Below are 56,044 nucleotides of genomic sequence, written 5' to 3' on the forward strand. Positions count from 1 at the left end.
CGCCTTCGACGAGCTGCCGGGGGAGCTCGGCGACCTGTTGTTCCAGGTGGTCTACTACAGCCAGTTCGGCAGCGAGGAAGGGCGTTTCGATTTCCATGACGTGGTGCACACGCTGACCGACAAGATGCTGCGTCGCCATCCCCACGTGTTTCCCGACGGCACCCTTGAATCCCGCCGCCAGGGCGTCAGTGCCGCCGAGGTCGAGACCCGTCAGGTCCACTCCCGCTGGGAGGCGCTCAAGGCCGAGGAACGGGAAGGACGCAGCGGCCCGCAGCAGGGCGAGGCCGAAGCGGTGGTTTCTGTCTCGGCGCTGGATGACGTGCCGCGGACCCTGCCGGCGCTTAGTCGCGCCGCCAAGCTGTCCAAGCGCGCGGCCCGGGTGGGCTTCGACTGGCCGGACACCGACGGGGTGCTCGACAAGCTCGAAGAGGAGCTGGGTGAGATTCGCGAGGCGCTGTCGGCCGGGGATCGCGACCACGCCGCCACCGAGGTGGGCGACCTGCTGTTCGCCACCGTCAATCTGGCGCGCACCCTGGGAGTCGACCCGGAAGCCTGCCTGAGAGGCACCAATCAGCGCTTCGAGAGCCGCTTTCGCCATATGGAGCGGTCCCTGGATGCCCAGGACACGCCGCTCGGCCGGGCCTCGCTGGAGCGCATGGAAGAGCACTGGCAGCAGGCCAAGCGTGCCGAACGCGCCGAGCCGTCCGATCCGTTCGATCCGTTCGATCCGACCATGGACTGACGAGGCCGGCGAGACCCTATCGATAACAAGGCGGGGCCGCACGCTCGGGACCCGCTGGACACCACACCCAAGGAGACCCCATGAGCCACGATCTGCACGAATCCTTGCGCGATAACGTCCGCATCCTCGGCGACAGCCTGGGACGCACCATCGCCGATGATCTCGGACCCGAGTTCGTGTCACGCATCGAGACGATTCGCGGACTGGCCAAGCGGGGCCGCCAGGGCGAAGAGGCCGGCCAGCAGGAGCTGATCGAGTACCTGCGCCGGCTGCCGGAGAAGGACCTGCTGCCGGTGACCCGGGCGTTCAATCAGTTCCTCAACCTGGCCAACATCGCCGAGCAGCACTACCGTGCCCGCTTTCGTCGGGTCGAGGACTACAAGCCGGGGATGCAGCCGGTGCTGGGTGAGCTGCTCGAGCGCGCCCGGCGCGAGGGTCACTCGTCGCGCACCCTGGTCGAGACGCTGGCCAACATGCGCGTCGAGCTGGTGCTGACCGCCCATCCCACCGAGGTCATCCGGCGCACCCTGATCCAGAAGTACGACGCCATCGATGACTGCCTCAGCGCCATCGAGTCCTCCAGCGAGTACCCCGAGCGGGCTGCCAGGGCCAAGGGGCGGCTCGAGGAGTTGATCAGTCAGGCCTGGCACACCGACGAGATCCGCCACGACCGGCCGACCCCGGTGGACGAGGCCAAGTGGGGCTTTGCGGTGATCGAGAATTCACTGTGGCAGGCGGTGCCGGACTTCCACCGGGACCTGGATAACCTGCTGCTGGAAAGCGCCGGCGAGCGTCTGCCGCTGGACGCCGCGCCGCTACGTTTCGCTTCCTGGATGGGTGGCGATCGCGACGGCAACCCCAACGTCACCGCACGGGTCACCCGGGAGGTGCTGCTGCTGGGCCGCTGGATGGCGGCGGACCTGTACCTGCGTGATCTCGAGCAGCTCAAGATCGAATTGTCCATGTGGAGCACCAACAGTGCCCTGCGTGCCGAAGTCGGCAACGTCGCCGAGCCCTATCGCGAGCTGCTCAAGCGTCTGGTGGCGAAGGTCGAGGCCACCCGCGACTGGGCCAAGGCCGAACTCGACGGCAAGAGCTATGACGGCGGGCCGATCATCGAGACCCGGGACCAGCTCTATGCGCCGCTGCTGGCCTGCTACCGTTCGCTGTGCGACGTCGGCCTGGATACCATCGCCAACGGTGTGCTGCTCGATACCCTGCGCCGTGTGGCGGTATTCGGCGTCACCCTGACCAAGCTCGACCTGCGCCAGGAGGCCAGCCGCCACGCCCTGGTGATGGAAGAACTGACCCACGACCTGGGCCTGGGCAACTACCGCGAATGGAGCGAGGAGCAGCGCCAGGCCTTCCTGCTGGCGGAGCTCGAGTCGACCCGGCCGCTGATCCCGCGGCGCTGGGAGTGCTCCGCCGAGACCCGCGAGACCCTGGATACCTTCCAGGTGGTCGCCGCCGAGCACGGCGAGGCGCTGGGCACCTACATCATCTCCATGGCCGCGCAGCCCTCGGACGTGCTCACGGTGGCACTGTTGATGAAGGAGGTGGGGGGCCGTGTCGGCATGCCCATCGCACCGCTGTTCGAGACCCTGGACGACCTCAATCGCGCCGGCGACGTCATCGATCGGCTGCTGGCGCTGCCCGGCTACCGCCAGTTCGCCGGTGACAGCCAGGAGGTGATGATCGGTTACTCCGATTCGGCCAAGGACGCCGGCCAGCTGGCGGCGGCCTGGGCCCAGTACCGCGCCCAGGAGGCGCTGGTCGATGTCTGTGAAAGCCACGGTGTCGACCTGACCCTGTTCCACGGCCGCGGTGGCACCGTGGGCCGTGGCGGCGGTCCGTCCCACGCCGCCATCCTGTCCCAGCCGCCAGGCTCGGTGAACGGCAGCCTCCGGGTGACCGAGCAGGGCGAGATGATCCGCTTCAAGTTTGGCCAGCCCGACATCGCCCTGCGCTCCATGGAGATCTACGCCTGCGCGGTGCTGGAGGCGTCGCTGCTGCCGCCGCCCAAGCCCAAGCCGGCCTGGCGCGACGAGATGGACCGCCTGGCCGAGATCGCCCACGGTGCCTATGTCGGTGTGGTACGCCAGGACCCCGATTTCGTGCCGTACTTCCGTGCGGTCACACCGGAAGGGGCACTGGGCCGCCTGCCGCTGGGCTCACGGCCGACCAAGCGGCGTCAGGACGGTGGCGTCGAGACCCTGCGTGCGATCCCCTGGATCTTCGCCTGGACCCAGATCCGACTGATGCTGCCGGCCTGGCTCGGCACCGGTGAGGCCTTCGCCACCCGCCTGGCCGAGCCCGGCGGACTCGAGGTGCTGCAGGAGATGCGCGAGCAGTGGCCGTTCTTCGGCACCTACCTGGACATGCTCGAGATGCTGCTGGCCAAGGCCGACGTGGAACTGGCCGCCTACTACGAGCATCGCCTGGTGGACGAGCCGAGCCTGGAGGCCCTGGGCAACCGCCTGCGCGAGCGTTTCGGCAGGCTCAACGAGGAGCTTCTGAAGATCCTCGATCAGCAGGAGCTGCTCGAGAAGACGCCGCTGATTCGCCAGGCCATCGAGGTGCGCAACCCCTACATCGACCCGCTGCATGGCCTGCAGGCCGAGCTGCTGCAGCGTAACCGCGACGCCGACGGCGCCATCAGCGCGGACCTGTCCCGCGCCCTGATGGTGACCATGGCGGGGATCGCCGCTGGCCTTCGCAACACCGGCTGACGCGACCGCGAGCGTTACCCTGAACACCCAGCGCCCGGCCAGATGGCCGGGCGCTGGCGTCTTGGGTGAGCGTATCGGTTGGGTGTGTCGGTCGGGCGTTTCGGGATGTGTTGTGGATGCCGACGTTTCAGTCGGACGAGCTCGACCGATCGCGCTTGAGCCGTCGCATCAACCAGGACTGGCTGACGCCAAGGTCCTGGGCTGCCTTGCGGGTGCTGCCGGCGCGGGACAGAGCGTCATCGATGGCCTGGCGTTCGATCTCGGCCAAGCGCTCGGGCAGGGGGCGGGAATCGTCCAGTGGCAGCGATAGAGCACCGTCGCTTTGGCCGTCGTCTTGCCAGGAGCTCTTGCGCGAGCTGTTGAGTGAAACGCGGTCGGCAAGGCTAGCGGGCACAAGCTCCGGGTGGTCGAGGGCGAGATCGTCGATGCCGATGGTGTCGTCTTCACAGAACACGCTGAGCCGCTCGAGCAGGTTTTCCAGTTCGCGCACGTTGCCAGGCCAGGAGTGGTGGGTCAGCGCCCTCAGCGCGTCGCGCTCCAGGGTGATACGGCGCTTGTGGCGGCGGGATATCCTGGCCAGCAGCTGATTGGCCAGACCGGGGATGTCCTCGGCGCGCTCGCGCAGCGGTGGGATCTCGATGGGCACGATATTGAGTCGGTAGTACAGGTCGGCGCGGAAGCTGCCATCCCGCACCCGGGCGGCCAGGTCGGCGTTGGTGGCGGCGACGATGCGTACCTCGGCCTTGCGCGGCTTGCCGCCCAGCGGGTGGTACTGACGTTCCTGCAGCAGTTGCAGCAGTTTGGGCTGAAGCGTCAGCGGCAGTTCGCCTATCTCGTCGAGAAACAGGGTGCCGCCCTCGGCCAGGGCCACGTAGCCGACCCGCCCGTCGCGATGGGCGCCGGTGAAGGCGCCGCTCTCGTGGCCGAACAGCTCGGCTTCCAATAGGGCCTCGGGGATCGCCGCGCAGTTGACGTGAATCAGCGGCTTGTCCGAGCGCGGGCTGAACTGGTGCAGGCGATTGACCAGCCAGCTCTTGCCGACGCCGGTCTCGCCGCTGAGCAGCACCGTGGTGTCACTGGCGGCGGCGCGCTCGAGGCGCTCCAGACACCGGCGATAGCGTGGGCTGCGGCTGGACGAGGCGGGGCTGGCCTCCGTCGCTACCTGTTCCTGACGGATGCGCTTGAGCTGATGCATGACGTGATCGAGCAGCGCCTGGGTGGTGTCCGGCGAGCGCGAGGCCAGCACGTCGCGGTCCAGGTTGCGGGCCTGGACCAGCACCGCATCGGGTTCACCGGAAGGGTCGCCGCCCAGGTGAAACAGGCTGCCGTTGACCAGGTAGTCCTTGCCGCGATAACGGTGGACCACGCTGACCGGTCGCCGCTCCTCGATCACGAAGCGGGTGACCGAGGGCGAGAACACACCTTCCTCCTCGAGCCGGTAGACGTCGCTCTGGTAGAGGTGTTCCGCGCTGGCATCGAGCTGCGACAGGCTCGCCTGGTTGACCCACAGCGGGCGTCCCTTGAGGTCGGTGATGAAGATGCCGTCCTCGAGGGCGTTGAGGATGGCCAGTAGCTGTCGGGGCATGAGGGGGCCGTGGTTCATCGAGGCTCCAGGCAGGGTCCAGAACGTCAATGGTGTGCCGGGAGCGCGTGTTAGTAAAGCCAGGCCGGCGCCTCACGGCGCCGGCCTGGTGGATCAGTGACAGCAGCGGTGACGGTGCGCTCAGGTCCCCAGTTTGCTGAACAGGTAGCCCCACAGGGCGCCTGCGATGATCACGAACAGCACCATGATGCCCCACACCTGGCGGTATTCGCGCACCAGCTCGCGGGCGCCATCGGGGCGGGCCAGGATGTCGCGGATGGTGGTGTCGGACAGTCGCCTTGCACGAATGTCGTCGAATACCTTGAGCTCGTACTCGGAAGGCTGGCTCTTCAGTCCCACCGCGATCAGCGCCAGGGTGCCGAGCAGGATGGCCACCTGCAGGTTGTCGATATGCAGCGGCAGGCTGACCAGGCCGTGGCGCTCGAGTTCGCCCACCACGATGAAGGTGATCGAGCCCACCAGCATGCAGGCCAGCGCGGCGTTGGCGTTCATCCGACGCCAGTGCATGGCGGCGACGATGGTCGGCAGCCAGGCCACGGCAAAGATCGCGCCGGCGTAGATCGAGATCCAGTAGATGCCCGCCGGGCGCGAGATCGCCACGGCGCACACTACCAGCGCTACCACCGCCTGGGAGATGCGGCCGAGTACCACGCCCTTGCGTTCGCTGACCTCACGGTCGAACAACTTCTCGTAGAGGTCGCGGGCCAGGGCGAAGCCGGTCAGCACGAACAGTGTCGAGGCGGTGGACATGATCGACGCCATCAGGCCGGCCAGACCGATACCGGCCAGGGTCGGGTTGGTGTGCTCCATGAAGCCGACGATCATGGCGCGGTCGGTGGGCTCGATGCCGGGCTGGATCACCTGCATGGCGCTGGCCGCCAGAAACACCAGCAGCTGCATGGCCGGGGCGAAGAACACGCCGATCACCGCCACCTTGAGGATGACGAAGTCGTTCTTGGCCGGAAAGACGCGGGACACCAGCGCCGGGGTGCAGGCAAAGAACAGGATCCACACCAGGAACTGGGAGATCGACCAGCCCAGCGGGCGGTCGTTGGCGCCCCCCACGGTCCAGAAGCCGGGCAGGGTCTCGCCGAGGCCCTTCATCGCCTCGAAACCGGCGTCGCCGATCAACATTGGTGCGATGACGAAGGCGATGGCCAGCATGGTGAAGAACATCATGGTGTCGGTGTAGACCACCCCGTACATGCCGGACAGCGAGCAGAACGCCAGCAGCGCCAGGGTGAAGGCGACGATGATCACCGGGAAGGGGATATCGATGATCTCGGCCAGCACCAGGCCGGCGCCGATCAGCTGGATGATGCCGTAGCCGAGCAGGCCGATCACCATCAGGATCAGTGCGACCACGCTGACCCACTTGTTGTTAAAGCGGTAGTCGAAGAAGTCCATCATGGTGCGGCAGTTCAGCGCCTTCAGCTTGCGACCGATGAACACCACCGCGATCAGGGTCCCGACCCAGGCGCCGAAGGAGCCCAGCGCCGCGATCACCAGCGGGCCTTCGCTGTAGGAGATGCCGGCGATCCCCATCAGGGTCACGGCGCTGAGGAAGGTGGCGGCCAGGGTTCCGACGATCAGCAACGTCGAGCCCTGCTCACCCATGACGTAGAAGTCGTCCTTGTTCTTGATACGGCGTGCGAGCAGGGCCGCCACCGCCACGTAGGCGGTCAGTACGATGGCGAAGATGGCCAGGGTCATGACAGGTCTCTCAGGTCAGATGAAGTCTTGTTGTGGTTGGTGGTGTCGGCTGAAGACGAAGCCGCCGCCTCGTCCTTCAGGCGACGAATGGTCGGCCGGTATTCGCGCAGCAGGATGACGCCAACGATGACAACCGACAGGGCGGTGGTCAGAAAGGCGTTGGCAAACAGCAGCAGCACATGGGAGTTGATGTCCATAAGGTATCTCTTGTTGTGAATGGCCTGAGCGTCCGGGGAACGAGTCGGCTGATCGGGCAAAGGGCCTTTGATGCTATTTCGACTCGATGAATCGAAATCGATTCATTCTGGGTTGTTCAGGGCGCTGATGGCGATCTCAGTCGCGCTCGGCGCGTGCCAGCACCGCGTCGCACAGCAGTTGGGTGCCCAGCGCGCAGTGCTCAGGCTCGGCGTATTCGGCCTCGTTGTGGCTGATGCCGTCGCGGCAGGGCACGAAGATCATCACCGTGGGGGTGACGTGGGACAGGTGCACGGCGTCGTGCCCGGCACCGCTCATCATGCAGGGGGCATCGAGCTCGCGCGCCTTGACGGCCTCGCGCAGGGAGTCGATCAGGGCGTCGTCGAAGGGGGTGACCGGAGAATGCCAGCGGCGCTCGAACGTCAGCTCCACGCCCTCGACGTCGGCGGCGTCCCTGGCCAGACGTTCCAGTTCGGCATCCAGTGCATCGAGGCGTTCGTCGCTGACGTGGCGCAGGTCCAGCAGCAGACGGACCTCGCCGGGGACCACGTTGCGCGAGGGCTCGACCACCTGGAAGTCGCCCACGGTCAGGCGCGCAGCGCCGTCAGGATCCGCCATGACCACCTCGCGCATGCGCTGGATCATGGCGGTGGCGGCGAGCAATGGATCACGGCGATAGCTCATCGGCGTGGGGCCTGCGTGGGCCGACTGACCGCGCAGACTCAGGTCGTACCAGCGGATGCCCTGGACCCCGGTGACGATGCCGAGGGGATGGCCCTGTTCCTCGAGCACCGGGCCCTGCTCGATGTGCAGCTCGAAGTAGGCGTCGAGTTCGGGTTCGCCCAGGGGCAGATCGCCGGCCTCGCCGCAGGCCGCGATGGCCTCGCCCAGGGTGACGCCCTTGCTGTCGCTGGCGCCGAAGAAGGTCGCCTCATCGAGGCGGCCGGTCCAGACGCCGCTGCCGCCCATGGCCGGGGCGAAGCGGCTGCCTTCCTCGTTGGTCCAGACGATCAATGACAACGGCCGGCGGGTGGTGATGGCGTTGTCGTGCAGGCTGCGCAGCACCTCCAGGCCAGCCAGTACCCCCAGCACGCCGTCGAAGCGTCCGCCCAGCGGCTGGGTGTCCAGGTGGCTACCCATGGACACCGGGGGCAGGTGGTCCTCGCGTCCGGCACGCCGGATAAACAGGTTGCCGGCCTTGTCACGCTGCCAGGTGCAGCCCAGCGCCTCGACCCAGTCCAGCAGCAGGCGGCGCCCATCGGCGTCTTCAGGGGTCATGGCAAGGCGGCGGCTGCCGCCGTTGGGGGAAGGGCCGACCTCGGCCATCTGCATCAGGCTGTCCCACAGGCGGTTGGCGTCGATATCGATGGAACGGTGGGGTGTCGATGACATGGCAGGAGATTCCTTGTGATTTGGTGTTATGCCAAACCACAAAGCTATTCCCATGCCGTATTGAGAAAAAATCTTTTAAAACAGCAGAATAAAGATGAGGTGTGGCGCAAGGGGACGTCAAAAGTCACTGCGTGTAACGCGATCGAGTCGATTCCGACTCGGTTTGCCGGCGGTGTTAGGCTCAGTCCGAAAAGTCGACGAGCGAAGGTTAGACAAGGCAAAAATCGGTGAGACAGCGCAGTTTACGTGGTGTAAATGAGCATGTTGACCGGGCTGGCGCACCAGCCGATTTTTAACGCCGTATTACCGAGCGCAGGCACTTTTCAGACGAGCCCTAGAAAGGGAGGTGGAACGAGGCCGTAATCATATTCAGATGCTCAAGCTCGGGGTCATTGACCTCCTCGAACTCGACCTGGCCGATCCAGCTGCGGGTCATCCAGCGGGCCCCGAGACCCTGGACCCGGGTGGAGCCACTGGTGGAATCGAAGGTGTTGCGACCGGTGACCGGATCGCTGACCCACTGGGCCATGCCGGTCTTGCCGTAGACGCCGAAGTGGCCGACACGGAAGCCGGCGACCAGGCTACCCCCCAGGCTGGTCACGTCCTGGACATGCTGGCTGTCGCTGGAAGACATGGGGACGTCATCGCTTTGTCGATAGCGCAGCTCGGCCCCCAGGTCCCAGCCGGTTTCCTGCTGTGGCGCCATGCCGGCGGTCAGGCGGAAGCCGGAGGTGTAGCCGTCGGGAGTGTGGACCTTGTCGCCCTGCACCAGGACGCCGCTGTCGAGCCTGACGATTTCCTGGCCCATGCCGGAGAAGGCCGGGGTGGCCGAGTGGGAAGCGTCATTGTCGGCCAGCGGGTCGGCAGCGTCTTCGCTCGCCAGGACAGGGGCCGAGAAGGCGACAAGGGTCAGTGCCGCAAGCAGGCCCGCCAGCAAGGTGTGCGACGTGGGGCGTCGAGCGGGGAGAGAGGGCAAGCGACAAGCAGTCATCATGGTTGTCCTGGCGGAATAGCCTCCGCGGGTGGCACCTGATCGATCATGCTTCGGTTTTATTCAAGGGCTCGGCTCTCAATTCTAGACTCAGCCAACTTAAATCTCAGCAACCTCAGCTCTCACCTTGGCTCTCAATCTTGACGCGGCTCATTTTGACCGAGTTTTGAACGAGGCTGATTGAGAACACGGCGCAGTGTGAACGCAGCTCGTAGTGAACATGGCTCACAAGGGCAAGACCGTATGCGGGGACACGGACTTGTTCGAGGGCCGGCCCGGCAAGGTGATTCGAGTCGATATTCAGGTGGGAGTCGAATCACTGCCAACCGTTAAAATAGCAATCGCTTTTGTGTACCGCCAGCCTGGGTTTGCTCGTTTCAGGCATTCAGAAAGCGCCAATGCGCGTCGAGCTGGGGGCAAGGGAGGCCCAGGCGTGTGGCGGCCTCGCGCAGCGGGCCGAGGATGGCGTCGTGTTCGGTGGGCCTGCCTGCCTCGATATCCTGCAGCATCGAGGCACGGTTGGCGGCGGTCCGCTCGATGACCTGCCAGACCAGGGCGCGCCAGGCGCGGTTGCCATCGTTGACGTCGCTGGAGGGCACGTCGCTGGAGGGAACGTCGATGGCGGGAGCGGGAATCTCCAGTGCCGCCAGTATCTGCGCCACCTCGTCGACGGTGGCGTCGACCATGTCGCGGTAAGGATGCCCGCGCAGCTCGCCATTGCGTAGTCGGTAGCGTGCCACCAGGGGGTTGATGGCGGCGTTCACCGCCAGCTTGTGCCACAGCCGGGTGGCGATATCGTCCACCGCCTCGGTGGCCAGGCCGGCGGCGCTCAGGGTGGTGGCCAGCGAACTGGCCAGGGCTTGGGTCTGGTGGGCTTGGGTCTGGAGAGCGTCAGTCCGGAGGGGTTGGGTATGGGGGCCGTGGCCTTCGCCTGGATGGCCGTCGAGGCCGCCGTCGAGATGACCGATGACGGTCTGACCCTGGCCGGCGTGGACGACGCTGTCGTCCGCCCTGATAAAGGCGCCCTCGGTGGTGGAGGCGCACAGCACCGGCCCGCTCCAGGTATCGGTCAAGGGTCGCTGCACGCGCAGCCCGTTCTGCCACAGCACCAGCGGTGTGGCGGCAGGCAGATGGTCGGCCACCGCAGCGAAGGCTGCCCTGGCGGCGTAGGCCTTGGTGGTCAGCATGACCTGGTCGACATCGACGCAGGCAAGGCGTGGCTCGGTGGTGGTGGCCAGTTCAAGGCGCTGGGTCGTGCCATCCGGTGAGGTCAGGGTCTGGATCGTCGGCAGCGGTCGTCGCCCCAGCAGGCGCACGCTCTGGCCGCCAGCGGCAAGCCGACAGGCCAGTAGGCGGCCGATGGCGCCGGGACCGATGATCAGTGTGGTCATGTGGTGCTGCCTTTACGGGAGGGGCGGCGTTTACGCCCGGCGCTGCGGCGTGGCGAGTTGGTGCGGCGGCCTCGCTTGCTGGCGGGGCCGGCTTCCGGCGACTCGCCCTGGGCGGCGCCGAGGGCGGCACTCAGCCGCTGACTGTCGGCGCTGCCCACCAGCGTGCGAAGGTCCTCGACCAGCTGGGCGACGAAGGGTTCCGGTTCGGCCTGGGCTTCGGCGATGCCTTCCAGCCGCTGTTCCCACAGGGCGGTGCGCTCCGGGCGGCTGACCGCTTCGGGCAGCGAGTGGATCAGACCCACCCCCAGGCGTGTGGCGCGCAGCGCCTTGGCCTTGCGCACCAGATAGCCGCGCTCCAGCAGCGTCTCGATGATGCCGGCACGGGTGGCCTCGGTACCCAGGCCGTCGGTTTCCCTGAGGGTGCGGCGTACCTCGGGGTCCTCCACGTAGCGGGCGATATTCATCATGGCCTTGATCAGGCTGGCATCGGTAAACGGCTCCGGTGGGCGCGTCTCGCGCTGTTCGACCTGGGCCTCCAGTGCCTGACAGGCCTCGCCCTCGACCAGCGCCGGCAACGGCGGTGGCTCGTCACGGGTGGTGAACAGGGGCTTCCAGCCGGGCACCAGCAGCGTCTGGCCGGAGGCCTGGAAGCGCTCGTCCAGCAGGCGGAACTCGGCCTTCACCTCCTGGGTTTCCAGCGCCGGATAGAACTGGGCCAGCACGTTGCGCGAGATCAGACGGTAGACGTCGGCTTCCTGACGCGACAGGCGCTCGGCAACGAAGGGCTTGCCGGTGGGGGCAAGAGCGTGGTGGGCGCCGACCTTGGCGTCGTCGAAGGCGCGTGAGCGAAGCCCCATGTCGGCGTTGGCCAGCCAACCGGACAGGGTGGTGTCATCGCGACAGGCGCTGGCCAGTTGGCCCGGCAGGCTCGCCAGGTGTTCACGCGGCAGGTAGCGACAGTCCGAGCGCGGATAGGTGATCAACTGATGGCGCTCGTAAAGGCGCTGGCAGATGTCCAGCACCGCCTTGGCCGAGAGCCCGTGGCGGCGTGCCGCATCGACCTGCAGCGCCGACAGAGAGTAAGGCAAGGGCGGCGGCTGGCGACGACGACGGGAGTCCACGCTGCTCACCTGGCCTTCAGCACCCGGCAGGCGCTCTGCCAGCGTCTGAGCAGGAGCGGCGTCGAGCACCCGACCGCGCTCGTCCAGGCGATGGGACTCGCCGGGGACCCACCAGGCCTTCAAGGTGCCGGCGCCGACGCGCAGGTGAGCCCACAGCACATAGAAGGGGTAGGGCGTGAAATGACGGATCTCCTCATCGCGGCGCACCACCAGGCCGAGCACCGGCGTCTGCACGCGCCCCACCGACAGCACGCCATCGTGGCCCGCCTGGCGGCCGATCAGGGTCCAGGCGCGGGTCAGGTTGATGCCGTACAGCCAGTCGGCGCGGGCGCGGGTCTGGGCGGCGCGGTAGAGCGGGTAATACCTGGCATTGTCCTCGATCCGCCCGAGTGCTCGAGCCACCGCAGGCCGGTTGAGGTCGTTGATCAGCAGACGCTGGACGGGCCCCTTCCAGCCCAGGTGCTCGATCACCTCCTGGACCAGCAGCTGGCCCTCGCGGTCGGGGTCGCCGGCGTGCACCAGTTGGCGTGCCTGTTTCAGGCGCGCACGAATCACCGACAGCTGACCGCGGGCCTTGGGCCTGGGCACCAGCTTCCACTGACCGGGCACGATGGGCAGGTGGTCGCGTCGCCAGGGCTTGAAGGCCGGGTCGTAGGCATCCGGCGGCGCCTGCTCCAGCAGGTGGCCGAGGCACCAGGTGACCTCGGTGTCGCCGACGGACAGGTAGCCGTCTTTTTTCTGTGCTGCCCCGGGCAGCGCCTCGGCGATGGAGCGAGCCAGGCTCGGTTTTTCCGCAATGATCAATCGCATAGCGCACCGGTGCGGGTGAATCGTCTGGATATTCTTCCAGTATGTGTGATGAGATGCCAGGTGTACCATGGAGTGAAAAGTGTACAAGTCCTATATCATTTTTGTGTGCAGATGCGGGTAAGGTGACCGTCTTGTGACGCGCTATCCTCCCGGTGAGGCCAGCGTTGCCAGCATCTTGCAGGGCGCCCGTACGGGCAGGAGGCAGCATGCGTCAGTCAGGCCGGACACGCCGGATGCTCGGGTTGTCCGCTCGTACCGGATCGACCCTGCTGCGCTCGAGAATCGGCGGCAAGGCCGATTGGCAGGCGCTCGGCGAGTCGCTGTTTGAAGGCCTCTCCGAGCTCAAGGGGCCGGCGATGAAGATCGCTCAGGTCATGTCCCAGTGGGATGACCTGCTGCCCCCGGCCCTGGCCGAAGAGCTTGCCCGGCTACAGAAGGATGCTGCTCCGGCGCCCTGGGCCGAGATCAAGGTGGCGCTTGAGGCAGAGCTCGGCGACCTCGATGCCCTGTTCGACGAGATCGAGCCCGAGCCCTTTGCCAGCGCCTCCATGGGACAGGTGCATCGGGCCCGGACCCGGGACGGTCGTACCCTGGTGCTCAAGGTGCAGTACCCGGGGCTCGATCGGGTGCTGGAACAGGACCTGGTGCAGGTCAGAAGGCTGCTGCGACTGGGTCGCTGGCTCAAGGTGTCCCAGGCACGCCTCGATGCTCTATTCGACGAACTCGCCGATGGACTGCGGCGCGAGCTCGACTATCGCGCCGAAGCGGACGCACTGGAGCGCTACCGGCGGCGCTATGCCGATCACCCCGACCTGGTGATGCCGCAGCCCGTGAAGGAGCTCAGTGGTCCAAGGGTGCTGGCGATGGAGTATCTGCCGGGGACGCCCCTGCGTGACCTCGAAGGTGCCGACGATACCCTTCGTCAGCGGGTGTCGCGCACCCTGGCGGACTGGATCACCGAGGAGCTGTTCACCCACCATGAACTGCACGCCGATCCCCACGCCGGCAATTTTGCCGTCGATGAACAGGGCCGGCTGGTGGTGTATGACCTGGGCGCCGTGATCGCGGTCCCCCGGGAGCGGCTGGCCGGTCTGGTGGCGCTACTTGGGGCAACCCTGGACGGCGACCCCATGGCCATGGATGAGGCCGTGCGCGGGCTCGGCGGTCGACAGGGAGAGGGCGCGCCGCTGGCGCTGTATCGCGAATCCGCGGAAGCGGTGTCGCCGCTGTTCGCGCCCGGTGAGCAGGACTTCGGCGATGTACGGGTGCATCGGCGTCTGCGCGAGCTGAGCCCCCGGGTGTGGGGCGCGCTGGACCGCCTGCAGCCCCCTGCCGGCATGCTGTTGCTGGCGCGTACGCTCAATGGTCATTACTGGAACCTGGTGCGGCTCGAGGGGCGCCTGGACATGCATTCACGGAGTGCACAGTTGCTGGATGCCTACGCCGTCTGAGGCGCGGGTCTGCCCAGCCGGTGCATGCACTGTTAGACTGTGCCGTTTTCAATTTCGGGGAGATAGCGATGCTGGCGTTATGGGTGGATCAACTGCTGGGTTTTGCCGCGGGCGCCCTGGCAGCCATTCGGCAGGATGAACGCTATCCGAGCTTGATGAGCTGGGCGCGCGAGGAGGGGCCTGCCTGCGTGGGCGGTGACAAGGCCCTGGCCCAGGCGCTGGCTCCCGAACTGTGGTCCCAGACGCCCCTGGCACGTCTCGACTTCGCCTGTGAAACCCTGGCACGCCCTGGCCGCAACGAACCTTGCTGGTGCGACTCTGGACGCAAGATGAAGCAGTGCTGCGGCGCCGTCAGCCTGACCGGTCACCTGCCGCCTCATCTGATGTGGATGCTGTCGCTGAGGGAGTGGAAAGGGGAGACGCTGAAGGCTGCCCTGGCCAGTGGTCGCGCCCCTGCCCAGGCGCTATTGGAGGCAGGGCTGATCGCCGCCGAATCGGGCCAGCGGGGACGTGCCCAGCAGATCCTCGAGTCACTGTTCGACAATGCCGACTGGGAGCGCCTGCCGGAACAGGCCGAGCCCGCCTTCGAGATCCTGCTGGACCTTTTCCAGGAGCGCGGTTTCCACCGCAAGCGCGAGGCGCTGCTGGACGAGGTGCTGGAGCGGGGACCGATGTTCCTGCGTGGCGTGGCGCTGGAGCGGCTGTGTCTGATGCACCTGGACAACGACGATCTCGACAGTGCTCGCTCGGCCTTCGTGCGTGCCCAGCAGGCCCTTCCCGATTCGCCGACCCTGGCCTATATCGAGGCCATGCTGCTGCTCCACGAAGGTCACGACGAGGAAGCCATGGAGCGCTCGCGCTTCTGGCTACGGCGGCTGACCCGCCAGGGTGATCTGGACCCCGACCAGCTGCAGTTCCTGGCGGACCTGGCCGACAACCCCGGCGCCACCCTGGCCGATCAGCTGCTGTGCGCCGAAGAGGATCTCGGCGAGCCCCTGGTGGGCCTGCAGACCCTGCTGGCGGAGTTGCCGCCGCCCCCGCCGATCAAGGTGGTGGAGGAAGACGGGCAGTTGCTGTATCGCTCCACGGCGCGGGAGGACACGCTGTTCGCCGCCTTCCAGGAGGGTTTCCAGGTCGACGTGGACCCGGATGCGCCGATGGGCTTTCTCGGAGATCCGTGGTTCAATGCCGCAGCCTGGTTGCCGGCGCTGTGCGCCAACCCCGAACAGCTTGATTCACCGGCGGTACTGCAGTCGGTGTCGCTGGCGCTGACCAGCCGTTTTGGCAGTCTGCCGTGGATGGCCCCGAGTCTGTTCGAGCCCCTGGCCGAGCGTCTCGAACGCTGGCTTCTGCAGATTCGTCAGAGTGGCGACGGCGCCTTCCAGTGGGACCAGGAAGACAACGCCCAGCTTCTGCGGGCGGGGCTTGCGCTGGTGGTGGGCATGGAACGCGGCTCCCGCCAGCACTCGCGGGAACTGGCCGAGCTGCTGCTGTCGCTGGACGAGCAGGACAGTCTGGGGCTGCGCGAGCTGGTGCTCGACCAGTTGCTGCGTGAAGGCCGCGACGACGAGGCGCTGGAGATCAGCCGCCAGGCCTTGGAGGTCGGTCCTGCCGATGACGAGACGCCGCTGCTGGGCATGTACATGGGGCAGGTGCTGGCGCTGTACCGACTGGGCCAGCTCGACGACGCGGCCCTGGCATTGGAGAGCGCCCAGCGCCACAACGCCCACGCGGTGGCGCTTCTCTGCAGCGACAACCCCAAACGTGGCGCCATCCCCGGCAATGGCCAGCTGGCCGAGCCCGGCACCCGCGCCGAGGCCTGGCAGTACCGTACCCTGATGCGCGATCAGTGGCGCAGCACACCGGGCGCGCTGGCCTGGCTGGAAGAGCGCAGCGGACGGCGCGGTTGATCGCAAGCCCTGTTCAAGGGCGTACTACAAGGCGGCTTCAGCAATGGGGGGGGATCGCTGCCTGCGCTGGATGACGGCTCCGGCTGAGCGTTGGGGCGCGTAGCGCCGAAGGTCTACTCAGACCCCCAGGTACGAGACCGAACGCTGAAGCACCATGGAAAAAGAGGGCCGACAACGTCGGCCCTCTTTTGGTTATGCACGCTGCATCGATGGCGTCATGGCTTGTCGAGGCTGACGGCGTGATCCCCTGGGTCGCGCACATGGTGTCGCCAGACCCACAGCGCCATCAGGATGGCCGGTACGCCCAGCGCCGAGGCCAGCACGAAGAAGCTCGGGTAGCCCATTCCCTCCACCACCAGCCCGCCAAAGCCTGACAGGAACTTTCCGGGCAGCGTCATCAACGACGAGAACAGGGCGTACTGGGTGGCCGTGTAGGCCCGCGAGGTCAGGCTCGACAGGAAGGCGATGAACACCGCGCTTGCCAGGCCATTGCTGAGGTTGTCGCCGACGATAGTGAGCACCAGCAGCGAGTGCTGGGCGCCACTGAGCGCCAGCCAGGCGAACATCAGGTTGGTCAGCACGGTGGCCGTAGCGCCGAGCACCAGGATGCGTCCGATGCCGTAGCGCACCACCAGCACCCCGCCGACTAGCCCGCCGAGGAGGCTCATGATGACGCCGAACACCTTGGTCACGGTGGCGATGGTGTCGAGGCTGAAGCCCAGGTCGACGTAGAGCGGATAGGCCATCGAGGCCATCGCCAGGTCGCTGATGCGATAGATGCCGATAAACAGCAAAAGTCCCAGTGCGCCCAGTCCGAAGCGCCCGAAGAAGTCGAGAAAGGGGCAGACCACGGAGCCGATCAACCAGGCGCCGGTGCGCCGGACCCATGCGGGCCGGCCGCGGCTGGCGCGCAGGAAGGCGCGCACCCGGGGCTCCTTGGCCAGGCGACTGGCCAGCGGTTGGCGCGGCGGCTCGGGACGCAGCAGTACGGTGATCATGCCCACCGCCGTCAGTGCCGCCATGCACTGATAGGACACCTGCCAGGAGAAGGCCGACGCCAGATACAGCGCCCCTGCACCGGCCATGATCAGGCCGCCGCGATAGCCGATGATGTAGGTGGACGCCATCGCTGCCTGGACCTCGTCCTCGGCCGACTCGATACGAAAGGCGTCGATGGCGATGTCCTGGGTGGCCGAGCCGAAGGCCACCATCAGCGCAAACAGCGCCACCGCGCCGAGCTGGGAGGCCGGGTCGAGTGACGAAAGGCCCAGCAGGCCGCCCATGATCAGCGCCTGGCCGGCAAGCATCCAGCTGCGCCGCTGGCCCAGCAGGCGGGTCAGCAGCGGCAGGCGGAAGGCGTCCACCACCGGTGCCCAGAAGAACTTTATCGAGTACAGCAGTCCAATCCACGAGAAGAAACCGATGGCGGCGACCTCGACCCCGCTGGTACGCAGCCAGGTGGTCAGGGTGGAGAACACCAGCAGAAAGGGAAGGCCCGCAGAAAAGCCCAGAAACAGCATGGCCAGCACGGGTAATCGCAGGTAGACGCGCAGGGCGTCGACCCAGGGATGCTGGCCGGACGAGGTGGGCATGGATAGCCTCCTTGCAGTTGGTCGGCCACAGGCCGCCTTCCGAATGGTAAAATGCGCGCAACATCTCGGTGCGGCTCGACGAATTGTTGCAAAGCCGCAGGGGCGATACCAGCGGTGATCATCAAGGGCCGTCGGCAACGCACCGGGAACCGCGTCAATGACAGGCGATACTGCCGGCTTGGTGGCTGGTGGTGGTTGAGTCTGGAAGGAGTCACATGAGTCACAGCAATATCGAGGCGGGCCTGGGGGGCGATGCCACCCCGCGCTGGTACGTGGTCCAGTGCAAGGGCGGAGAGTCGTTCCGGGCCGCCGAGCATCTGGCCAACCAGGGATACGAGCTCTTTCATCCAGTGCTGGAGGTGCAGAAGAAGCGCCGCAACAAGCTGACCTGGGTCGAGGAGCCGCTGTTCCCCTACTATCTGTTTCTGCGGCTCGACCAGGTCGAGAGCAACTGGCGCCCGATTCGCTCGACCCGCGGAGTGTTGAAGATCGTGACCTTCGGGCTGTCGATGCCGGTGCCGGTCAGCGATGAGCTGATCGACCTGCTGCGCCAGCACGGCGAAGCCAAGGACGACGATCCTGGCCAGCTTTACTTCCGGGCCGGAGAGTCGGTGGAGATCACCGACGGACCCTTCAAGGACCTCAAGGCGGTGTTCGAGAGCCACAAGGGCGAAGAGCGGGCGATCGTGCTGCTCAACATGCTGCATCGCCAGCAGCGCCTGGAAATGCCCGTCGCCGCGCTCAAGCGCCAGGACTGATGTCGACCCCAAGGAGCCCGAGATGAGAATTTCTCCCCAGTGTGTGGTGCGTCTGCACTATGTCCTGAGCAACCAGCAGGGCGACGTCCTGGACGATTCCTGGAAGCGCGATGAGCCGCTGGAGTATCTGCACGGTCACGGCAACCTGATGGAAGGCCTCGAGCGCGCCCTGGTCGACGCCGAGGTCGGCAGCCGCCTCAGCGTCACCCTGTCCCCGGCCGAGGCCTATGGCCTGCGCGACGAGTCGCTGGTGCGCGAGGTGGGGCGCCAGGCCTTTCCCGGCACCGATCTGCGCCCCGGCATGTGCTTCCAGACTCCCGGCGATGCCGGCCCGCAGATCGTCAGCGTGGTGGAGGTCAAGGGGGACAGCGTGGTGGTGGACACCAACCACCCCCTGGCCGGGGAGACCCTGTCGTATCGCCTCGAGGTGCTCGATATTCGCCAGGCGACCCGCGCCGAACTGGCTAAGGGGCACCCGCTGCCGCCCGGCACCGAGGCCTCCGAGGTGGAGGACCGCAAGGTCCTCTAGGGTCCCGGCAGTGGTAGCTGGAGGCGCTCTCGCTGAAAGGGTGCCACAGACGACGAAAAAGCCGCCTTTTGAAGGCGGCTTTTTCGTCGTCATGGCGGGCCGATGTCTCGCGGTCACCCTTGACGCAGGTCAGCACAATTCAAGGGCCGACCGGGTACCATGAATTCATCGACACAGAGACAGGAGGACAGCGCCATGTACGTCGACAACGCCGTCATTTTCGGGCTGGGTGCCGTCGCTCTCTCTGTGGCCTTCATGGCCGGCTGGATCGCTTTTATCATCCGCGACGCTCACCGTCGCAAGCGATAGTCGTCAACCAGCGTCAGGGGAGGGGGAGTCATCCCCCTTTTTCAACCGACCCTTCGGGGTCGGTTTTTTTTTGGTTCATTGCTTCTGAGATCACCTGAACTCGCCTGAATTCCTCTGGACCCGCCTGCCAGGCGCGCCGCGACAAGCCGCGGCGCGCCACGCGGGGCCTTAACGGGCGACGCGCTGCTTGAGGAACTCGACGATCTCGTCGGCGGGCACCATGGTGGCCTCGCTGTCACGGCGACCCTTGTACTCGAGCTCACCCTTGTCGAGGCTGCGATCGCCCACCACCAGTCGATGGGGCAGGCCCATCAGTTCCTGATCGGCGAAGCGCACGCCGGGACGCAGATCACGATCATCCAGCAGCACGTCGAAGCCGGCGGCGCTGAGTTCGTCATGCAGGCGCTCGCTGGTCTCGCGCACGCGCTGGGACTTGTGGGCGTTCATCGGCACGATGGCGATATGGAAGGGGGCGATGGCGTCGGGCCAGATGATCCCGCCCTGGTCGTGGTTCTGCTCGATGGCAGAGGCCACCACGCGGGTGATGCCGATGCCGTAGCAGCCCATCCAGGGGTGAACCGCCTTGCCTTCGTCGCCCAGCACGGTGGCGTTCATCGCCTCGCTGTACTTGCGACCGAGCTGGAACACGTGGCCTACCTCGATGCCGCGCTTGATCGATAGCACGCCCTTGCCGTCGGGTGACGGGTCACCCTCGACCACGTTACGCAGGTCGGCGACCTTGGGCAGGGCCACGTCGCGCTCCCAGTTGATGCCGAAGTAGTGCTTGCCGTCGACGTTGGCACCGGCGCCGAAGTCGCTCATCAGCGCCACGCTGCGATCGATGACGATCGGCATCTCGAGCCCGACCGGGCCCAGCGAGCCGGGGCCGGCGCCAACGGCGGCGCGGATCTCTTCTTCGCTAGCCATGGTCAGCGGTGTCGCCACCTCCTCGAGGTGTTCGGCCTTGACCTCGTTGAGTTCATGATCACCGCGCACCAGCAGCGCCACCAGGCCGCCCTCGTGGCCGTGCACCATCAGGGTCTTGATGGTCTTCTCGATGGGCAGGCCGTGCTGCTCGACCAGGGTGGCGATGGTCTTGGCATTGGGGGTGTCGACCAGCCTCAGCTCCTCGGCGGGCTCGGCGCGGCGGGCATCGCTGTCCAGGGGCGCAGGCAGGGCCTCGGCCTTTTCCATGTTGGCAGCGTAGTCGGACTCGGTGGAGAAGACGATATCGTCCTCGCCGGAGTCGGCCAGTACGTGGAATTCGTGGGAGCCGGTACCGCCGATGGAGCCGTTGTCGGCGATCACCGGACGGAAGTCGAGACCCAGGCGAGTGAAGATGCGCACGTAGGCGTCGTACATCTTCTGGTAGGTGTCCTTGAGCGAGGCCTCGTCCAGGTGGAAGGAGTAGGCGTCCTTCATGATGAACTCACGCGAGCGCATGACCCCGAAGCGCGGACGGATTTCGTCACGGAACTTGGTCTGGATCTGGTAGAAGTTGGCCGGCAGCTGCTTGTAGCTGGCGATCTCCTTGCGTACCAGGTCGGTGATCACCTCTTCGTGGGTCGGGCCGACGCAGTAGTCACGCTGGTGTCGATCCTTCAGGCGCAGCAGTTCCGGACCGTACTGCTCCCAGCGGCCGGACTCCTGCCACAGCTCGGCCGGCTGCACCGCCGGCATCAGCAGCTCCTGGGCGCCGGCACGGTCCATCTCCTCGCGCACGATACGCTCCACCTTGCGCAGGGTGCGAAGGCCCAGCGGCAGCCAGGTGTACAGGCCGGAGGTGAGGCGGCGAATCATGCCCGCGCGCAGCATCAGCTGGTGGCTGATGACCTCGGCGTCGGCAGGAGTTTCCTTCAGGGTACTGATCAGAAGTTCGGTGGCGCGCATGGGTCCGCAGGTTCCTTCACATCGAGTCTGGTAAGCGCTGGAGGCGAGCAGGACAGCAGGCTGTCCCGTCGATGGCCGTCGAGGGGCATCCTCGGCGACTCGCATCCGGCCATGAAAGTGACGTGCATTGTACGGGGAAGGTGTCATGCCGGCAAAAGCAACCGCCACCGTTGGTGGCGACAAGGAGCGAAGGGTGGCGAACGTGGTAGGATGCGCATGAGTTTTATCATGCTGGGCAGCGGTCGAGCCGTTGTCGGCACCGCTTTCCGTCATTTATGCCAGATTACTGCAAGAGGAAGTTGTTCATGCTGCGTCCGCCCCGTCTGCTTACCGGCCTGGTGCTTGCCACCACCCTGACCTCGCTCGTCGGCTGCGGCACCGTCTTTCACCCTGAACGCAAGGGGCAGATCAGTGGTCGCATCGACCCGGTGGTGGCGGTGGCCAACGGCGTCGGCCTGCTGTTCTTTATCGTGCCCGGGGTGATCGCCTACGCGGTGGACTTCTCCAACGGCACCATCTACCTGCCGGGTACGGGCTCCGCCAGCGTCGATTCTCTGCCCATGGGCGAGGGACGCGATCTGGCGAGCCTCGAGCGGCTGGTCAGCGAACGTGTCGGTACCGAGGTCAAGCTGAGCGACGAGCTGGTGCGTGTCGAGCAGGTCGAGAGCCTGGATGAGGCCCTGGCCATGGTGCGCATGGCCAGTGACGAGGCGACCCACGCTGGCCGTGGTTTGCCAGCCAATGCCTCGCCAGCCAGTACCTCGCCCGACAGCGTGTCGCTGGACGGCTGAGATCGATCACGCCGGGTGCGCGCGCAGCACCCGGCGGCTGCTCCTGTGGTTCTTCCCTTGTCTTGTGATTCTTCCATCGCCGCCTGAGCGGCCGCCCCCGCAGCATCCTTCCCGCAATCTCTACCGCCCCCGACTCAGCGCCTGCGCTGCAGTCTCAGCACGATCAGCCCCGCCACCAGGCCCCAGAAGGCCGAGCCGATGCCCGCCAGGGTCAATGGCGATGCGGTGATGGCGAAGGTGACCAGCACCGCGTCCAGGTTGTCGCCGTCGCTGAAGGCGGTACGTAGCGCACCGCCCAGGGTGGCCATCAGCGCAAGTCCCGCCACCACCGCGATCATGGCGCTGGGCAGGGCGTCGAACAACGACGCCACCGTCGCCCCCAGGGCGCCCAGCAGCAGATAGCCCATTCCCGCCGCAATGCCGGCGGTGTAGCGTCGCCCAGGCTCGCGGTGGGCCTCTTCGCCAAGGCAGGGGGCCGCGCTGATCGCCGCCATGTTGACGCCGTGGCCACTGAAGGGTGCCATCAGCAGCGACGCCAGGCCGGTGGCCCCCAGGCTTGCCGCCACCGGCGGCGTAAAGCCAGCGCTTCTGACCATGGCGAACCCCGGCAGGTTCTGGGTGGTCAGGGTGACCGCGAACAGCGGTATGCCGATACCCAGGCACACCACAGGATCGAAGGCCGGGGTCACCCAGGCGGGACGGGTCAGACTCACGGCAACACCCGCCAGACTCAAGTCGCCGCGGCCCAGGCACAGCGCCACCCCCGCGGCCAGGACCGTGACGATGGCCAGGCGTGGCGCCAGGCGGCGGCACAGCATCCATACACCCAGCAGAGCCAGCGGCAGCCAGGGGTCCGTCTGCACGGTGGTGAAGACTTCCAGCACGAAGGGCAACAGGATGCCGGCCAGCATGGCCGAGGCGATCGACGCCGGCACCACCGCCATGATGCGCTCGACCAGGCCGCTGGCGGCGACGGCGAGCATCAGCAGCGATGACAGCAGGAAGGCACCGACGGCCTGGTCGAAGGGCACGCCGGGCAACTGGGTCACCAGCAACGCCGCCCCGGGCGTCGACCAGGCGGTCAGCAGCGGCATGCGATAGCGCCAGGACAGCCCCAGCGATGTCACACCCATGCCGATGCCCAGGGCCCACATCCAGGAGCCGATCTGGGCCTGATCGATAGCGGCGGCCTGGGCCGCCTGGAAGATGATCGCGGCGGAACTGGCGTAGCCGATCAAGACCGCGGCGAACCCGGCGGCCAGCGTGGAGGGATGAAGGTCGTCGAGCATCTTCGGGCGATGCGTCTGGCCAGCCTTGGCGGCCAGTGAACTTGGCGAAGCTTTCATGAGACGGTCCAGAAAAAGCCAGGGAAACCGCGGAGCGGGTACATTGGTGTTTGTGCGTTATAACGTCCAAGGCTAGCAGTGGACGTTATAACGCACAAGCATGCTGAAGTGAGAGAAGAGAGAAGAGAGAAGAGAGAAGAGAGAAGAGAGAAGAGACGAGAGACGAGGAACAAGAGAAGAGGAACAAGAGGCAGGAGTCGTGGCGCGTAAGGTGTGGTGTGCTGACCGCAAGCGACGGCGGGCCAGCGGCGTAAACCTTGCGTATACTGGGCCGACCTTTCTGGAGGCCGCCATGCAGGATATTGCCGACCATATCGCCACCACCCTGAAGGGACTGCGCCAGGCTCAGGGCTGGAGTCTCGAGCGTGCCGCTCGCGAAACCGGCGTCAGCAAGGCCATGCTCGGCCAGATCGAGCGTGGCGAGTCGAGTCCCACCGTCGCCACGCTATGGCGTATCGCCAGCGGCTTTCGGGTCAGCTTCTCGTCGCTGTTCGGGAGCCCGACACGGGCCATGGACGGCCCCCTGGAAGAACGGCGCGTGAGTATCGACGATTCGGTATGGGGCAGGGACAGCGGCGGCATGCGCGCCAAGCTGCTGTTTCCCTATGATCCCATGCTGGGTTTCGAGATGTTCGAGATCGAGCTGGCCGAAGGCGCCGAGAGCGCTTCGAGTCCCCATGCGCCGGGGGTGGTGGAGCATCTGGTGGTGGTGGAGGGCGAGCTGGTGCTGGCGATCGACGACGACTGGCATCTGTTGAAGGCGGGGGAGGGGCTGCGCTTCTTCGCCGATCGTCCCCACCTGATGCGCAATGAGGGGCCGGGGACGCTGCGCTTTCACGATGTGATCCACTATCTACCCGGTGCCGCCAGCGACGGTTCCGGTTGAAGCTCGTCCCGTCACGTCGTCAGAGTGCTTTCCGTTGCGCTCCTTGTTCCAATTGCTCCAGCGCCTCGGGTCGATAGCGCTCGAGCAGGGCCCATAGCCTTGCCGCGCTGTCGGCGTCTGGCTGGCCATCGAAGTTCGCCGGTCGAAAGTGCAGTTGGAAGGCCCGCAGGGTGGCGCGACTGGCGTCATCCCACACGCCACTGGCTTCGATCCCGTAGCCCCAGGCGGCCAGCGCCCGCTGCCATTCGATCAGCGCCGGTGGTTCACGCTCGAAGCGGCTGCGGTAGTGGGCGACGCGCGGGGCCTCGGGCCAGGCGCCGATGCCGGCCTCGTGAAGCTTGCGCCAGGGAAAGGCCGGCCCCGGGTCGAGCTTGCGCAGCGGTGCCACGTCGGAGTGCGCCAGCACGTGCTCCGGGGCGATCCGGTGACGCTCGATGATATCCCGGGCCAGCGGAATCAAGGCGTTGAGCTGGTCACCGGGGTAGCTTGCCCAGCGCACCGGGCCCTCGGGGGCATCTAGCTCGCTGCCGACCCAGGGGCGATCGGGCCCCTGGTTGACGATCTCGATGCCGATGGAGGTGTCGTTGAGCCCCACGCGATTGCCCCAGCGGCTGGCGCCGGCGTGCCAGGCACGGCGGCTCTCGGGCACGAGCTGGAACACCACCGGGGTATTCTGCAGGCGTCGTGTGGGCAGCGGCACCAGGTAGTGGCTCGATACCCGGGGTCCGGTCAGGGCGCGCAGTGAGTCGGCCTGGTTCTCGTCGGTGTAGTGCAGGATCAGGAAGTGCACGCGGCTATTGTGGCCCCGAGCCGGATGGCGATGGTCCACCACATAGCCGTCGCGCGGCTCCAGGGCGGGGCCCCGCTGGATCAGCGCCTCGGTGGCCAGGCCGCCGGCAAGGTCGCAGCCGGCAAGCCCGATCAGTGAAACGAGCAGGGCGCCTACAAGCAGCCCAGGCCTGCGTCGATCGCGGAGATGCCCCGGCGCAGTCACGAAGACCGTGGCGTTTTTCCTTGTCCACTTCCTTATACACTTGGTCAGCCACCCGATCAGCCACCTTGTCATGCGCTTTGGCATCCGTTCTGTCATGCACTTTGGCATCCGTTCTGTCATCCGCCTTGGCCTCCGAGCCACAGTCGCACCAGCAGGCCAAGCACCAGGGTGCTGGTGACGCTGGCCAGGGTTCCCAGCAGCACATACTCGGTCAACTTGCGGTCTCGGCTCTCCTTCAGGTCACCAAAACGCAGCACGGACTTGGCCGCCAGCAGAAAGCCGACGGCGGTGAGTTGGTCGAGCAGGGTCAGGGTCAGTACCAGCAGGCGCTCGAGGATGCCGATGCGGGCGCCGGCCCGATCCAGCGTACCGGGTGCCTTGAGTTGTCGAGCCAGGGGGGCCATGGCCAGGGCGATGGCGACCGCCATGGGCCGGGTGACCAGCAGATAGGCGAGCAGCAGGAGCAGCGAGGACGGTGTACTCAGGTGTGCAAGCATCGCTGTCAGTGGCGACAGGCTACCGACGAGCCACAGCCACACCACCACGATGGTCGCGCCGTGCAGGCCCTGGTCGAGCATGAACAGGCCAAGTTGCCGGGTGGGCCAGCGTCGCGTCGCCTTGGTCTTGGCGGCGTCGATCGTCCAGTGGGCGAGCCCCAGCATCATGGCCGCCAAGGTGGCGTCGATGCCGTCGTCGATACCGGCGACAGACTGCAAGGCGCACAGCGCAAGCCAGGCAAGGACGGCATGCACCAGAGCATGCAGTGCCAGACTGGGACTGCGTATGCCGCGGGCCTGTCTATCCGCTACCCAGCGATCCGGTTGCAGCACGAAGTCGCCAAGCAGGTGCGCCAGCAGCAGGGCCAGTAGAAGCGACAGCGACGACGATGACGCTGGTGCGAGATCCAGGACCAGAGTGTTCATGTGCGCTCCTGCGCCGCCGACGCCAGACAGGCCAGGGTATCGCTCAGCAGTGCCCAACGGGCGGTCTTCAGTCGCTTGTGGACACTGGGCTGGCGGATGCCCAGTCGGCCGGCCATCTCGGCCTGGGTCAGCTCGGGCTCGGCCAGGCTGAGGGCCACCGCCTGAGCGGAGGGGGCGGACCAGGCGTCGATCATCTCGTCGAGATAGCGTATCAGCAGCGACTCGGCGGTGGTCCCGGACGGGGCGAAGCCAAGGTGAGCGCCATTGGCGGACAGACCGTCCAGGGCCTGCCCTGAGGCCATGAAGGGGGGATCATCGGCGTCGGCCAGGGGGGCGCCTGGGGCCCAGTCCGCCGGGCCCCGGGCGACGGCGACACGAGCGTCCCAGCGTTCGTGGACTGGACTCTGGCCGATCAGGCTGGCGCGCAATGCCACCGCCGCCTCAAGGCCCCGGTCGCCCTGGCGGATGGCCAGTTGGAAGCCATCGCCACGAAAGCGGTGGAAGTCGCCGTCGTGGCGTCTGGCCAGGGCCCCGAGGGTGTCATCGAGGCAGCGGTAGAGGGCCTCGCGATCACGTTGACGAGAGGCAATCAGGTCGCCGGTGAGTACAGCGATGATGGGATCGGACATGACGCGGATGGCTCCGTGGTGAGCGCGGATAGCGCTAGAGACCTATTACGCCTATTTATAGCTTTTTTCGGCTATTTTCTCACGAAATTGCCTGTTGTGGTTATTGCGGGCGACGGCGAGGTGGTGCCAACTGTCCGGTCCCCCAGCAACACCATGGTCAGCGCGCCAGTTCGCGCATCGCTTCATCCAGTCCCTCCAGCGTCATGGGATACATGCGCTCGTGGATCAGCTCGCGAATCAGCCGGGTCGAAGGAGTGTACTCCCAATAGCGTGGTGGGTTGGGGTTGAGCCAGACCAGTCGCGGGTAGCGCTCGGCCAGGCGCCTGAGCCAGACCCCGCCCGGTTCCTCGTTGAAGTGCTCCACGCTGCCGCCGGGATGGGTGATCTCGTAGGGCGACATCGACGCATCGCCGACCACCACCACCTGATAGTCGGCACCGTAGGTGCGCATCAACTCCCAGGTCGAGAAACGCTCCTTGTGGCGTCGGGCGTTGTTGCGCCAGACGCCCTCGTAGAGGCAGTTGTGGAAGTAGAAGTGCTCCAGGTGCTTGAACTCGGAGCGCGCCGCCGAGAACAGCTCCTCGCAGACGCGGATGTGGTCGTCCATGGACCCGCCCACGTCGAGAAACAGCAGCACCTTGACCGCGTTGTGACGCGGCGGGCGCATGCGCAGGTTGAGCAGACCGGCGTCCCGTGCGGTATCGCGGATGGTGGCGTCGATGTCGAATTCCTCGAGCGCCCCCTGGCGGGCGAAGCGACGCAGGCGACGCAGCGCCATCTTGATGTTGCGCGGCCCCAGCGCCTGGTCGTCGTCGTAGTCGCGAAAGCGCCGCTCGTCCCAGACCTTGACCGCACGCCGATGGCGCGAGCCATCCTGGCCGATGCGTACGCCCTCGGGATTGTAGCCGTAGGCGCCGAAGGGGCTGGTGCCGCCGGTGCCGATCCACTTGTTGCCGCCGGCGTGGCGCTCCTTCTGCTCGGCCAGGCGTTGCTTGAAGGTCTCGATCAGCTTTTCAAGCCCACCCAGCGACTGGATCTGAGCTTTCTCCTCGTCGCTGAGCTGACGCTCGAATTCACGGCGTAGCCATTCGTCAGGGATCAACGCATCGATGGCCGCATCGAGGCCTTCCACCGACCCCATCCAGGCGGCAAAGGCGCGATCGAAACGGTCGAAGTGGCGCTCGTCCTTGACCATCACGGTACGCGCCAGCTGGTAGAAGTCGTCGATATCGGCGAATACTACGCCGGCTTCGACGGCGGCGTGCAGATCCAGCAGCTCGCGCAACGAGACGGGCACCTGGTGGCGGCGCAGGGTGTCGAATAGATCGAGAAACATCAGCGACCCTGACGCCGCACCATGAAGGCGAGGCGCTCCAGCAGAGCGGTGTCCTGCTCGTTCTTGACCAGGGCGCCGGCCAGCGGCGGCAGGCTCTTGGCCGGATCACGCTGGCTCAGGGCCTCGCGGGCGACCTCGTCGGCCATCAAAAGCTTCAGCCAGTCGACCAGTTCCGAGGTCGACGGGCGCTTCTTGAGCCCCGGCGCCTCGCGCAGCTCGAAGAACACCTCCAGCGCCTGGCTGACCAGTCGCGGCGCGATATCCGGGAAGTGCACCGCGACGATGCGCTCCATGGTGGCGCGGTCGGGAAACTCGATGTAGTGGAAGAAGCAGCGGCGCAGGAAGGCGTCGGGCAGCTCCTTCTCGTTGTTGGAGGTGATCACCACGATGGGCCGGTGACGGGCGCGAATGGTCTCTCCGGTCTCGTAGACGAAGAACTCCATGCGATCGAGTTCCTGCAGCAGGTCGTTGGGGAACTCGATGTCGGCCTTGTCGATCTCGTCGATCAACAGCACCACCCGTTCGTCGGCGGTGAAGGCTTCCCACAGCTTGCCCGGACGCAGGTAGTTGGCGACGTTGTCGACGCCTTCCACGCCAAGCTGGGAGTCGCGCAGGCGACTGACCGCGTCGTACTCGTAGAGCCCCTGGGCGGCCTTGGTGGTGGACTTGATGTGCCAGGTGACCAGCCGGGTGCCGAGCGAGGCGGCGAGCTCCTCGGCCAGCAAGGTCTTGCCGGTGCCCGGCTCACCCTTGATCAACAGCGGGCGCTTCAGCGTTACCGCGGCATTGACGGCCTGCTTGAGGGCATCCGTGGCGACGTAGGTGGAAGTCGAGTCAAACGCCATGGGCGAGGATCCTGAATAACGAAGTGGCAACGAAGTGATTTCAAACGAGTGTACGGTAGCCCCGTGGGCGGAACAATCCTCGGCGTCAGTGCTGGGCGTCGTCGTCTCGATACAGGCGAATCAGCGTTGCCGGGTCCTTTTCACCCTCGCCGCGGGCGAGCCGGCTGCGCATCAGCTGGGCGGCCAGGGCCGCCATGGGCGTGGCGCTGGACTGACGATGGCCCTGGGCGGTGGCCATGTCGACGTCCTTGAGCAGGGTGCGCAGGTGCCAGCTCGGCGCTTCGAAGTCGCGACTGGCCATGCGCGGGGTCAGCATGCGAAAGGGCGTCGAGTCGGCGAAGCCACCGGCCAGGGCGTCGGGCAAGCGACTGGCGTCGACCCCGCTGGCCTCGGCCAGCGCCACCATCTCGGCGATGGCCGCGGTGGTGCAGCCGACCAGTAGCTGATTGCACAGCTTGGTGACCTGGCCCGAGCCCACCGGGCCCATGTGGGTGATGCGTGAGGCCAGCGGGGCGAGGACCTCTCGGGCCGCCTCCACGTCCGCCGCGTCGCCGCCACACATGATCGCCAGGCTGCCCGCCTCGGCGCCGGCCACGCCGCCGGAGACCGGCGCATCCACCCAGCTCACGCCCGCCTCGCTGGCGGCCTGGGCCAGCTCCCGGGTGGCGGCGGGGTCGGCGCTGGTCATGTCGATGATGCGCTGTCCCGGTCGCGCCCGGGCGATGACGCCGTCGCTGCCGAGCATCACTTCGCGCAGCACCTCGGTATTGGCCACGCAGCTCAGGATCACGTCCACCTCCGCGGTCAGCTCGGCGACGTTGTCGGCCACCCGGGCACCGGTGTCGGCGGCCACCGCCTCGGCCTTGGCCCGGGTGCGGTTATACAGCGTCAACGGATGCCCGGCCTCGGCCAGCCGGCGGCTGAGTGGATCGCCCATCAGGCCGATACCGATAAAGCCGAGGCGAGGCAGCGCAGATGATGTGGTCGAGCGGGGAAGCGGCATGACGAACTCCTGTGCAGGGGCGGGTGGTCGTGACACCCCGGTTGGCCAGTGCCAGGGGGGGGGCGTGAGTGGGGGGAAGCGTCTAGCATGCGTCAGTCGGTCGTGCTCCCTCAACTGATAGTGTGGACGCGCCCGGACGCGCGACCTAGTCTGGGGATTCACCCCATGCCCCCAACGGGGCGTCTGGCGTGTTCCTTTATTCGATACTCCACCTCTATCTCTATCCAGGCCAAGACCGCGATGCTCGAGTACTCCCTGGCCCACTGGGTCACGTTTCTGTCGGCGGCGCTGCTGCTCAACCTTTCCCCGGGGCCGGACATGGCCTACGTGCTGGGCCAGACCGCACGCCATGGCCGCCGTGGTGGCTTTGCCGCCATGTTCGGGGTGTGGAGCGGGGCGGGGCTGCACGTCGTCATGGCGGCGCTGGGTCTGTCGGCGATCCTCGCCACCTCGGCGCTGGCCTTCAGTCTGGTGAAGTGGCTGGGCGCCGCCTATCTGGTGTGGCTGGGGCTCAAGTCGCTGCTGGCGCGGGGAATAGAGGACGCCGCCACGGCGCCTGTGGTTCCTGCCAGCGGCACCCGCATCTACCGCCAGGGAATCATGATCTCGCTGCTCAATCCCAAGGTCGCCATCTTCTTTCTGGCCTTCCTGCCCCAGTTCGTGGTGGCCGGGGCGGGACCCGTCAGCCTACAGCTGGCGCTGCACGGGCTAGCCATCATCCTGGTGGCGGCCGTGGTCGAGCCTCCGCTGGTGATCGCCGGGGCCAGGCTGGCCAAGGCCCTGCGCGGCAGTCGCAGGCTTGGGCTATGGTGTGAACGAGGGCTGGGCGCCTTGTTCGTGGGATTGGGCGCGAGGCTTGCCCTGACTGAGCGTAACCTCTAGCCGGGAACCGGGAGGCGACACCATGCGCCTGAGAATACTGTCCGACCTGCACCTGGAACACTTCGACGGAGATCGCGAGCTACCGGAGATCGAAGCCGACGCGGTCATCCTGGCCGGGGATATCCACCTCGGGCTCAAGGGGCTCGAGTGGGCGGCCAGGCGCTTTGCGGATCAGCCGGTGATCTATGTGCCGGGCAATCACGAATTCTACAAGCACCGCATGGGCGCCCTGCGCCGGGAGATGGCCACGCGGGCCGGGGAGCTTGGCATTCACCTGCTCGACAATGCACGGCTGGAACTCGGCGGCGTGCGCTTTCTGGGTACGACACTGTGGACCGACTTCGCGCTCTACGATGAGCGTCCCGACCCGCAGGACATTCCCACCGAGACGCTGTCCGCGGCACTGCGACAGATGCCCGACTTCGCGGTCATCGAAGAACCCGAAGGTGAGGTCTTCTCGCCGGAACGCAGCGTCGAGCTGCACCGCGAGAACCGGGCCTGGCTGGAGGCCGAGCTCGCCAGGCCGTTTGACGGTGCCACGGTGGTGGTTAGCCACCACGCCCCCCTGGCCGAGAGTATTCCCGCCCACTATCAGGGCGACCCGCTGTCGCCGGCCTTCGCCTCGCGTCTCGAGGCGTTGATGGAGGGCGTGGCGCTGTGGGTCCACGGCCATGTCCACGACCCGGTGATGCTGACGGTGGGGGACACCCGCGTGGTGGCCGTGCCCGGCGGCTATCCCGGCGAGCGCCCGGAGGATGACCTGCGCCTGGATCGTGTGGTCGAGGTCGAGAGCATGGCGTCGGAGTCGGAATCCCGGCAGGCCTGAACTAGCCGCCCTGGAGCTGTTCCTTGAGCTTGTTGGGCAGCTTCTTGATGATCAGCCGGTCGCGCTCTTCGTCGTACTCGATGCTGTTGCCGAGCAGATGGGAGTCGAAGCTGATCGAGACGCCCTCGGCGCGGCCGGTGAAGCGGCGGAACTGGTTCAGGGTGCGCTTGTCCGGCGGAATCTCCGGCGACAGCCCGTAGTCGGCGTTGCGGATGTGCTCGTAGAAGGCCCGCGGCTTGTCGTCGTCCACCAGCGCGGACAGCTCGTCCAGGGTCATGGCCTCACCACGGCTGGCCTGATCCTGGGCGTAGTCGATCAGCGCGTCGGTCTTCTCGCGGGAGGTCTCCTCGGCCATGTCCTCGCGCTCCACGTAATCGCTGAACGCCTTGAGCAGGGTGCGGGTCTCGCTCTTCGGGTCGACCCCTTCGCTGGCGCCGAGCAGCGCCTGCAGGTCGTCCGCCAGCTTGCGCGCACCACGGTCGGCCAGCAGTGACAGATACTGGCTCGACGGGCCGCCTTCCTGCCATTGGGTCAGGTTGAGGCGAAAGGCCAGCGACATCTGGCTGTGGTTGACCTGACCGGTAATGGCGACGCGGCCGTCGTCACCGATGACGAAGCCGTCACGATGGTGCACCAGCGCCAGAAACAGGTGACGGGTTTCGCCCTGGCGCTGGTCGGCGAGGATCAGGTGCCCACCGGTGGGCAGGTGGTCGTCGACCAGTTTCTTGATCGCTTCACCCAGAGACGCCGCGAGCGTCTGCAGGTCGCGTTCGTCCTGAAGGTAGGCCTTGAACTCGGCCGGGAAGCGGCTGGACGTGGCGACCGGGCCGGTGGGTTCAGCCGCGGCGTCGTCCCAAGGCGGGGTATCATCAGCCGGGGGCTCGTCAGCCGGGGGCTCGTCAACAGCGGCATAGCTGGCGCCCACAGCGTCCTGCGCTACGTCGCTCACCGCGACAGTATGCTCATTGAGCCGTCCCCAGCGCTTGGCCTTGCCGTGGTAGGCATCGGTCAGGCGGGTGACCAGGCTGTCCAGGGCGTCACTGTCGGGATGCAGTTCGCTTGCGGGCACAAGGGTCGCCGGACTGTCGCTGGCGCTCTTCTCGAGGCGCTGGATGACACAGGCGGATATCGGCATGGGGACCTCGTGGGCAGGGGGCGGCGGCAGATGATAACGCAAGCGACAGGGTGGGTCGAAAAGGTCCCTTTATTCAGGGCTTGAGTCGATAGCCGCTTCTGAAGATGGCGTGGATCACCACCAGGGCCACGGCCATGAACAACAGGATCATGCCCAGGCTGATCCACACGCTGACGTCACCGAGCCCGTAGAAGCTGTAGCGAAAGCCCGACACCAGATAGACCACCGGATTGAACAGGGTCACCGTCTGCCATAGCGGTGGCAGCATGTCGATGGAGTAGAAGGTGCCGCCGAGGAAGGTCAGCGGGGTGATCACCAGCAGTGGCACCAGCTGGAGCTTCTCGAAGCCGTCGGCCCAGATACCGATGATGAAGCCGAGCAGGCTGAAGGTCAGGGCGGTGAGCACCAGAAACAGCAGCATCATCAGTGGATGCTCGATGGTAAAGGGCACAAACAGGCTGGCGGTGCCCAGCACGATAAGCCCCAGGACGATCGACTTGGTGGCGGCGGCGCCGACAAAGCCCAGCACGATCTCCAGCGGCGAGATCGGCGCCGACAGGATTTCGTAGACGGAGCCGGAGAAGCGTGGAAAGAAGATCCCGAAAGAGGCGTTGGAGACGCTCTGGGTCAGCAGCATCAGCATGATCAACCCAGGCACGATAAAGGCCGCGTAGGGAATGCCCTCGACCTCACTGATGCGTGACCCGATGGCCGAGCCGAACACCACGAAGTACAGCGAGGTCGACAGCACCGGAGAGACCACGCTCTGCAGGATGGTGCGCAGGCTGCGGGCCATTTCGGCCCGATACAGCGTCTTGACCGAGGTGAGGTTCATGTCCGTTCCTTGACCAGATTGACGAAGATCTCTTCCAGCGAGCTCTGACGGGTGTGCAGGTCCTTGAAGGTGATGCCGGCGGCGTCGACCTCGCCCAGCAGGTCGGCGATGGCGCCTTCGCCGTCGTCGGCACCGTCGTAGCGATAGACCAGAGCGTGGCCGTCATCGGCCAGGGTCAGGCTGCGGTGGGCGAGCGCCTCGGGCAACTGGGAGAGCGGTTCGCGCAGGTGCAGGGTCAGCTCCTTGCGCCCCAGGCTCGCCATCAGTGTCTGCTTGTCCTCGACCAGCACCAGTTCGCCTGCGCGAATCACGCCGATGCGCTCGGCCATTTCCTCGGCTTCTTCGATGTAGTGGGTGGTGAGGATGATGGTGACGCCGCTCTGCCTGAGTCCACGTACCACCTCCCACATGTCGCGCCTCAGTTCGACGTCGACCCCGGCGGTGGGTTCGTCGAGAAACAGCACCTGGGGCTCGTGGGCCAGCGCCTTGGCGATCAGTACTCGTCGTTTCATGCCGCCGGACAGGGTGATCAGGCGATTCTTGCGTTTCTCCCACAGGCTCAGCTGGCGCAGTACCTTCTCGATATGCGCCGGGTCCTTCGGCTTGCCGAACAGGCCGCGGCTGAAGGAGACGGTATCCCAGACGGTGGAGAAAGCCTCGCTGGTCAACTCCTGGGGCACCAGCCCGATGCGCGAGCGGGCGGCGCGGAAGTCGTCGAGGATGTCATGGCCATCGACCAGCACACGCCCGGAGGACGGATTGACCAGGCCGCAGATGACGCTGATGAGGGTGGTCTTGCCGGCGCCGTTGGGTCCGAGCAGGGCGAAGATCTCGCCGCGACGAATCTCAAGATCGATGCCCTTGAGCGCCTCGAAACCGCCGCTGTAGACCTTGGTCAGTCCCTTGACGTCGATGATCGGGGCGCTCATGTCTGGGCCCCTTCGGCGGCGGGTACAGGCCGCCCGGGTGCGACCCGGGCGGATAGAGATGCTGAGGGATGCGGGCGAGGCATGGAGACGTCCTTATCGATTGACCCCGCCCATCCTAGCGCGACCGCTCTGATCTGCACACAGTCGGGCGCCGTCCCGGCGCGTCTCAGTCGCGTGGGGTGACGTTGGTCATCCGCGGCAGTACGTCGGGACTGTGGCGGCTGACGCGATGGAGCACCGCCATTACCACATGGCCGAGAGCGAGGGCGAACAGGGCCCAGCCCAGCCAGCCATGGAGCAGGTTGGCGGGGGCCTCCATCCAGGCGATCTCGTCTCCTTCGAAGCCGGCCATCAGTTCGATGCCGAAAGGCGAGAAGGCGCGGCCGGAGCCGTACTGGCGAAGGAGCGCGATGGAGGGGATGAGAATCAGCAGTCCATAGAGCGCGACATGGCCAAGGTGCGACGCCAGGTTGACCCGTGCCGGGCGACGCCGCTGGTTGATCAGCGCCCAGCTCACGCGTAGCAGCATCAGTACCAGAATCGTCAATCCCACGGGCTTGTGGCTGCCCCACAGCAGTTCATCCAGCCAGGAGTCCTCGAACAGGAACCTGGCGCTGGCGGTAACGAGCTGCCACACCACCAGCGCGGCGATGGCCCAATGGAAGAAACGGCTGATGCTGCCGTAACGGTCGGGAGTGTCGGTGATCGGCATAGGGGTGTCCTCATCATCGGGTAACAGATAGCGTCGCGGTTCATTGGTTCTTGTTTTTTTGCCTAGGCTAACCCAGCCCAGCGGACCAGGCGGGTGAATTCTCCCAAGAGACTGTGCAAAAACCGGCAGTCACGCGTGGAACACGGTGTTCGACGATGTGCGTTGGACAGACTGGTGTAAGGAAGGCCGCAGCCGCGCTACTCAAGGATTCCCAATTCGACGGCGTCTTCGGCAAGAGGATCGATCCATGGCTCGAGTGTCCCCCCTGACGTATAAAAAAAATGTGGCTGAAGCAATGGCAAGCAGAGCAATCGCAAGCGGTGCTATGGCAAGCGGTACTATGGCAAGCAGTGCATTGGCAAGTCAGCCAATGGCGAGCAGGGCAGTGGCGCTGGCGCAGTCACCCTGGCGTTCGCTGGTGCTGCTGGGACTCGGCCTGGCGCTGATGGTCGCGGTCTCGCCCCGGGCGTCGGCGCAGGCGGGCGAGCAGGTGACGCCGAGCGTGTCCCAGAACATCATGCAGCAGAAGTGGGTGTCCGATGACTCGAACCTGATCTCGACCATGGTGCTGGTCACCCTGGACCCGGGGGCCAGCCTGCCGCCTCACCGTCACGCAGGGCCGGCCTACGTCAAGGTGGCCACCGGTGAGGTGATCTCGCAGCTTGAAGGCGGGGAAGAAGAACGCTTTGGCCCCGGAGACGAATGGCGAGAGCCCGAGGGCGTGCGCCACGTACAGCTGGTCAATGCCAGCGATGACACACCGGCGGAACTGATCGTGGTGATGATCCACACCCGGGGCGAACCCCTGACCCGGGTGGAATGACCCTGTCAGTATCGCTCTGATAGCGTCGCTCTGACGGTATCGCTCTGACGGTATCGCTCTGACGGCATCGCTCTGACGGTATCGCTCTGATAGCCCCGCTCTGATAGCCCCGCTCGGATCGTGCCCTGCGGATTATTCGACACGCCGACACGACAACGCCGCGATCTCTCGCGGCGTTGTCGTTGCTACCCAGGCGGGTCTGAGGCTCGGTCGAAAGGTCGCCAAGCGTAGGCGCCTTTCTGGCAAGCCTAGCCGCGGCTGGTGACTTCCAGCAGATGATAACCAAACTGGGTCTTCACCGGGCCCTGCACCTTGTTGAGGTCGGCGGAGAAGACGACCTCGTCGAACTCACGCACCATCTGGCCGGGGCCGAAGCTGCCCAGGTCGCCGCCCTGGCGGCCGGACGGGCAGGAGGAGTGCTCGCGGGCAACCTCGGCAAAATCACGACCGTTCTCGATCTCGGTCTTGAGGGTTTGGCACTTTTCTTCGCTGTCGACAAGGATGTGGCGGGCGGTGGCCTGGACCATGGGATGACTCCTGAACTTCACTGAAGGTTGGCTGATGTTGCGAGACGCGAGCTTACCACGGGTGCCGCCGAGGCGGCACCGGGCTTGGTTTGTGTCCAGGTCCGGTGCACCATGGGACTGTCGTCGCCGCCCTTGCGCCCTCTCTTGTGTAGAACGAGTAGATACGATGGACCCGAAATCATCATCCGCCGCAGCAGAACTGACCCCACTTCTGGTCAGCGCCTGCCTGCTCGGGGATCCGGTGCGATATGACGCCGGGCACAAGTGGCTCGGCGACGAGCGTTTGGCCCAATGGCGTGACCAGGGACGGCTGGTGCCGGTGTGCCCCGAGGTGGCGGGAGGCCTGCCCACACCGCGGCCCGCGGCGGAGATCGCAGGAGGCAGCGGCGCTCAGGTGCTGGCAGGCGAGCTCAGGATCGTCGACATCGACGGCGGTGATCCCACCGAGGCCTTTGTGGCGGGCGCCAGGCGAGCGCTCGCGACCGCCAGGCGCTACCATTGCCGGTTGGCGCTGTTGACCGACGCCAGTCCGTCCTGTGGCAGCACCCAGGTGTACGATGGCCGCTTCAGTGGCAGCAGGATCGCCGGTGAAGGCGTGACCGCCGCGCTGTTGCGCGATGCCGGCATCGAGGTCTTCGCCCCGCACCAGCTAGAGGAATTAACCCGCCGTCTGGATGAGCTGGATACCGACCGGCGGCGTTGAACGCCGGAGCGCTATTCTTGAGGCACCTGCTCCTGCTCTTGTTGCTGCTCTTGTTGCTGCTCTTGTTGCAGTGCGGGTCGCTGGTGCTGTCGAGTCCCTTCACCTCGCTCGACGTCCAGAGCGGGTTCCACGATCGGGAAACTCACCGTCAGCGTCTGGCGCTGGTGATCGCGCGTCACCGTGATGCTGGCCTGGGTGCCTGGCAGTACGCGAGGCACCAGTGCCTTGAGCTGGTAGGGATGCGTGATACTACGCCCGGCAAAGCTCAGGATGCGGTCGCCGACGCGCAGCCCCGCAGCCTCGGCGGGACTGTTCGGGACCACCTCGGTCACCACCAGGCCCGGTCGGCCCTCGCTTGATTCGACACCCACCCCGAGTCGCGGCCCCTCGCTCTGCTTGTCTTCGCGTATCACAAAGACGGCGTCGGCGAGTCCCGCTTCGGCCTCGCAGGCGTCGTCGGCAGACAGCGGCAAGAGGCTCGCGACATCGGCGATACCCAGGCTCTTAAGCTGTGCCTCGATTCCCTCGCCGTGGCTGGCGTGACCCATTCCCACCAGGCCCACCGCCAGGTGGCCATCTTCGACCAGGGCGGCGAGCCCCTGAGCCATGGCCATGTCCCACACCTGCTGGGCGTAGACGAAGCCGTCGATCATGTCGTCGTCGAAGCCCTGGCCAAAGCCTTCGCCACCAAGTTCCAGGGCGTGTTCCTCGAGACTCGCCTCGAGCCGTTCACGGTAGGACGGCATGGCCGCTACGGGTTCGGGTATGCCGTGGCGTTGTGCCGGTGGCAGTGTGGAGACGCCATCCTCGACCAGCCGTTGGCGCAGCTCAGGGGTGACGTTCAGTGCCTTCAGCGGCAGCGCCTGGTCCCGGGCAAAGCGCAGCACCGGCAGGTACAGCTCGGGGTCGAAGCCCCAGTAGCGGTACCACTGGCTCTGCTCGAGCAGGGCGGCCTCATCGATGTCACCGGCGACCCAGGCGTCCAGTGCCGGTTGGCTTTCCCTCGGCAGCATCTCAAGGCCAATGGCCAGATCCGGCTGATGGGCGTGCAGGGCGGCCAGGCTCGCCAGCTGGAATCGATGGTGGTCGGGACGATCGTGCTGTTCACCCAGCAGGACCACCTGCTGGCGGGCGAGCATCGGCCAGCCCATCGTCGGCGCCGTATGGGTGCGAGCGTCACCGGGCGTGATCCAGTCGCCGGGCGTGATCCAGTCGCCGGGCGCTAGGCCAGCGCCTGTTGCAGTGTTGGTGCAGGATGCCTGGGCATCGAGGCCGAGCACCAACAGCATCGTCAGAGTAGCCAGCCTCGGCATCGTCCATCGGCGTGGGAGAGAGCAGCGATGTGACGGTCGAAATCGCAGAAGGGGCATGAGCGGAGCCAGCGTGAATCCAGCGTGAATCAAGAGAGAACCAAGAGTGAACAAGAGCGGAACCAGCGCAGCTTCGGACCGGAACGAAGCCGAAACCAGACCGAAGCGAGAGTCGAAAAGGTTCAGGCTAGCCGCCCCGGCGCCGACGATCCAGTGTGGTCTGCCCATCGCTTGATCGATGTCCCGCCTGCGGCCTGCTGGTACCATGACGCACGCCGTCCACTGTCCATCGCCCAACACCCACCTTTAGCTACCATGATCTTCGCGACCGCATGAACACTCCCTCGCTCCACGCCGAGCGCCTCGAGGCCTTGACCCGATTGCTCGCCGACTGGCACTGGCTCTGGTCGCCGGCGCCCTTTACCCATGCCGGGACTCCCTGGCCCGAGCGGGCGCCCGCCGGCGATATCGCCGCTTGCCTGCAGGCGCTGGACGACGCTCGGTGCCAGCGCTTGCAGCAGAGGCCTTTCGATGCCTCGCCGCTGGCCGCCTGGCTACCGGTGGATGAACTGGCGCGCCTGGTCAGGGTTCCCGATGGAGCGCCGCCGATCCAGGCGCCCGAGGCGTGGGCGGCCCACGTGGGAGGTCGCAAGTGGCAGCAGATGCTGGCCTTTGCGCCCCAGGTGGCCATCGGCCAGGGGCAGCGGCTTGTCGAGTGGTGTGCCGGCAAGGGACATCTTTCGCGTCTGCTGGCGCGCCGCCACGACGGCTCCATTTGCGCGCTGGAGTGGCAACCGGCGCTGTGCGAAAGCGGCCAGGCGCTGGCCGAGCGGCAGGGACTGGAGGTGACGCTGGTCGAGCAGGACGTGATGGCGCCCAGCGTGAGCCGACACCTCGGTGACGCCGATCGGGTGGTGGCGCTGCATGCCTGTGGCGATCTTCACGTGCGCCTGCTGGAGCTGGCACGTGAACAGAAGGTGGCGATCAGTCTGGCTCCCTGCTGCTACCAGCGTACCCGTGACAAGATCTATCGCCCCCTGTCGCGTCAGGCGCAGCAACAGGCAGAGCGCCATGGTCTGTCGCTGGACCGAGAGGCGCTGGCGCTGTCGGTGCAGGAGACCGTGACCGCCAGCCAGGGAGAGCGACGCAAGCGTGAACAGGCGAACGCCTGGCGACTGGGTTTCGATGCTCTTCAGCGCCGGCTGCGCGGAGTCGACGACTATCTGGCGGTGCCGAGTCTGGCCTACGGCAGGATGCCGGAGCGCTTCGAGGACTTCTGTCGTTGGGCCGCCCGGGAGAAGGGACTGACAGTGCCCGACGGGATCGACTGGGACGCCTATCGACGTCGTGGCGAAGCGTGTCTGCAGCGGGTCAATCGACTCGAGCTGGTGCGCCATCTGTTTCGCCGGCCGCTGGAGGTGTGGCTGGTGCTGGACCGGGCCCTGTGGCTCGAGGAGGCCGAGTTCGAGGTCAGTCTGAGCCAGTTCTGCCCGCGCGCGCTGACCCCGCGTAATCTTGCCCTGGTGGCGCAACCGACGTAAGGCCGCGTGATCACCAGCCGGTCGAGACGTTCCCGCAGGCGCGGCAAGTCCAGGTACTGGCGCTGCCGTGGTGGTCGAGACGAGACGGCCCCGGACACTTGAACTGTCCGGGGCCGTGTTTTCTTCAAGGGAGGGGATAGCTCGGCTGGCGCCGCACGCCGGATCAGCTGCGCTTGCTACGCCTGAATTGCTCGGTTTCCCAGACCTTGGCGCGCTTGATCAAGGGGGTGATGCTGGATCCCTGGATCAGGATCGAGAACACCACCACCGAGTAGGTCATTACCAGGATGATCTCGCGCACGTCGATGTTCTTTTCGGGAATCACGGTGATCCCCGACGGAATCGACATCGCCATGGCCAGCGCCAGACCACCACGCAGTCCGCCCCAGGTCAGGATGCGCACCGAGTAGGGGTTGTAGCGACGAAAGCGCCGGAAGCCCAGGTAGGCCAGGCGCACGCTCAGATAGCGCGACAGCAGCACCAGCGGCACGGCGGCGATCATCAGCACCCAGTCCTCCGGGTGGAAGCTGAACGACAGCATGGTCATGCCGATCAGCAGGAACAGCACGCCATTGAGGAACTCGTCGACCAGCTCCCAGAAGTGGTCGAGATGCTGCCGGGATTCCTCGGAGAAGCCCTTGCGACGGGTACGGTTGCCGATGATGATGCCGGCCACCACCATGGCCAGGGGGCCGGAGACCTCGAGAAACTCGGCGAACACGTAGCCGGTGGTGGGCACCAGCAGCGTCAGCATCAGCTCCATGGAGTGGTCGTCGGTGTGACGGATCAACTGGTGAAACAGCTGACCGAGCACGAAGCCATAAACGATGCCGCCGAGCGCCTCCTGCAGAAACAGGTGGCCGACGCTGGTCACCGTGGGGGTGGTGCCGCCGAAGGCGACGGCGAACAGGGTGACGAAGAGCACCAGACCGAAGCCGTCGTTGAACAGCGACTCGCCCTCGATCTGGGTCGAGATGCGCCGGGGCGCGTTCATCTTCTTGACGATGGCGAGCACCGCGATGGGATCGGTGGGAGAGATCAGGGCACCGAACAGCAGGCAGTAGATCAGATCGAAGTCGATACCCAGCCAGCCCACCAGCAGCCACAGGCTGTAGCCGATGAAGAAGGTCGAGAACAGGGTGCTGCCCATGGCAAGGATGGCGATTTCCCACTTCTGGTCACGCAGGTGGGGGAGCTTGATCCCCAGCGCACCGGCAAACAGCAGAAATCCGAGGATGCCCTTCAGCAGGAAATCCTCGAAATTCAACTGATTGATGGCGGTTTTAGCGGTTTCGTCGAGGGCGAACCAGCCCGCGTGACCGGCGATGACGATGGCCAGCGACAGTATCAGAGCGCCAGCAGTGATCGCGATGGTGGTCTGAAATTTTCCGATCTTGCCGTTGATCAGGGAGATCACCATCGCCATCGCGGCGAGCAGGCAAAGGGTGTCGTACACCGACATGGAGGGAGGCCTCTAGGTAGGATGGGTGAGTCGTGTCGGCTCGAGCGCTGGCTCGAGGCCGTAAAAGGGGGGCTGCAGCAGGCACATCGGCTCGGCCCGTCGCATCACCCGAGGAGGTCAGGCGCTGGTGTGACGGGGGAGGCGATTGTGACGTGTCCATCGCGGGAGTTCGGTCCTGAGCGTGGTGTGCTACGCCCTGGCCGGTTGGGCCAGGGGGAGCGGATAGGGCTTGCGAACAGGTCTTGCAAATTGGGCTTGCGAATAGCGCCTGTACGCTGGATACGGATGTCCCGGCGGTCAGCATCTGCGGCGTCATGCTCGGAGGCGCTGAAGCCAGGCGTCCAGGCCTTCGACGCGTGAGACGCGAGTCGGCTATATCGGCGTTTCGCAGTGCAACAAAGTATACGCGGGTCGCGGTGCGGGTACATCCCGGATGTCGCTTTTTTTGAAGCGCGTGGGCGAGGATTGACAGGCGCCTGGCCTGTCTACGACAAAGGTCTGAAACCAAAGGCGTGTGTCGCTCGGTTCAAGCGAGCGCCCTGACGACAAGGAACCTCTATGCAAGTACACGATATCGCCGTACACCTGGGGCCTGCCCAGGCCCATTTGCGCCAGTTGGACGACGGTTGGGCGGGGCTGATCGATCGGGTGGGCGACTGCGGCCTGACCACCGCCCTCGATCGCAGCCCCTACGAGTCGTTGTCCAGGGCGGTGGCCTATCAGCAGCTCCATGGCAAGGCGGCGGCGGCGATTGTCGGCCGTCTGACGGCGCTGTTCCCGGGGCAGGATTTCCCCAGTCCCCGGCAACTGTCCGAGCTCCCCTCGGAGGAGCTCCGAGCCTGTGGCTTCTCGGCACGCAAGCAGGCGACCCTCCAGGGCCTCGCCGAGGCGGCACTGGACGGTCGAATCCCCAACCGCGAACAGGCCGCCGAGATGGAGGACGAGGAGCTGATCAAGCGTTTCACCGCCATCAAGGGTATCGGCCGCTGGACCGTCGAGATGATGCTGATCAACACCCTTGGACGTCCCGATATCCTGCCGGTGGATGACTTGGGCATCCGCGACGGCGCGCGCTACCTGTTCGGCTGGGAACGCATGCCGACGCCAAGGGAGACCCGCGAGCTGTGCGAACCCTGCAGGCCCTGGCGCTCGGTGGCGTCCTGGTACCTGTGGCGCTGCAACGAACAACCGGATTACCGACGCCTGGCGAAGTCCTGAACCGGGCCAGGCAAGCCGAGAAGGCAAGGAAGGAGCAGAAGCGGCAGCGAGGATGGCCGGCGACAGTCATGCAGGGTTCGCGGCCGTTGCCCCACGCGCGGGGCCCGCTGATGGGGCCCGCAGGATGGTTCAGTCGCGACGGCGGTAGGGGTCGGGCATCGCCTGTTCCGGGCGCCAGCGGGTGCGCTCGCCGTTCAAGGTCAGCACAAGCTGGCGAGGCCCGCCGTGGTCGCGGTGCTCGCACAGATAGATACCCTGCCAGGTGCCCATCGCCAGGCGCCCTTCGGTGACGGGAATGCTGAGTGAGGGCCCCAGCAGGCTGGCCTTGAGGTGGGCCGGCATGTCGTCGCTGCCTTCCTGGGTGTGGCGGTAGTAGGGTGCGTCCTCCGGCACCATCACATTGAAGTGACGCTCGAAGTCGCCACGTACCGTGGGATCGGCGTCTTCGTTGATGGTCAGCGATGCCGAGGTGTGCTGGATGAAGACGTGGAGCAGGCCGATGCGCATGCTCGGCAGGTCCGGCAGTGCCTGAACGACCTCATCGGTGATCAGGTGAAAGCCCCGGGGGCGGGCAGCGAGGCGAAGGGTGCTCTGGAACCACATCTAGGACGGTCTCATTGTCGGCGTTGACGCTGGAGGCCATGGCAGGGCAAGGCCCCTGCGCAGGAAAGCCCCTGTGCAGCAGGGCCATCGCTCGGGGCAGACAGGCGCCATCAGGCGGCCAGCGGTAAGGAATTCAAACGCGCAAAGACTACCTCCTTTCCCGTCCTGTGAGGAGTCCCGAATGAAAGATCAACGTCTGACCCGGGCCGACGTCTTTCGCCACCAGCCGATGCTGGCCAAGGCCCTGGTGGAACTCGAGCGTGCCGTGGCCGAGGCGGGCATCGAGTCTGAGCTGGTGCACCTGATCAAGCTCCGTGCCTCCCAGCTGAACGGTTGCGCCTTCTGTCTGCGCATGCACAGCCAGGAAGCACGCGAGGACGGTGAGCAGCAGTCGCGTCTGGATGTTCTGTCGGCGTGGCGAGAGACCCAGCTCTTCAGTCGCCGTGAACAGGCAGCGCTGGCCTGGACCGAGGCGCTGACGCTGGTCAGCGGCCAGGAGAACGGCGGCGGCGACTACATCCGCCTGGCCGCTGAATTTACCCCCGAAGAGCAGGTCAACGTGACGGCGCTGGTGGTCTCGATCAACGCCTGGAACCGGATCGCGCTGGCGTTCGCCTTCCCGGTGGAGTGACGTGCTGCGGCGCGACCGAAAGTCTCCCGCGCGGGTAGGCGAGGGCGTCTTGCCCCTATGCCCCGCCAAACTGGCCGGCGGGAAAGATCATCCTGCCAGCAGCGGAAACAGCGGGTGCTCCATGGGGCTGCCCGCGGGCAGTTCGTCGGCGAGGCCGGGAAAGGGCGGCGAGGTGGTCCAGGCCCGCGGTGCGTGGACCATGTCGTCACCCAGCAGGCGCACCGAGAAAGCGCGACGGCGATGAGGGCCACTGACGCCGCCCGAGGCGTGCAGGGTCAGCATGTTGAAGAAGACCGCGTCGCCGGGTTCCAGCGCCCAGCCAAGGATGGTGTAGCGCTCACGCTGGGCCTCGATGTCCGGCAGCTCGGCCAGACTGCCCTCGGGGAACCAGCTGGCCTGGTGGTCCATGAAGGTCCGCGGCATCAGCCAGGGCCCCTTGTGGGACCCGGTCACAAACTCCAGGGTGGCCGCCCGGGATACCGGATCCACCGGTAGCCACATGCTGACGTTCTGACTGCCTTCCACGTTGTAGTAGGGCTGGTCCTGGTGCCAGGGGGTACGCTGGCGCGTGCCCGGTTCCTTGACCAGTAGATGGTCGTGGTAGAGGCGTACCTGGCGTGAGCCCATCAGGCGTTGCCCGATAAGCCCCAGCGGCGAGTCGAAGATGAAACCTCGATACGCTTCGTTGGTCTGCCAGTTGCAGAAGTCCTCGAAGAACCAGCCTGGGTCATCGGGTCGACTGGCGACCTTGGCCCGGGGGCTGGGATCGCGCAGGTTGTCCTCGATGCCCTCCGCCAGTCGCTTGAGCTCCTGAGGGCAGAAGATGCCGCGTAGACAGATGGCGCCGTCGCGCTGGAAGGCGGCGACGTCTTCGTCGCTGACCATGGTGTCGGGATGGATGCGCAGGTTCATGGGGCCTCCAGGCGGTGGAAGTCAGGAAGAGGAAAGGACAGCTGTGACAACAGCCGGTCGAAGAAGCCCTCGCACTTCGTGATCTGATCGAAGGCGATGAACTCGTCTGGCTGATGGGCCTGATGGATGCTGCCGGGGCCGCAGATCACGGTAGGGACGCCCAGCTGGGCGAACAGCCCGGCCTCGCAGCCGAAGCCGAGCGCCAACGGTTCGACGCTGCATTCGGCCAGTTCGGCGATCCATGACAGGTAGCCTTGGCGGCGTTCGTCCAGCGGTGGGTACTGGCTGCGGCATTCCAGGGTCAGTCTGGCGCGACGGCCGAGGCCAATCAGGTCGCGATCCAGGCCGCTGGGAAAGTCCTTGCGCAGACGCTCGAGGATTTCCATGGCGGGCTGCCCGGGCAGCGGGCGCATCTCGAAGTCGATGCGGCAGTGCTCGGGGATCTGATTCAGCGCGCTGCCACCCTCGATCAGCCCGACGTGGACCGTGGAGTAGGGGGGATCGAAGCGCTGATCGGTGAGCGACATCAGGCGCTTTTCCCGTGCCAGTTGGCGGATCTGCGCAACCACGCCCGCGCCGACATCGATGGCGTTGACGCCTCGCCCCGGGTAGCCCGAGTGGCCTCCCACACCCTCGATGGTGGCGCGCATGCCGACGTGGCCCTTGTGGGCGTTGGCGATGCGCATCGCGGTGGGTTCGCCGACGATGATGCCCCGCAGGCGTTCCTTGTGGGCCTCGAGAAACGGCAGCATCAGCGGGGCACCCAGGCACCCGACCTCTTCGTCGAAGGACAGCGCCAGCAACACCGAGTGACGCGAGTGCTCTGCCTGCCAGGCGGCCAGTTTCGTCAGGGCCACGCCGATGAATCCCTTCATGTCCGCCGTACCGCGACCGTAGAGGCGTTCAGCGTGGCGTTTCGGCGTGAACGGGGCGGTGACACGCCAGTCTGCGGGGCTCGCCGGCACCACGTCGGTGTGGCCGGAAACCAGCAGGCCCGGGGCGTCGCGGGGGCCAAATTCGGCGATCAGGTTGGCCTTGTCGCCGCTGTCGTTGTAGAGCAGGGTCACCGCCGCCCCACGCGCCTCGAGCCAGCCGGCGACGTCGTTGATCAGTTCAAGGTTGGAGCGATGACTGGTGGTGTCGAAAGCCACCAGGCGTTCAATCATCGCAAGGCTCAAGGGTAGCGTGTTGCTGGTCAAGACGAGGCTCCGTGAGTGCAGACCGTCAGGCGAGGGGCCAGACCACCAGGGTCGCCAGCAGGATGAGTACAGCGCCGAGGGCATAGAGCAGGGCGATCAGCGGCAGCATGAAACGCATCCAGCGGCTCCAGGGAATGCCGGCGATGGTGAGTCCCGCCATCAACCAGCCGGCGGTAGGAGTAAAGGCATTGGAGATGCCGTCGCCAAACTGGAAGGCCAGCACCGCGACCTGGCGGTGTACCTCGGCAAGGTCCGCGATGGGCGTCATGATGGGCATGGTCAGCGCCGCCTGGCCGCTGCCCGAGGTGACGATGAAGTTCATCGCGCTTTGCATGGCGAACATGCCCAGTGCTGCGGCCGACGCCGAGGTGTCGCCGATCAGCGTGGAAAGCGAATGGATGATGGTGTCGATGATCTCGCTGTGTTGCACGATGACCACGATGGTGAAGGCCAGGCCCACCGCCAGGGCGCCGTCCATCATGTCCTTGCAGCCGGTGGAAAAGGCCCCTGCGATGGTGTTGGCCCCCATGCCGGCAAGCAGCCCGGTGACGATACCCAGCAGCAGGAAGACGCCGGCCATCTCCTTGAGGTACCAGCCGAAGGCACTGACTCCGGCGATGATCGCCACCAGAGCCAGGGCGAAGGCGCCGAGGATCAGCAGGTGGCTAGGGGTCAGGTCGACGTGATCGCCCGGTCCTTCTTCATCGGGCGGGGCCAGGCCGTAGACCACACTGCGCTCTGGCCTTGCCTGCACGCGACGGGCGTAGAACATCACGTAGCCGATGCTCAGGGCGACGAACGCAAGCCAGCAGACGAAGCGGTAGCCCATGCCGGAAAACAGCGGCAATTCGGCGATGCTCTGGGCGACGCCGACGTTGAAGGGATTGAGAAAGGAGCCGGTGTAGCCGATGGCGGTGCCGATCAGCGGGATGGCGGCGGCGACCACGGCGTCGTAGCCGATACGTCGCGCCAGCGGCAGCAGGATGAAGATGTAGACGATGCTGCCCTCGATCATGCCGTAGGTACCGGAACACAGGGCGAAGAAGGTCATCATCAGCGGGATGATCAGGATCTCGCGGCCCTTGAGCTTCACCAGCAGGAAGTGGACCAGCCCTTCGATGGCGCGGGAGCGCCTCAGGACCCCGAAGGTACCGCCGACGATGACCAGAAAGAAGATGATCGACGAGCCGCTCTTCATCCCTTCGAAGAAGGCGTTGAAGAACTCGAAGGGACCGATGCCCGGGGAGTCGATGGCCTGGTAGGTGCCGGCGACGATGACCGAGCGCCCGTCGGCGTTGGTGATGCGTTCGAAGCTTCCGCTGGGGACGAACCAGGTCACGATGGCCGCCAGCAGGGCGAGAAAGAAGAGGATGACGAAGGCGTGGGGGAGCGGCCTCTGTTGCTCGACGTGTGGTCTGGCGGCCATCTTGTCATGATTCATCGGCTGACTCTCGCTGGTGGCGGGGTTGTGGCACCTGGGGCTGAGTTCATTGATCCTTTCGGTTTAGTCCGAACCAGCGAAGCCTGTCGAGTCAGGGCGCGCGGCTGGGCAGAAGATCGTCGAGAACGAGGTCACACAATGCGCCTTCGTCCAGCAGACGTGTGGCGGCCTCGATGTCCGGTGCGAAGTAACGATCGTGGTCATAGTGGGTCACCCGGCGACGCAGTCGCTGACGGGCCTGCTCCAGCAAAGGTGTCGAGGCGAGCCCCTCGCGCATGTCGAGGCCCTGGCAACTTGCCAGCCATTCGATGGCCAGCACGCCGCGAACATTGGCCGCCATCTCCTTGAGTCGCCGTCCCGCCGCCGGCGCCATGGACACATGGTCCTCCTGATTGGCCGAGGTAGGCAGGCTGTCCACGCTGTGAGGGTGGGCCAGAGCCTTGTTCTCGCTGGCCAGCGCGGCGGCTGACACCTGGGCAATCATGAAACCGGAATTCACGCCGCCGTTTTCGACCAGGAAGGGGGGAAGCCGGGACATGTGGGTGTCCATCATCAGCGAGATGCGTCGCTCCGACAGGGCCCCGATCTCCGCCAGCGCCAGCGCCAGATTGTCGGCCACAAGGGCAACCGGCTCGGCGTGGAAGTTGCCGCCCGAGAGGATGTCGCCGTTGTCGGCGAAGACCAGCGGGTTGTCGGTGACAGCGTTGGCCTCGATCTCGAGCACCCTGGCCGCGTGGCGGATCTGGTCGAGCACCGCGCCCATGACCTGAGGCTGGCAGCGCAGCGAGTAGGGGTCCTGTACGCGGTCACAGTCGGCGTGGGAGGCCCCCACCTCGCTGGTGTCCTCGAGCAGGTGACGATAGGCCCTGGCAACGTCGATCTGCCCGGGTTGGCCGCGCAGTTCGTGGATGCGGGCGTCGAAGGGAACCCGTGAGGCCAGGCTCGCCTCGACGCTAAGGGCGCCGCACACGGTGGCGCTGGCGAACAGATCTTCGGCCTCGAACAGACCGCGCAGCGCCAGCGCGGTGGAGACCTGGGTGCCATTGAGCAGCGCCAAGCCCTCCTTGGGTGCCAGGGTCAGGGGCGACAGGCCAGCCACGTTCAGGGCGTCCCGTCCCGAGAGGGTCTCGCCACGGTGGCGTGCCTGGCCCTCGCCCAGCAGCACCAGACTCATATGGGCCAGTGGCGCCAGGTCGCCCGAGGCACCTACCGAGCCCTTGGCGGGGATCACCGGCCAGACCTCGGTGTTGATCAGGGTGATCAGGGCGTCGAGGACTTCGCCGCGAATGCCGGAGTAGCCGCGTGCCAGGCTTGCCACCTTCAGCGTTATGATCAGTCGCACCAGCTCGTCGTCCAGGCGTTCACCGACGCCGGTGGCGTGGGATAGCACGAGCGAGCGCTGCAGATCCTCCAGGCGTTCGCGCTCGATGCGGGTCTGAGCCAGCAGGCCGAAGCCGGTGTTGACCCCGTAGGCAGTGCGTCCCTCGTCGATGACGCCAGCCACCGTCGCCACCGAGGCGTCGATGGCGGCGTATGCCGAGGGCTCCAGAGACACCACTGTCGGTGACGTGAGGAGCTGGCGCATGTCCTGGAGGGTGAGTTGGCCTGGGGTGATGACGAGTCGATGCATGGTGGCGAGCTCCCGAGACGTGGCCGAAAATGATGGGAAAACTTTAATGTATATACATTAACAGCGGGGCAATGGCGCGGCGTCAAGGCGGCTATCGTCGAAAAGCAGGCAAGAATCGCCAGGGGGGAGTGACGATGTGTGTCACAGACTGTGCTTGATCTTCTATACAGATTTCGCCACTGACATGAGCGGGGTGGGCGACTGGGTCGGCGAGCGCAGAGATGGGTCGATGGACGTCTGGACCTGGTTCACAACGTCAGCGAATTCAGGCAGGTGTCGGACCGTCGCTACAGTGTTGCCCAGGGGCTGGTGTCCCCCTGCTCCAGCACACGTCGCACGGTGGCGAGGGCCTGTTGCAGGGACTCGCGGCTGTCGGGGGCGCCCACGCACAGGCGAATGGCCTGGGGCGCCGGCTCGCTGCCGGTACAGAAGGGTTCAGGCGTTGCCACCAGCACGCCTTCGCTCTTCAGCAGGGCCTGTACCTCGCTGGCCCGACGGCCCTCGGGCAGCGGCAGCCAGAAGTTGGCGCCGTGGGTGAGATGGCGGGGCGTCAGGGCCTCGAAGCTTGCCCGTGCCAGACGCTGCCGAGCGGCCAGCTCTGCGGTCTGCCAGGCCAGCAGTTCGGGGTAGCGGGGCGAGGCGATCCAGCGCCGCGCCACCTCGGTCATCAGCGGCGGACACATCCAAGACTGCGCCCGTAGCAGGCTGCCGATGCGCTCGCGCAGGGTGGCCGGCATCTGCAGGGTGCCGACCCTGAGGCCACCGGAAAGCACCTTGGAGGTGCTGAACACCTGCAGCGTGCGTTCCGGCGCCAGTTCCAGCAGAGACACACCGCGATCCTCCCGCGGCAGGTACTGTACGGCGTCCTCGATCAGCCAGAAGTCATGTCGACGCGCCAGGGCGGCGAGCTGTTCCCTGCGCTGTGGCGAAAGCACCGCGCTGGTGGGGTTGTTCTGGTCCGGGGTCAGGTAGACCAGGCGGGGCACCTGGCGCTGGCACAGGCGTGCCAGTGCATCGATGTCCATGCCGTCGTCGTCCAGGGGTACCGCCATCGGCTTGAGGTGAGCGTGGCGGGTGGCGGCGTTGAACCCCGGATAGGTGAGGGCGTCGGCGGCCACGCTGTCGCCGGGGCGGGTCAGGGCTCTCAGGCACAGGTCGATGCCGTGCTGGCCGCCCTGGGTGATCGCCAGCACCTCGTGCAGGGGAAAGCCGAGATCCTCAAGCCAACGTGACAGCGCCTCTCTGTGCTGCCGGGTGCCGATGTCGGGCTGGTAGGCGGCGACCATGGCAAGGCAGGCCGGGTCTTCGGTCACCTCCGCCAGGGCCTGCTGCAGACACTGATGACGCCAGGGGTGCGGCGGAGCAAAGCTCAGGCTCATGTCGACCACGCCATCGGAGTCGGCTGCGACGTGTACATCGAAGGGGCTGTTTCCGGCGGCGGCGTCATTGACGTAGGTGCCACTGCCGACCCGGGACGATACCCAGCCCCGTTGCTGGGCTTCGCTGTAGGCGCGGGTGATGGTGCCCACGGTGACGCCCAGCGCGTCGGCCAGGGTCCGTTGCGGGGGCAGTCGATCGCCGGCGGCGAGCTGGCCCTGGTCGATGGCCTCGCCGATGGCCGAGGCGATCTGACGATAGCGGGCCGAGCGGGAGTCGAATTCGAGGGAGGGAGCCCAGATTGTCATGGTGACAATAAACTCTTTGACGGCAATTGTTGCCTGAGTATGCTTTAAAAATCGGGGTCAATTCACCTTGTTTCACACCATAATGCAAAAATTGTAGGGGTACAATCATGGAAGAGACCGCTAGTCAGCTCGCCTTTCTGCTTCCGGCAGCGCTGTTCATGGTGTCCATGACCATCACGCCGGGTCCCAACAACGTGATGCTGACCGCCTCTGGCGCCAACTACGGCTTCCTGCGTACCCTGCCACACCTGTTCGGCATCCTGGGCGGCTGTTTTGTGCTGTTCGCCTCGATCGCGCTCGGGCTCGGGGTGGTGTTCGAGCGCTATCCGGTGGTGCAGGGCGGACTCAAGCTGGTCGGCAGCCTGTACCTCTTGTACCTGGCGTGGAAGATCGCGACGGCCCCGCCGCCGGACCTGCGGGTAGGCGATGCCCGCCCGCTGTCCTTCGTGCAGGCGGCGGCGTTCCAGTTTGCCAACCCCAAGGCGTGGGTCATGGGTATCGCGTTGATGGCGGGGTTCCTGCCGGACGGCGGCAACCCCTGGGTCAACGCCCTGTTGCTGGCGGGCGTGGCGGAACTGGTGGGGCTGCCCTGCATCGCTCTGTGGGCAGGGTTTGGCACCGCCATCGGCCGCCTGTTGAAGAGCGACCGATCCTGGCGGGTGTTCAATGGGGTGATGGGGGCGCTCACCGCGGCCTGCGTGGTGATGATCCTGGCCTGAACCTTTCAGTCTAACGCGGTTGGGGCGTCAGGCTTGGTCGACAAGACTCAGCCCTCGCTGGGCTCATCAGGCGATGCACCCTCGGGCCGCCGGGCGGTCAGGGTGATCTCCACGGCGGCGCCGCCATGCAGCTGTGGCGACACGGTGCAGGTACGCGCCGGATAGCGCGCAGCCTCGAACCACTCAGAATAGACATCATCCACCGCCTGTTGCAGCGACAGGTCGGTGAGGTGCACTTGAACACGCACGGTGTCGGCCAGGGTGCAATCCGCCTGCTCGAGCAGGTGAGACAGTCGCCTGAGGATCCAGCGAGTTTCTTCGGCGGCGTCACCGAGAATGGCGTCACTGCCCTGGATATCGGCGGCGGTCAGCCCCGACAGGTGGACGTAGTGTTCGTCCATGACCAGATGGGAGCCCGGAAACTCGGGGCTGGGTAGGGTGGGGTCGTTGAAGTAGCGTGCCATCTTGCCTCCTGCTGCGGCTTGGTCGTTGTGCCGCTGGAGAAATGTCTGGCGAATGCCGCCGACTTTCCTTGCGGAAAGCAGGCGGCGGAAAATGCGTTTGTCGGTCGACCGCGGAGAGTGTCCGGGAATAGCGCGGGCGTCAGCTGCTGACTTCGCACTGCACCGGCATGCGCCGGCCGATGGTCCAGGTGGCCTCGTTGCCCTTGCCACGGAAGACGTGCTGGCCGTTTTCCGAGGCGTAGTGCATGCCCGAGGCGGCGGGCTGGCGTTCGAGCGGGAAGCTGTCGCCGTGCATCTGTACCTCGGCGCTGTCCTGACTGTCGAAGACGATGGTGAACTGGCTGCCATCCTGGCAAATGTAGTCGGCGGAGGGCGAGGCTGCGGCGTCGGCACTGTCATCATGGCCACTGCCGCCGGCACAGCCGGCCAGGGCGGTGAACAGCGCAGTGAAGGCGGCAACAGGGATCCAGCTGGCGTTCATGAAACATCTCCTTGTCATATGAAGGGAGCCGTGGAAAAGGCTCGCCTGGCGTTAGGCCTTCCCAGGCTACACAAGTTCCGCATCCGCCACGATACCTCGCCGGATCAGCCCTGCTCGGGCGGTTCGCGTCCGGGAGTCGTGTTGCCGCGAGATTCGCCGTCGTTATCGTCATGGGCCCCGTCGTCAACGCTGACATCCGTCGGTTGTTGCTCCTGGCGTCTGGCGTGGCGCTCTGCCTTGTCGCGATGGGTGTCGTCGGGCACCAGGGCGAGCAGGGTCTCGCCGTCACCGGCATCGAAGCTTTCATCCTTGTGCATGACGCGTACTTCGCCATCTTCGTCGTAGGTCGAGATCACCCGGGCGTCGGGGTTGTCGCGTCGATAGTCCTCGAACGAATAGCTCTCGCTGAGGCGCGTCAGACGGACGCACCAGCCCTCGCGGATGTAGTTGGTGGCCTGTTCGAAGTCGAGTTCCTTGGCGAAGAAGCGCCCGCCCAGGGTCTGCTCGAGATGATCGCCACCGGCACCGCCCCCCGGGGCGAAGCGGTACACCTGATGGTGGCCGAATTCGGGAGCATAGTGCATGCACAGCAGAGCGTTGTAGTCGTCGTTGTCGGTCAGCGCCACCATGCTGTCGAAGCGGCTGAACTCCAGCGTCAGCTCGGCCTCCTCGGTGAGTACCTCGCCGTAGTAGGTGGGAATGTCGCGGCCTCTGACCTGGCGCAGATGGTTGTAGTTGCGATCGGCGATCAGCACCGGGCGCCCGGTGGACTGGATGGCCTCGGCAAGGGCGACCGTGAAGGGGTTGGCGCCGATGATCAACAGCCCCTTGGTATCGGTGGACTGAAGATTGAAGCGACGGGCCAGGGGTTGCAGCGAGAAGCCGTGCAGCAGCACCGTGACGGCGACGATGGCAAAGGCCAATGGCGACAGCAGGGCGGCGTCCTCGATGCCGATGTCGACCAGGCGCGCGCCGAACAGACCGGCGATGGCCACCGCGACCACCCCGCGTGGACCGATCCAGCCGACCATCAGCTTTTCGCCGAAGGGCAGGTCGACCTTGATCAACGATATGAAGACCGCCAGCGGGCGGACCAGCAGCAGTACCACCGCGACGAACAGGATCTCGCGGGTCGTCAGGGTGGCCAGGGTGCCCAGGTCCACCTGAGCGGCCAGCAGGATGAATACCCCGGAGACCAGCAGTACGGTGATGTTCTCCTTGAAGCGGCGGATCTCGTCCAGCGACGACAGCGACGAATTGCCGATCACCACGCCCATCACGGTGACCGCCAGCAGGCCGCTTTCATGCAGCAGCGCATTGGGCAGGGCGTAGGTGGCCATGACGAAGAAGATGATCACCGGCACCTTGAGAAACTCGGGGATATGGCCGCCCTTGATCGCGCGGATCAGGCCCCAGGCGGTGGCCAGCCCCACCGCGCTCGCCACCGCGATGCCCAGCGCCATATGGCCGAGGGTCATCGACAGCGAGTGAGAGGAGTTGAGAACGATGGCGAGTTCGAAGGCCAGCACCGCCGCCAGGGCGCCCACCGGGTCATTGAGGATCGCCTCCCAGCGCAGGATTTCCCCCGGACGCCGCTTGAGGCTGGCCTGGCGCAGCAGGGGAATGATGACGGTGGGGCCGGTGACGATCAGGATGCCGCCAAGCACCGAGGCCGATGCCCAGGTCAGTCCACCGATGTAGTGACCCGACAGGGTCGCCAGCAGCCAGACCAGCGGGCCGCCGAAGAACACCAGGCGCTTCACCGCAAGCTCCGCGCCCTTCAGCCGTGTCAGGTTCAGCGTCAGGCCACCCTCGAACAGGATCATCGCCACGGCGACCGCGATCAGCGGTTCGAGCAACTCGCCGAATACCGAGCGTGGGTCGAGCACACCGGTTACCGGGCCGATGAGTACGCCGCTCAGCAGCAGCAGAACGATGGCCGGCACCTTCCAGCGCCAGGCCAGCCACTGGGCGCCGATACCGAGCGCCGCGATCAGGCAAAAGACGATAACGGGGGTCATGAGGGCTTCCCTGTGGTCCAATCGGTGCAGTCAGTGCTTTGCTTGCCAGGCTGGCGAGGTAACGTCGGCGAGCGCAGGCACTTTTCCTACAAGGCATAACGCTAGGCGGCGCCCGCTGCATTCACAACCAACCCTGTAAACGCTTGCGACCCGATCGGCACAGTTGCCCGGAGACTCAGGGGCCCGCGCCACGCAGGCATTGAAGGAGCCTTCGTACTACCGAGGGCGGGGAAGTGTTCGCCCTGCGTGTTCTGTTCGTGAGGAATGAAGCAATCGGAAGCGATGCCATGGTGGCGGGAGGAGGAGGCGTTGCAGATAAAGTCCGGTTGCCATCAGCTGGCGAACAGCAAGGCGACCACCGCGACAATAAGAATGCCGAACTGCGCGGCACGAATGTAGAGCGACCAGCCATGGTAGAGGCTGATACGGATGCGCTCGGCAGGGCTTTCGGTGAGGTAGATATAGCCACACACCAGCACGGGAAAGATGAGCAGCCCGATCATGGTGGGCGACTACGCTGCTACTGGCTGTCGCGGGAAGCCAGGGGGAAGCTCTGGTCGATGCGTTGGCGCTCGAGCTCGGCGGCGTCCTTGCTGGCGTACCTGCGCACCACCACGGTGCCCGAGGCAGTGATATCCACGTCATCCCAGCCTGCCGTCTCTGCCGCCTCGGTAGATTGCTGCAGCTGCTGCTGAATCTGCTCGAGAATGCGTTGGCCCTGTGCGCTCATGTCCTGTTCCTCTCATGGACTGACACTGAGAATAGCACGATGCGATGTATGTCGCGGGATGGAAAGGAAGCGGAAGGGAGAGCAAAGAGAGAGAAGGGAGAGGAAAGAGAGAGAGAAGGGAGAGGGAAGGGAGAGGGAAGGGAGAGGGAAGGGAGGGAAGAATTGCTCAGGCCCCGTTCCTCGCTTCCTTCCTTCCCCCTCGGCATTGGTTAGCCCTTGGCAACCACCGCCACACCGGCCTTGGAGCGATTGGGACGCCCGATGGCGCGGGTGATCCAGTCGCCCACGGCGGCGATGCGCTCGAGGTCCACCGTGGTTTCGATGCCCAGGCCTTCAAGCAGGTAAACCACGTCCTCGGTGGCGACATTGCCGCTGGCGCCCTTGGCGTAGGGGCAGCCCCCGAGGCCCGCCACCGAGCTGTCGATCACCTGGACGCCGTCCTCGAGCACCGCGGCCAGATTGGCCAGCGCCTGGCCATAGGTGTCGTGGAAGTGGGCGGCCAGACGCTCGACCGGAACGTCACGGGCCACCGCCTCGAGCATGCGCCGGGCCTTGTGCGGGGTACCGGTGCCGATGGTGTCTCCCAGTGACACCTCGTAGCAGCCCATCTCGTCCAGCGCCCGGGCGACCGCCGCCACCTGCTCGGGGGCGATGTCGCCTTCGTAGGGGCAGCCGAGCACGCAGGACACATAGCCGCGCACCTGGATCCCCTGATCGCGGGCGCGTTCCACCACCGGGGCGAAGCG

At 66.0% G+C, this 56,044-nt stretch carries 52 protein-coding genes (2 of these 52 cut by a window edge); 17 read left to right on the forward strand and 35 right to left on the reverse strand.

All coding sequences use genetic code 11. The features are described 5' to 3' along the window. Together mazG and ppc are read left to right on the forward strand one after the other, a co-directional pair. Positions 1-742 carry the 3' portion of a nucleoside triphosphate pyrophosphohydrolase gene (gene mazG, locus NFG57_RS07905; protein ID WP_348815830.1) on the forward strand. It extends 158 nt beyond the left edge of the window, so only the last 742 of its 900 coding nucleotides appear in the window; the start codon falls outside the window, past its left edge; it ends in the stop codon at positions 740-742. Between the two features lie 80 nt (positions 743-822). After that, positions 823-3,471: a phosphoenolpyruvate carboxylase gene (gene ppc / locus NFG57_RS07910; RefSeq protein ID WP_124804386.1), complete on the forward strand. Its 2,649-nt coding sequence runs from the start codon at positions 823-825 to the stop codon at positions 3,469-3,471. Between the two features lie 127 nt (positions 3,472-3,598). Here the strand turns inward: ppc and NFG57_RS07915 are convergent, their stop codons facing one another. The 7 genes from NFG57_RS07915 to NFG57_RS07945 all read right to left on the reverse strand — a co-directional run bounded on the left by NFG57_RS07915 (position 3,599) and on the right by NFG57_RS07945 (position 12,687). Beyond that, positions 3,599-5,074: a sigma 54-interacting transcriptional regulator gene (locus tag NFG57_RS07915; protein WP_348815831.1), complete on the reverse strand. Its 1,476-nt coding sequence runs from the start codon at positions 5,072-5,074 to the stop codon at positions 3,599-3,601. Between the two features lie 120 nt (positions 5,075-5,194). Then, positions 5,195-6,787, reverse strand: a complete 1,593-nt coding sequence (locus tag NFG57_RS07920) for a sodium:solute symporter family protein (protein ID WP_045993192.1) — start codon at positions 6,785-6,787, stop codon at positions 5,195-5,197. After that, the gene (locus NFG57_RS07925; protein WP_045993193.1) at positions 6,784-6,984 is read right to left on the reverse strand and encodes a hypothetical protein; all 201 of its coding nucleotides are present in this window, start codon (positions 6,982-6,984) and stop codon (positions 6,784-6,786) included. The genes NFG57_RS07920 and NFG57_RS07925 overlap by 4 nt, the downstream gene beginning before the upstream one ends. Positions 6,985-7,120: 136 nt before the next feature. Continuing rightward, a complete protein-coding gene (locus tag NFG57_RS07930) occupies positions 7,121-8,374 on the reverse strand; it encodes a M20 family metallo-hydrolase (protein WP_222569360.1) in 1,254 nt (417 codons plus the stop codon). 334 nt (positions 8,375-8,708) lie between these two features. After that, the gene (locus NFG57_RS07935; protein ID WP_348815832.1) at positions 8,709-9,368 is read right to left on the reverse strand and encodes a hypothetical protein; all 660 of its coding nucleotides are present in this window, start codon (positions 9,366-9,368) and stop codon (positions 8,709-8,711) included. Positions 9,369-9,742: 374 nt separating this feature from the next. Next, the gene (locus tag NFG57_RS07940) at positions 9,743-10,756 is read right to left on the reverse strand and encodes a 2-dehydropantoate 2-reductase (RefSeq protein WP_108132714.1); all 1,014 of its coding nucleotides are present in this window, start codon (positions 10,754-10,756) and stop codon (positions 9,743-9,745) included. After that, a complete protein-coding gene (locus tag NFG57_RS07945; RefSeq protein ID WP_348815834.1) occupies positions 10,753-12,687 on the reverse strand; it encodes a DNA topoisomerase III in 1,935 nt (644 codons plus the stop codon). The genes NFG57_RS07940 and NFG57_RS07945 overlap by 4 nt, the downstream gene beginning before the upstream one ends. Positions 12,688-12,893: 206 nt before the next feature. Here NFG57_RS07945 and NFG57_RS07950 point away from each other — a divergent pair, with 206 nt between their 5' ends. Beyond that, positions 12,894-14,138: an AarF/ABC1/UbiB kinase family protein gene (locus NFG57_RS07950; protein ID WP_108132716.1), complete on the forward strand. Its 1,245-nt coding sequence runs from the start codon at positions 12,894-12,896 to the stop codon at positions 14,136-14,138. 68 nt (positions 14,139-14,206) lie between these two features. Next, positions 14,207-16,048, forward strand: coding sequence for an SEC-C domain-containing protein (locus NFG57_RS07955; protein ID WP_348815836.1), 1,842 nt, complete (start codon positions 14,207-14,209; stop codon positions 16,046-16,048). Between the two features lie 215 nt (positions 16,049-16,263). Here the strand turns inward: NFG57_RS07955 and NFG57_RS07960 are convergent, their stop codons facing one another. Beyond that, the gene (locus tag NFG57_RS07960; protein ID WP_045994240.1) at positions 16,264-17,640 is read right to left on the reverse strand and encodes an MFS transporter; all 1,377 of its coding nucleotides are present in this window, start codon (positions 17,638-17,640) and stop codon (positions 16,264-16,266) included. Between the two features lie 215 nt (positions 17,641-17,855). Here NFG57_RS07960 and rfaH point away from each other — a divergent pair, with 215 nt between their 5' ends. From rfaH to ccoM, 3 genes are all read left to right on the forward strand, one after another. Beyond that, positions 17,856-18,398, forward strand: a complete 543-nt coding sequence (rfaH, locus tag NFG57_RS07965) for a transcription/translation regulatory transformer protein RfaH (RefSeq protein WP_045994239.1) — start codon at positions 17,856-17,858, stop codon at positions 18,396-18,398. Positions 18,399-18,420: 22 nt separating this feature from the next. Then, positions 18,421-18,927, forward strand: a complete 507-nt coding sequence (locus tag NFG57_RS07970) for a peptidylprolyl isomerase (RefSeq protein WP_045994238.1) — start codon at positions 18,421-18,423, stop codon at positions 18,925-18,927. Positions 18,928-19,122: 195 nt separating this feature from the next. Further along, complete coding sequence (gene ccoM / locus NFG57_RS07975; protein ID WP_286985057.1) at positions 19,123-19,236, forward strand: cytochrome c oxidase subunit CcoM; 114 nt, start codon at positions 19,123-19,125, stop codon at positions 19,234-19,236. A 168-nt stretch (positions 19,237-19,404) separates the two neighbouring features. Here ccoM and NFG57_RS07980 read toward each other — a convergent pair whose 3' ends face one another. Next, complete coding sequence (locus tag NFG57_RS07980) at positions 19,405-21,126, reverse strand: proline--tRNA ligase (protein ID WP_348815838.1); 1,722 nt, start codon at positions 21,124-21,126, stop codon at positions 19,405-19,407. Positions 21,127-21,431: 305 nt separating this feature from the next. Between NFG57_RS07980 and NFG57_RS07985 the strand changes: the two genes are divergently transcribed. Continuing rightward, complete coding sequence (locus NFG57_RS07985) at positions 21,432-21,917, forward strand: hypothetical protein (RefSeq protein ID WP_348815839.1); 486 nt, start codon at positions 21,432-21,434, stop codon at positions 21,915-21,917. A 134-nt stretch (positions 21,918-22,051) separates the two neighbouring features. Here the strand turns inward: NFG57_RS07985 and NFG57_RS07990 are convergent, their stop codons facing one another. Further along, a complete protein-coding gene (locus NFG57_RS07990; RefSeq protein WP_348815840.1) occupies positions 22,052-23,263 on the reverse strand; it encodes a benzoate/H(+) symporter BenE family transporter in 1,212 nt (403 codons plus the stop codon). A gap of 292 nt (positions 23,264-23,555) precedes the next feature. Here NFG57_RS07990 and NFG57_RS07995 point away from each other — a divergent pair, with 292 nt between their 5' ends. Next, positions 23,556-24,149: a helix-turn-helix domain-containing protein gene (locus tag NFG57_RS07995; protein ID WP_348815842.1), complete on the forward strand. Its 594-nt coding sequence runs from the start codon at positions 23,556-23,558 to the stop codon at positions 24,147-24,149. A 19-nt stretch (positions 24,150-24,168) separates the two neighbouring features. Here NFG57_RS07995 and NFG57_RS08000 read toward each other — a convergent pair whose 3' ends face one another. The 6 genes from NFG57_RS08000 to NFG57_RS08025 all read right to left on the reverse strand — a co-directional run bounded on the left by NFG57_RS08000 (position 24,169) and on the right by NFG57_RS08025 (position 29,879). Then, entirely contained in the window at positions 24,169-25,215 is a 1,047-nt protein-coding gene (locus NFG57_RS08000; RefSeq protein ID WP_348815843.1) for an N-acetylmuramoyl-L-alanine amidase, read from the reverse strand. A gap of 44 nt (positions 25,216-25,259) precedes the next feature. Next, positions 25,260-26,066: a DUF3307 domain-containing protein gene (locus NFG57_RS08005; RefSeq protein ID WP_124804390.1), complete on the reverse strand. Its 807-nt coding sequence runs from the start codon at positions 26,064-26,066 to the stop codon at positions 25,260-25,262. Continuing rightward, positions 26,063-26,695, reverse strand: a complete 633-nt coding sequence (locus NFG57_RS08010; RefSeq protein WP_348815845.1) for a hypothetical protein — start codon at positions 26,693-26,695, stop codon at positions 26,063-26,065. The genes NFG57_RS08005 and NFG57_RS08010 overlap by 4 nt, the downstream gene beginning before the upstream one ends. Before the next feature lie 157 nt (positions 26,696-26,852). Then, entirely contained in the window at positions 26,853-28,031 is a 1,179-nt protein-coding gene (locus NFG57_RS08015) for a VWA domain-containing protein (RefSeq protein WP_124804392.1), read from the reverse strand. Next, positions 28,031-28,876: a MoxR family ATPase gene (locus tag NFG57_RS08020; protein ID WP_108132724.1), complete on the reverse strand. Its 846-nt coding sequence runs from the start codon at positions 28,874-28,876 to the stop codon at positions 28,031-28,033. Before NFG57_RS08020 ends, NFG57_RS08015 begins: the two co-directional genes overlap by 1 nt. 85 nt (positions 28,877-28,961) lie before the next feature. After that, a complete protein-coding gene (locus NFG57_RS08025) occupies positions 28,962-29,879 on the reverse strand; it encodes an NAD(P)-dependent oxidoreductase (protein ID WP_348815846.1) in 918 nt (305 codons plus the stop codon). A gap of 165 nt (positions 29,880-30,044) precedes the next feature. Here NFG57_RS08025 and NFG57_RS08030 point away from each other — a divergent pair, with 165 nt between their 5' ends. Continuing rightward, a complete protein-coding gene (locus NFG57_RS08030; RefSeq protein WP_348815848.1) occupies positions 30,045-30,761 on the forward strand; it encodes a LysE family translocator in 717 nt (238 codons plus the stop codon). 22 nt (positions 30,762-30,783) lie between these two features. Beyond that, positions 30,784-31,587 carry a metallophosphoesterase gene (locus NFG57_RS08035; RefSeq protein WP_348815849.1) on the forward strand — a complete coding sequence of 268 codons (804 nt, stop codon included), beginning with the start codon at positions 30,784-30,786 and terminating at the stop codon, positions 31,585-31,587. A gap of 1 nt (position 31,588) precedes the next feature. On the opposite strand, the gene NFG57_RS08040 is transcribed toward NFG57_RS08035, so the two are convergent. The 4 genes from NFG57_RS08040 to NFG57_RS08055 form a co-directional block, all read right to left on the reverse strand. After that, positions 31,589-32,722, reverse strand: coding sequence for a nucleoid-associated protein (locus NFG57_RS08040; protein WP_348815850.1), 1,134 nt, complete (start codon positions 32,720-32,722; stop codon positions 31,589-31,591). Positions 32,723-32,795: 73 nt separating this feature from the next. Then, positions 32,796-33,557: an ABC transporter permease gene (locus NFG57_RS08045; protein WP_348815851.1), complete on the reverse strand. Its 762-nt coding sequence runs from the start codon at positions 33,555-33,557 to the stop codon at positions 32,796-32,798. Next, on the reverse strand, positions 33,554-34,486 hold the full coding sequence (locus tag NFG57_RS08050) for an ABC transporter ATP-binding protein (protein ID WP_045994269.1): 933 nt from the start codon (positions 34,484-34,486) through the stop codon (positions 33,554-33,556). Before NFG57_RS08050 ends, NFG57_RS08045 begins: the two co-directional genes overlap by 4 nt. Before the next feature lie 166 nt (positions 34,487-34,652). Beyond that, positions 34,653-35,198: a cytochrome b gene (locus NFG57_RS08055; protein WP_045994270.1), complete on the reverse strand. Its 546-nt coding sequence runs from the start codon at positions 35,196-35,198 to the stop codon at positions 34,653-34,655. Between the two features lie 370 nt (positions 35,199-35,568). On the opposite strand from NFG57_RS08055, the gene NFG57_RS08060 reads away from it, so the two are divergent. Beyond that, the gene (locus tag NFG57_RS08060; protein ID WP_261392186.1) at positions 35,569-36,021 is read left to right on the forward strand and encodes a cupin domain-containing protein; all 453 of its coding nucleotides are present in this window, start codon (positions 35,569-35,571) and stop codon (positions 36,019-36,021) included. A gap of 248 nt (positions 36,022-36,269) precedes the next feature. Here NFG57_RS08060 and NFG57_RS08065 read toward each other — a convergent pair whose 3' ends face one another. Then, positions 36,270-36,548, reverse strand: a complete 279-nt coding sequence (locus tag NFG57_RS08065; RefSeq protein ID WP_045994272.1) for a peptidylprolyl isomerase — start codon at positions 36,546-36,548, stop codon at positions 36,270-36,272. Between the two features lie 166 nt (positions 36,549-36,714). On the opposite strand from NFG57_RS08065, the gene NFG57_RS08070 reads away from it, so the two are divergent. Further along, positions 36,715-37,251, forward strand: a complete 537-nt coding sequence (locus NFG57_RS08070; protein ID WP_348815852.1) for a DUF523 domain-containing protein — start codon at positions 36,715-36,717, stop codon at positions 37,249-37,251. Between the two features lie 11 nt (positions 37,252-37,262). Here NFG57_RS08070 and NFG57_RS08075 read toward each other — a convergent pair whose 3' ends face one another. Further along, positions 37,263-38,564 (reverse strand): ChaN family lipoprotein, encoded by a 1,302-nt coding sequence (locus NFG57_RS08075; RefSeq protein ID WP_348815853.1) that lies wholly within the window; start codon positions 38,562-38,564, stop codon positions 37,263-37,265. A gap of 329 nt (positions 38,565-38,893) precedes the next feature. Here NFG57_RS08075 and NFG57_RS08080 point away from each other — a divergent pair, with 329 nt between their 5' ends. Continuing rightward, positions 38,894-40,102, forward strand: coding sequence for a methyltransferase (locus NFG57_RS08080; RefSeq protein ID WP_348815854.1), 1,209 nt, complete (start codon positions 38,894-38,896; stop codon positions 40,100-40,102). 163 nt (positions 40,103-40,265) lie between these two features. On the opposite strand, the gene NFG57_RS08085 is transcribed toward NFG57_RS08080, so the two are convergent. Continuing rightward, on the reverse strand, positions 40,266-41,564 hold the full coding sequence (locus tag NFG57_RS08085) for a sodium:proton antiporter (RefSeq protein WP_045994275.1): 1,299 nt from the start codon (positions 41,562-41,564) through the stop codon (positions 40,266-40,268). A gap of 558 nt (positions 41,565-42,122) precedes the next feature. On the opposite strand from NFG57_RS08085, the gene NFG57_RS08090 reads away from it, so the two are divergent. Continuing rightward, the gene (locus tag NFG57_RS08090; protein ID WP_286985073.1) at positions 42,123-42,782 is read left to right on the forward strand and encodes a DNA-3-methyladenine glycosylase; all 660 of its coding nucleotides are present in this window, start codon (positions 42,123-42,125) and stop codon (positions 42,780-42,782) included. Between the two features lie 129 nt (positions 42,783-42,911). Here the strand turns inward: NFG57_RS08090 and NFG57_RS08095 are convergent, their stop codons facing one another. Next, positions 42,912-43,385: a secondary thiamine-phosphate synthase enzyme YjbQ gene (locus NFG57_RS08095; protein WP_213231798.1), complete on the reverse strand. Its 474-nt coding sequence runs from the start codon at positions 43,383-43,385 to the stop codon at positions 42,912-42,914. A 181-nt stretch (positions 43,386-43,566) separates the two neighbouring features. Here NFG57_RS08095 and NFG57_RS08100 point away from each other — a divergent pair, with 181 nt between their 5' ends. Beyond that, positions 43,567-44,016 carry a carboxymuconolactone decarboxylase family protein gene (locus tag NFG57_RS08100; RefSeq protein WP_348815856.1) on the forward strand — a complete coding sequence of 150 codons (450 nt, stop codon included), beginning with the start codon at positions 43,567-43,569 and terminating at the stop codon, positions 44,014-44,016. A gap of 87 nt (positions 44,017-44,103) precedes the next feature. Here NFG57_RS08100 and NFG57_RS08105 read toward each other — a convergent pair whose 3' ends face one another. From NFG57_RS08105 to NFG57_RS08125, 5 genes are all read right to left on the reverse strand, one after another. Further along, entirely contained in the window at positions 44,104-44,928 is an 825-nt protein-coding gene (locus NFG57_RS08105; RefSeq protein WP_348815857.1) for a phytanoyl-CoA dioxygenase family protein, read from the reverse strand. Further along, entirely contained in the window at positions 44,925-46,127 is a 1,203-nt protein-coding gene (gene argE, locus NFG57_RS08110) for an acetylornithine deacetylase (protein ID WP_348815858.1), read from the reverse strand. The genes NFG57_RS08105 and argE overlap by 4 nt, the downstream gene beginning before the upstream one ends. Before the next feature lie 25 nt (positions 46,128-46,152). Then, the gene (locus NFG57_RS08115) at positions 46,153-47,568 is read right to left on the reverse strand and encodes a C4-dicarboxylate ABC transporter permease (protein WP_348815859.1); all 1,416 of its coding nucleotides are present in this window, start codon (positions 47,566-47,568) and stop codon (positions 46,153-46,155) included. Between the two features lie 91 nt (positions 47,569-47,659). Continuing rightward, on the reverse strand, positions 47,660-49,198 hold the full coding sequence (hutH, locus tag NFG57_RS08120) for a histidine ammonia-lyase (RefSeq protein ID WP_348815860.1): 1,539 nt from the start codon (positions 49,196-49,198) through the stop codon (positions 47,660-47,662). A 287-nt stretch (positions 49,199-49,485) separates the two neighbouring features. Next, the gene (locus NFG57_RS08125) at positions 49,486-50,883 is read right to left on the reverse strand and encodes a PLP-dependent aminotransferase family protein (RefSeq protein WP_348815861.1); all 1,398 of its coding nucleotides are present in this window, start codon (positions 50,881-50,883) and stop codon (positions 49,486-49,488) included. 107 nt (positions 50,884-50,990) lie between these two features. Between NFG57_RS08125 and NFG57_RS08130 the strand changes: the two genes are divergently transcribed. After that, positions 50,991-51,602 (forward strand): LysE family translocator, encoded by a 612-nt coding sequence (locus NFG57_RS08130; RefSeq protein ID WP_045994283.1) that lies wholly within the window; start codon positions 50,991-50,993, stop codon positions 51,600-51,602. A 47-nt stretch (positions 51,603-51,649) separates the two neighbouring features. Here the strand turns inward: NFG57_RS08130 and NFG57_RS08135 are convergent, their stop codons facing one another. The 6 genes from NFG57_RS08135 to NFG57_RS08160 all read right to left on the reverse strand — a co-directional run. After that, a complete protein-coding gene (locus NFG57_RS08135; protein ID WP_045995003.1) occupies positions 51,650-52,066 on the reverse strand; it encodes a RidA family protein in 417 nt (138 codons plus the stop codon). A 139-nt stretch (positions 52,067-52,205) separates the two neighbouring features. Continuing rightward, positions 52,206-52,547 (reverse strand): MliC family protein, encoded by a 342-nt coding sequence (locus NFG57_RS08140; RefSeq protein ID WP_108447738.1) that lies wholly within the window; start codon positions 52,545-52,547, stop codon positions 52,206-52,208. Between the two features lie 104 nt (positions 52,548-52,651). After that, on the reverse strand, positions 52,652-54,568 hold the full coding sequence (locus NFG57_RS08145; protein ID WP_348815863.1) for a cation:proton antiporter: 1,917 nt from the start codon (positions 54,566-54,568) through the stop codon (positions 52,652-52,654). Between the two features lie 332 nt (positions 54,569-54,900). Continuing rightward, positions 54,901-55,071 carry a hypothetical protein gene (locus NFG57_RS08150; protein ID WP_157033145.1) on the reverse strand — a complete coding sequence of 57 codons (171 nt, stop codon included), beginning with the start codon at positions 55,069-55,071 and terminating at the stop codon, positions 54,901-54,903. A 17-nt stretch (positions 55,072-55,088) separates the two neighbouring features. Further along, complete coding sequence (locus NFG57_RS08155; protein WP_348815864.1) at positions 55,089-55,298, reverse strand: hypothetical protein; 210 nt, start codon at positions 55,296-55,298, stop codon at positions 55,089-55,091. 209 nt (positions 55,299-55,507) lie between these two features. After that, on the reverse strand, positions 55,508-56,044 hold the 3' portion of the coding sequence (locus NFG57_RS08160) for a hydroxymethylglutaryl-CoA lyase (RefSeq protein WP_348815865.1). It continues 378 nt past the right edge of the window; only the last 537 of its 915 coding nucleotides appear in the window; the start codon falls outside the window, past its right edge; the stop codon is at positions 55,508-55,510.

Origin of the sequence: Halomonas sp. H10-59 (assembly GCF_040070555.1) — a bacterium.
GTDB lineage: Bacteria > Pseudomonadota > Gammaproteobacteria > Pseudomonadales > Halomonadaceae > Halomonas > Halomonas litopenaei.

Coding starts and splice junctions, on each gene's coding strand:
- ppc (WP_124804386.1), top strand. CDS start 823: ATGAGCCACGATCTGCACGAATCCTTGCGCGATAACGTCCGCATCCTC.
- NFG57_RS07915 (WP_348815831.1), bottom strand. CDS start 5,074: ATGAACCACGGCCCCCTCATGCCCCGACAGCTACTGGCCATCCTCAAC.
- NFG57_RS07920 (WP_045993192.1), bottom strand. CDS start 6,787: ATGACCCTGGCCATCTTCGCCATCGTACTGACCGCCTACGTGGCGGTG.
- NFG57_RS07925 (WP_045993193.1), bottom strand. CDS start 6,984: ATGGACATCAACTCCCATGTGCTGCTGCTGTTTGCCAACGCCTTTCTG.
- NFG57_RS07930 (WP_222569360.1), bottom strand. CDS start 8,374: ATGTCATCGACACCCCACCGTTCCATCGATATCGACGCCAACCGCCTG.
- NFG57_RS07935 (WP_348815832.1), bottom strand. CDS start 9,368: ATGATGACTGCTTGTCGCTTGCCCTCTCTCCCCGCTCGACGCCCCACG.
- NFG57_RS07940 (WP_108132714.1), bottom strand. CDS start 10,756: ATGACCACACTGATCATCGGTCCCGGCGCCATCGGCCGCCTACTGGCC.
- NFG57_RS07945 (WP_348815834.1), bottom strand. CDS start 12,687: ATGCGATTGATCATTGCGGAAAAACCGAGCCTGGCTCGCTCCATCGCC.
- NFG57_RS07950 (WP_108132716.1), top strand. CDS start 12,894: ATGCGTCAGTCAGGCCGGACACGCCGGATGCTCGGGTTGTCCGCTCGT.
- NFG57_RS07955 (WP_348815836.1), top strand. CDS start 14,207: ATGCTGGCGTTATGGGTGGATCAACTGCTGGGTTTTGCCGCGGGCGCC.
- NFG57_RS07960 (WP_045994240.1), bottom strand. CDS start 17,640: ATGCCCACCTCGTCCGGCCAGCATCCCTGGGTCGACGCCCTGCGCGTC.
- rfaH (WP_045994239.1), top strand. CDS start 17,856: ATGAGTCACAGCAATATCGAGGCGGGCCTGGGGGGCGATGCCACCCCG.
- NFG57_RS07970 (WP_045994238.1), top strand. CDS start 18,421: ATGAGAATTTCTCCCCAGTGTGTGGTGCGTCTGCACTATGTCCTGAGC.
- ccoM (WP_286985057.1), top strand. CDS start 19,123: ATGTACGTCGACAACGCCGTCATTTTCGGGCTGGGTGCCGTCGCTCTC.
- NFG57_RS07980 (WP_348815838.1), bottom strand. CDS start 21,126: ATGCGCGCCACCGAACTTCTGATCAGTACCCTGAAGGAAACTCCTGCC.
- NFG57_RS07985 (WP_348815839.1), top strand. CDS start 21,432: ATGCTGCGTCCGCCCCGTCTGCTTACCGGCCTGGTGCTTGCCACCACC.
- NFG57_RS07990 (WP_348815840.1), bottom strand. CDS start 23,263: ATGAAAGCTTCGCCAAGTTCACTGGCCGCCAAGGCTGGCCAGACGCAT.
- NFG57_RS07995 (WP_348815842.1), top strand. CDS start 23,556: ATGCAGGATATTGCCGACCATATCGCCACCACCCTGAAGGGACTGCGC.
- NFG57_RS08000 (WP_348815843.1), bottom strand. CDS start 25,215: ATGACAAGGTGGCTGATCGGGTGGCTGACCAAGTGTATAAGGAAGTGG.
- NFG57_RS08005 (WP_124804390.1), bottom strand. CDS start 26,066: ATGAACACTCTGGTCCTGGATCTCGCACCAGCGTCATCGTCGTCGCTG.
- NFG57_RS08010 (WP_348815845.1), bottom strand. CDS start 26,695: ATGTCCGATCCCATCATCGCTGTACTCACCGGCGACCTGATTGCCTCT.
- NFG57_RS08015 (WP_124804392.1), bottom strand. CDS start 28,031: ATGTTTCTCGATCTATTCGACACCCTGCGCCGCCACCAGGTGCCCGTC.
- NFG57_RS08020 (WP_108132724.1), bottom strand. CDS start 28,876: ATGGCGTTTGACTCGACTTCCACCTACGTCGCCACGGATGCCCTCAAG.
- NFG57_RS08025 (WP_348815846.1), bottom strand. CDS start 29,879: ATGCCGCTTCCCCGCTCGACCACATCATCTGCGCTGCCTCGCCTCGGC.
- NFG57_RS08030 (WP_348815848.1), top strand. CDS start 30,045: ATGCCCCCAACGGGGCGTCTGGCGTGTTCCTTTATTCGATACTCCACC.
- NFG57_RS08035 (WP_348815849.1), top strand. CDS start 30,784: ATGCGCCTGAGAATACTGTCCGACCTGCACCTGGAACACTTCGACGGA.
- NFG57_RS08040 (WP_348815850.1), bottom strand. CDS start 32,722: ATGCCGATATCCGCCTGTGTCATCCAGCGCCTCGAGAAGAGCGCCAGC.
- NFG57_RS08045 (WP_348815851.1), bottom strand. CDS start 33,557: ATGAACCTCACCTCGGTCAAGACGCTGTATCGGGCCGAAATGGCCCGC.
- NFG57_RS08050 (WP_045994269.1), bottom strand. CDS start 34,486: ATGAGCGCCCCGATCATCGACGTCAAGGGACTGACCAAGGTCTACAGC.
- NFG57_RS08055 (WP_045994270.1), bottom strand. CDS start 35,198: ATGCCGATCACCGACACTCCCGACCGTTACGGCAGCATCAGCCGTTTC.
- NFG57_RS08060 (WP_261392186.1), top strand. CDS start 35,569: ATGGCGAGCAGGGCAGTGGCGCTGGCGCAGTCACCCTGGCGTTCGCTG.
- NFG57_RS08065 (WP_045994272.1), bottom strand. CDS start 36,548: ATGGTCCAGGCCACCGCCCGCCACATCCTTGTCGACAGCGAAGAAAAG.
- NFG57_RS08070 (WP_348815852.1), top strand. CDS start 36,715: ATGGACCCGAAATCATCATCCGCCGCAGCAGAACTGACCCCACTTCTG.
- NFG57_RS08075 (WP_348815853.1), bottom strand. CDS start 38,564: ATGCCGAGGCTGGCTACTCTGACGATGCTGTTGGTGCTCGGCCTCGAT.
- NFG57_RS08080 (WP_348815854.1), top strand. CDS start 38,894: ATGAACACTCCCTCGCTCCACGCCGAGCGCCTCGAGGCCTTGACCCGA.
- NFG57_RS08085 (WP_045994275.1), bottom strand. CDS start 41,564: ATGTCGGTGTACGACACCCTTTGCCTGCTCGCCGCGATGGCGATGGTG.
- NFG57_RS08090 (WP_286985073.1), top strand. CDS start 42,123: ATGCAAGTACACGATATCGCCGTACACCTGGGGCCTGCCCAGGCCCAT.
- NFG57_RS08095 (WP_213231798.1), bottom strand. CDS start 43,385: ATGTGGTTCCAGAGCACCCTTCGCCTCGCTGCCCGCCCCCGGGGCTTT.
- NFG57_RS08100 (WP_348815856.1), top strand. CDS start 43,567: ATGAAAGATCAACGTCTGACCCGGGCCGACGTCTTTCGCCACCAGCCG.
- NFG57_RS08105 (WP_348815857.1), bottom strand. CDS start 44,928: ATGAACCTGCGCATCCATCCCGACACCATGGTCAGCGACGAAGACGTC.
- NFG57_RS08115 (WP_348815859.1), bottom strand. CDS start 47,568: ATGAATCATGACAAGATGGCCGCCAGACCACACGTCGAGCAACAGAGG.
- hutH (WP_348815860.1), bottom strand. CDS start 49,198: ATGCATCGACTCGTCATCACCCCAGGCCAACTCACCCTCCAGGACATG.
- NFG57_RS08125 (WP_348815861.1), bottom strand. CDS start 50,883: ATGACAATCTGGGCTCCCTCCCTCGAATTCGACTCCCGCTCGGCCCGC.
- NFG57_RS08130 (WP_045994283.1), top strand. CDS start 50,991: ATGGAAGAGACCGCTAGTCAGCTCGCCTTTCTGCTTCCGGCAGCGCTG.
- NFG57_RS08135 (WP_045995003.1), bottom strand. CDS start 52,066: ATGGCACGCTACTTCAACGACCCCACCCTACCCAGCCCCGAGTTTCCG.
- NFG57_RS08140 (WP_108447738.1), bottom strand. CDS start 52,547: ATGAACGCCAGCTGGATCCCTGTTGCCGCCTTCACTGCGCTGTTCACC.
- NFG57_RS08145 (WP_348815863.1), bottom strand. CDS start 54,568: ATGACCCCCGTTATCGTCTTTTGCCTGATCGCGGCGCTCGGTATCGGC.
- NFG57_RS08150 (WP_157033145.1), bottom strand. CDS start 55,071: ATGATCGGGCTGCTCATCTTTCCCGTGCTGGTGTGTGGCTATATCTAC.
- NFG57_RS08155 (WP_348815864.1), bottom strand. CDS start 55,298: ATGAGCGCACAGGGCCAACGCATTCTCGAGCAGATTCAGCAGCAGCTG.